Source organism: Paenibacillus sp. FSL R5-0490 (assembly GCF_001956215.1).
GTDB lineage: Bacteria > Bacillota > Bacilli > Bacillales > Cytobacillaceae > Cytobacillus.
Genome location: NZ_MRTQ01000012.1, coordinates 1 through 56451 on the forward strand (window position 1 = coordinate 1; position 56451 = coordinate 56451).

Consider the following 56451-nt stretch of genomic DNA (forward strand, 5'->3'; position numbering starts at 1 on the left):
AAGCGAGGCGACTTGCCTTGGGGTGACAAGCATAAGACGAGCAGATGGTGGGGAGTGCTTTTCTTCCCATCATCTGATTGGCTTATGACCTCGACCCTAGGAGCCGCAGCTAGATCGGGCAGTTTGACCCCCTCTTATCCTCCTTTGATTCCTCTGAGTCTTGAAGTGGGGGTCTTACTGCCCGTTAGACTGCGATAAAAAAAATGTAAAATCCGCACTTTCTTTGGCGAAAGAAAACTTGTTTTGTCAGCCGGGAAGGACTTCACGTTAAACGGGTAGAATTCCTTGTGAAAACGGGAGGGGATCAGTATGAATACGAGTGCTGCTGCCAAATTATTAGGGGTTTCACCAAGCACTATTCAGCGATGGGTTAAACAACTGGAACTCCGGACGGAACGAAATGAATTGGGTCATTACTTATTTACGGAAGAAGACATTAGCCTGCTAAAACAGGTGCAGGATCAGCTTAATCAGGGGATTATATTGCAGGACGTTACGGTAAATGGAAAAAAGACGAGAAAAGGTACGGTCCATGCAGAAGCAGCTGCCGCTCCGGCAATCGAGAAAATATATTTAATAATCAGCGAGCTTGAGAAGCGGCTGAACGGAAAAGCAGATGATGTGGTGTCTTATCAGCTGCTTCAGCACCGCAGCGAAATAGAGGATCTGCAGAAAGAAAATGCACGCCTGCTTAAACGAATTGAGGCTCTTGAAGCCAGGACAGCTGTTAAAACTCGGGACATCCCTCCTGATACCCTTCTGGTTTTTGATCAGGAGAAGCCCAGGAAGAAATTAAAAAAGAGAAATATTTTCACAATGCTGTTCGGATTTTAATAAGAATAAAAGCGTTAGCAACGCTTTTATTCTTATTAATCATCCCAGCTGAACCGTTGCTCTCGAAATGGGTCTCCATAGTTGTGATAGCCGTTTTTCTCCCAAAAACCAGGCTTGTCGGTTTTAGAGAACTCAATGCCTCTAATCCACTTTGCACTTTTCCAGAAATACAGATGCGGAATAACGGCCCGCAGCGGAAATCCATGCTCGGGAGTAAGGAGCTCACCGTTATGAGTATGTGCAAGCAGACTGGTGCTTTTTAGAAAATCTTTAATGGGAAGGTTCGTGGTCCAGCCTTCTTCCGCATGAAGAATCACAAATTGTGCTGTACCCTTTACGCCTGCCAGCCTGGCAATCTCTACGGCGGAGACTCCCTCCCAGACATTATCAAGCTTTGACCAGCCCGTGACACAGTGGATATCATTTTTGAACAGAGTCTGAGGAAGGTTCATCACCTCATCATGCGAAAAGGATAATTTCTTATCCACTTCTCCAAATATTTGCAGGTTCCATTCCTTCATATCCTTATAGTACGGAACATTTCCGTAATGCAGTACAGGAAAGGCTGTCGTCACGTTTTGATTGGGCGGTACCCGGCTTGAGGTCTGTTTTCTGATTTTCCCAAAATACACTAAAGCCACCTCCGTTCCTTCCTTTTTCTTTATCGTACCCTACTTTACAGGCTGATAACAATGAAAGCAGCCCCCCTTCCGGGAAGCTGCTTACGATTATAAGATCATTGCCGCCAGCCATCCAAACAGGATGAGCGGAATATTGTAGTGCAGGAATGTTGGCACACATGTATCCCAGATGTGATTGTGCTGTCCATCTGCATTCAAGCCTGCTGTTGGCCCCAATGTACTGTCTGACGCAGGAGAACCGGCATCTCCAAGAGCTGCGGCTGTTCCCACTAGAGCAATCGTTGCCATCGGACTGAAGCCAACCTCCAGTGCAAGCGGCACAAATATAGTTGCAATAATCGGAATGGTTGAAAATGAAGATCCAATCCCCATTGTAACAAGTAAGCCGACAAGAAGCATCAGCAAGGCTGCAAGTGATTTATTATTGCCTATTACCTCAGCCGCCTGTGCAACAAGGCTATCGACATCGCCTGTTTCTTTTAATACATCAGCAAAGCCGAATGCAGCCAGCATAACAAATCCAATGAATGCCATCATCTTCATACCTTCAGTTAAAAGCTGATCTGCCTCGTTCCATTTAATTGCACCGCTGATGTAAATAACTATAATACCCGTCAAAGCCCCAAAGATCATCGAATCAAGCTGCAGCTGAACAATGAGAGCTCCCGCAATTGCAATGAGTGAAAAAATAATGCCCTTTTTGGAGTAATTGCCTTTTTCCGTCTCAATTAATTCGGATGGACGATAATCCCTCTTTTTACGGTAAACAAATAATGCAGCCAAAAGACCGGCAACCATACCGGCTGTTGGAATAAGCATAGCCTTCGGGATGTCAGCCATTTCCACTGCCAGCCCGCTGTTCTCCATATTTTCTGCGAGTATTCCGTGGAAGATCTGGCCAAAGCCTGCAGGAAGCAAAATATACGGAGCGGTTAGACCAAACGTCACTACAGACGCGATTAGACGCCGGTCTATTTGCAGCTCATTCATAACCTTTAGTAATGGCGGAATTAAAATGGGAATAAACGCGATATGAATGGGAATTAGGTTTTGGGAAAAAATAGACATTATTAATATAGAAAATACGATGAGTGCCTTTGATAATGTTTTCCCTTTGGACTCCCCTTCTTTTCCGACCTTATCCAGGACCCAATCCACTAATAGATTCGGAAGCCCTGTTGCGGAAATGGCTAAGGCAAATCCGCCCAATAACGCATAACTCAATGCAACCTCAGCACTGCCTCCAAGTCCGTTTGAAAAAACTTCAATGGTTTTATCTATACTTAATCCGCCTGCGAGCCCGCCTGCCAATGCACCTGCCACAAGAGCAAGAACCACATTGACGCGCAGAAGGCTGAGAACAAGCATGATCAAAACTGCAAGTATAACTGCATTCATGATGCAACCCTCTTTCTTTTCTTTGTTCCATTTTTACTTTAGTCTGCTAAATCGGTAGAGAACTAAAACACATGTATTAAATTATCATACTTCTGCTTTTTATGTCAATGATTTTAGGCGGATTCGAGATGGGAGTTTCCGCCAGACGGATATTATTTAGGATAAGCCGGCCGCTAAGGCTTTTTACTGGAATAAAAAAACCCCGGATCACTCCGGAGTTCTAAATTCACTTTTATTTTGTTTCAAATCTTTCAACCAGCAATGCCAATGTACGCACCATTACGCCTGTCGCGCCGTCTGGTCCGAGATCATGGCTTTTTCCTGTCGTGGCTGTACCTGCAATATCGAGGTGCACCCATGGTGTGTCTTCTGCAAATTCACCGACAAAACCTCCGCCCATGATCGCATGGCCGGCACGTCCGGGTGAATTGTTCAGATCAGCGATTTTGCTGCTTCTGATTCTTTCTTTATCTTTTTCAAAAAGAGGCAGCCGCCAGATTGGTTCGCCAGCTTCATAAGAAGCTTCCAGCACCTGCTCAAACCACTCTTCATTATTGGTTAATGCACCTGTTGTTTCTTCCCCCAGTGCAACAATGACACCGCCAGTCAGGGTTGCCACATCCACCAGGTAGTCTGCTCCATGGTGCTTCGCATATGTTACTGCATCAGCAAGTGCCAGACGTCCTTCTGCATCTGTGTTGAGGACTTCAATGGTTTTTCCGCTCATGGAGGTGATGACATCATCCGGCTTAAACGCGGTTCCGCTCACCATATTATCTGTAGAAGGAATGACTGCGACAACATTTTGTTCAGGCTTCAGTTCGCCGATGACTTCCATTGCGCCAAGTACTGCCGCTGCACCGCCCATATCGGATTTCATGCCGACTATGCCGTCCTTCGGCTTAATGGAATAGCCTCCTGTATCGAAGGTGATTCCTTTGCCGACGAGGCCGATTACATCCTTCCATTCTTCCTTGCCCTGATATTTTAAGACAATCATCTTTGGAGGCTCTGCCGACCCCTGGTTAACAGCCAAAAGAGCACCCATGCCAAGCTTAAGCATGTCTTCCTTTTCCAGGATTTCCACTTCAAACCCGTATCTCCACGCCAGTTCAGATGAGTAATTTGCCAAATCGGTGGCAGTCAGCATATTGCCTGGCAGATTGACTAATGTGCGGGCTGAGTTCGTTCCTTTTCCGTGGGCATATCCAACTGTAAGGGAAGCCTTTATATCTTCCTCATCTGCGGCTTCACAATAAACGGCAATACTCTCAATTTCCTTTTCCGGTTCATTTGATTTCTGTTTGTAATCTTCAAACTTATAGGTAGAAAGGGCAAACGCCTCGCTAAGTGCATGTGCTGCATCCAGCGCATCTACATTTCCGCCAATAAAAGTATCAAGACAAACACCGGCATTTTGAAGCTTGGACGATTTCACTTCCTTAAATGCCTTTCCTAAAGCTTCACGCAAACCTTCAAAGCTGAGTTCTTTTTCTTTTCCAAGACCCACTGTAATAAATCGTTTGGCCCCAATTTTTCCAAAAGTATGTATTTTTGCAATGGCTTTTTTCTTGGCAGAGATATCGCCGCTTTTCACAAGTTCTGTCAAATGGCCCTCAAAATGTTCATCTGCACGGGCAAGTATTCCCTCAAACCTGGCTGGTTTATCAAAAACACCAACAATCAGGCATTCCTGTTCGGCTGAAACGTCAAATTCTTTCTTAACAGAAAACATACTGGCACCCCCATAATCTATTTATCTCTTTATTATATCGAAAATATTGAATTATTTCGACTATCTAATTTCTGCTTTGTTAATCCTTCAGATACAGTACCAGCTGAGGTAATTTAGGTAGAATACCGACCTTATCAAAAGGAAGCCGGTCGATATCTTTCGGAAATATAGAGAGGCATTCTTCAATAAAAGCGTACACATGCTCAAGATCCAATCCCCAATGTCCGGGTCTGTATGCCTGTAAATATTCATGTGCAGCCTCCATCATTAGCCTTGCACCTTTGACATTGCCATATTCATAGTGATAAATGCTGACACTCATTTGCAGCAGGCCTTTAAAAAACAAATTGCCTTTATCAGTCATCCACATTTCTTCAAGAAGATCATGGCAGGTGTAATAATCACCTTCATTGAAACTGACAAAGAATTCATAGTACTCAAGAGGATAATCTTCCATGAAATCACTCCATTTTCCAGATCTTGTACTGATCATTTTAACAAAAAGAAAAGGGATTAAATATAATCATTCAATATTGGGTAAAGAAAATAGAGACAGAAAGGAGAATGTTATGGATCCTCTATTATTTGCCGCTTTTACAGCCGGGTATATCCTGCTATTTATATGGGCCATTCTCATTGTAAAGAACAGCGGCCCTGTTAGTGCTGCCTTCCTGCTGCCTGTAATTCTCGGATTGATTTACGACAATGGAATTCTTGCTGCTGGAAGTTTGATCGGGGAAGGCAATACTCTAAAGCTTCTGAATTATGCCCGATTCTGGATTCATGCCTTTTTTACACCGCTGCTTGCTCTATATTCCTGGCATACTATAAAACAAGCTGATATTGATTGGGCAAAAACAGGTACACTTAAAGGGGCTGCATACCTGCTCACTGCCGGATTGATTCTTCTGGAGCTTTTCACCGAGGTTTTGAGCCTTGAACTTGAAGCGAAATGGGAATATGGAGTTCTAAGCTATTCAAACGCAGAGACACAGGGCGGCCCTCCGATAATGGTGCTGATCATTTCCGCTGTATTGCTGGCGGCATCTGTATTTATTTGGCGCAAACAGGGATGGTTCTGGTTTTTTGCAGGGTCCTTATTGATGATTATTGGAAGCGCCATCGATATTCCCATTGAAAGTGCCGCTGCCGTGAATGCCTTTGAATGGCTTCTTTTACTTTCCCTGACAGCAACAGCCTATTTTCAAAAAAAGCGCGGTTTAACAAAAACTTAAAGCAGACCCTCTTGCAGGAAGGAACAATCTATTGGAGAATATTAGTTAATATAACTTTCTATTTTGCTCCTGAATCTGCAGGGATCGAGTCAGGGATAACTTCAGACTCAAAATGCAGAAATTAGCTGGTCACAGTCCCAACCTGGCTCAACTTCAGACACAGAAAGCACAAATGAGCAACTCTGAGTCCGAACACGATTCAATTTCAGAAAGCAGAAAAGAATTCAAAGATGGAGTATCATACAACCCAAAGGTGGTCTCACATGGAATTATTGACAAATTTCCCCTTATGGTCTGCTTTGGCAGCCATCTTCTTTGCCCAATTTGTAAAAGTGCCCATTCAATTTATTGCCACCCGAAGAGTGGATTGGTCCCTTTTAACCAGTACAGGCGGAATGCCAAGCTCACACTCTGCTGCAGTAACAGCCCTTTCAACCGGGGTGGCACTTGAGACCGGAATGGACTCTGCTGTTTTCGCTGTTTCTGCCGTTTTTGCCATTATCACTATGTTTGATGCTACGGGAGTGCGGCGTCAGGCAGGGGAACAGGCGATTGTATTAAACCAGCTTGTTGCCGACTTCAATAAATTCGTTGAAGAAGCAAAGACATGGCAGAAAAAAGCTGGACAGGAAAAACAGAAAGAGTTGAAGGAGCTGCTGGGCCATAAGCCAATAGAAGTACTCTTTGGCGGCCTGACTGGAATCTTATTAACTTTAGGGCTTCATTATTTATTTTCCTAAAGGTTGTGATGTGAATGAAAATCCTTTCCTTATGCCCAAGCAATACGGAATTAGTGGAATACTTGGGATTGACTGATATGCTTGCCGGCGTAGACGATTATTCGGATTGGCCGGAGCAAGTTTCCAATCTGCCCCGGCTGGGTCCTGACTTGTCTATTAATATGGATAAAGTGGAGGAATTGAAACCGGATCTTGTGCTTGCCTCCCTGAGTGTTCCCGGCATGGAAAAGAATGTAGCAGAGCTTGAAAAAAGGCAGATTCCCCATATTGTCTTAAATCCCCAAAGCCTCGCAGATATTGCAAATGACCTGGTTTTTGCTGCTGAAAAAATCGGGAGGCCTGAGAGAGGGATTTTGGCGGCTAAACAGTTTACTGAGAAAATTGAGGAACTTAAGCGCATTTCAAGCAGGATTAAAAAAAATCCAAGCCTCTATTGGGAATGGTGGCCAAAGCCTGTGTTTACTCCTGGCAAGGTCAATTGGCTGACGGAAATCAGTGAAATAGCCGGTGGATGGAATTTATTTGCTGATGTTGAGCTTGCAAGTGTCCAGACTGATTGGGAGGATGTCCTGAATCGGCAGCCGGATTATATCTGTCTCGCCTGGGTCGGTGTCAGAAGAGAAAAGGTAAATCCGGAGATTGTCCTGAAACGTCCCGGCTGGAGTGAAATGGAAGCAGTAAAACAGAACAGAATCCTGGTTCTGGAAGAAGAACTGTATTGCAGGCCTTCACCGCGGCTGATTGAAGGGGCCATAAAATTAGCGGAAAAGATCCATCCGCAGGAATTTTCTGTTTGATAATACAAAAAGGCAAATCCGTTCATTATGTCGGATTTGCCTGTCTTCTGTTTATTTTTTCTCAGATTTAATATATTGCTGCCTGAAGACCTGCATGGCTTCATTTTCATTCAGTAACCTTAAATCTTCTTCCGTAAGGGTTCCATCGCCCATTTCAACGATGTAAACATCGAGCGTTTTCTTTCCCCAATTATTATAAACATCATCAACTGTTTCATAATAGAGATCCAATTTATTCCCCTTAATGGCACCGCCTTTATCGGCTACAACACCATACCCATAATCAGGAATAAACAGGATCGTCCCAATCGGAAAAACATTTAAATCTGCTGCGACTGTAGAGTATAAGTCCCTTTTAACTTTAACACCTGAGTATGTAATGCCAAAGGACGGATGATCTGGATTTTTTCCTGTCGACTCGTAAAAAGCAGTATATCCGGTAGCAATTACTTGTTTTTTCTGATACTGCGACCAGTCAATTGATTCTTCCAGGGTTGGCGCCTGTTCAATTGCGACAGCTTCACTCGCAGAAATCTTCGGTTCCAGGCTCACGGCCTCCTTCAAAAACTTAAAAGCTACGCCAACCGATTTTAATGTATGCTCAAACTTTGAATTTCCATCTTTGTCAGCTTGTTCAGCATTTTGCTGCAGCTGTACAATTGATCTTGCTTCCACCCCGGAAATCGAATGAAAAGTTGTCAATAATGCACCTATAAATAAGGCAGACATTACTGTACGTTTCATCCATTTTGTAATTATGTTCATCTTTTACACTCCTCCCAAAGTTAGTCATTTCCCTTCTTCGAGAGAAATATTCATAACTTATGGGAAAGCAAGTCTTCCAGCAGCCGATTACAGACAGGATAAAGCCAGTAATGCCATAGGCTTGCCCGATTTGATCACACTAGTCAAAAAAATAAAAAATCCCTGCACCCGGCAGAGATTTCATCATCAATTTAAAACATCCGATATCCTTTTTTACGGAGCAGTCTAATCGTAATACCGGCAACAATGGCGCCTGCCATTCCGCTGCTGAGTATAAGGATGTCAGCCAGAGCGAGACTGGACAATTCAACGCCAAGACTGGAAAACGATTCCCCCGGTTTTTGAAAATACTCAATGAAACGAACTTTATCAATGATAAAAATGGCAATAACGGGATAAATAATAGCCATAATCCAAGACATTCTTAATAGCATATTTAATATAAAACCTATCCCAAAAAACAGCACAAAAAACAGAAGCATCGAAATAGGCAAAACGAAAATCGTCATTTGCATGAACTTGTTTCCTCCCTTAACACATCAATAATTAGTTTACTTTAATGTGGATTGGGGAGTCAACAAGAAAAGCGGGTGTGTCAATACACCCGCTAATGAAAAGAAAAACTTCGCAGTCCGCGAAGTGATAAAGTTTATCGCTGTCTAACGGGCAGTAAGACCCGAATGGTTCAACTAACAATCAGTGGGGATAAAGCCCTCCACTGATTGAAGTTTCACTTTATTCCTTTTTCTTTCCTGTTCCTCCGCAGCAGCTGCAGGTTTCAGATCCGCCTAATAGTAATTGAAAATACCCTTTACCGGAACAATACATGCACTCTTTGTTTTCATATTTCTTAGCTGTCATTTCATTCATCTCCTTTTGAATTTTCGTAACTGAATTTTCTGATAATATACCAAGGATTTGAATAAATGAAAAGCTCCATATTTCATGAAAAACTATCGTTGGAAACGCATACAAGCATTATTTACTTCTGATTTCTCGTTCTTCCTTTAAATTTCAGAAAATTATAAAAATAACTTATAAGCTGTATAGCCGAAAGTATCCCCGGGATTAATGCCGTTAATTAAAGGTTTGATGGACGAATCCGAAGTATCCAATATGTATTTTAAAAGAACTGATGCATTCGGGTCATTTGCAAGTTCTTTCGGATTGCGATACTGCACATCGAAAAGTTCACTTTCCTGAACTTTTAATGATTGTTCAGGATCAGCTTCAAGCAAAAACAAAATCATATTATCACTGACTTCTCCTTTTATGACACCTGTACGCAATCCAAGCAGACCTTTCACTGTACATTTTACTCCGGTTTCCTCTTCTACTTCCCGGACTGCAGCTTCATCAGCCGTTTCGCCTGGTTCCACAAACCCTGCGGGCAGAGACCATTTGCCTTTAAGGCCCCCGTATTTCTTTTTAACAACAAGCCAATTTCCTTCAGGAGAAATAACAAGCCCGGAAACAGCTAGCCACACTTTTCCTCTTTTATGTTCGACTCCCATCCAAAAACCCCCTTTTACGTCATTCTATCACGAAGAAATCACCATTAAAAAAAGGGACAGACTTTAGAGTCCATCCCCATCTATAAATGATAGCTGATTGATTAAAGAACGTTGAATTTACCCTTTTTCAATACAAGAGACGGTCCGCCAACCATGTAAAGAGCACGGTTATCGATCATCTTCTTCATAAATGAAGCCTTAGTACCAACCATTTTCTTGCCGAATGCCACACCGATGGCATCATGTTCGCCCAGTGAACATACAGTACCTTTAATATCCGGTGTAAACGTTTCAAGATCAGTTTTATTACGGATTAAAGCTGTGATGTTTCTTGCACATACTTCACCCTGCTGCATAGCAATTTGTGCAGTAGGAGGGTATGGACGGTTAATTTCTTCATTGATGATTAATGAGCAGTCTCCGATGATAAACAAATTATCATGGCCAGGAGCGCGCAAATCAGGCTGAACTTTTACACGGCCGCGCATTGCTTCAATGCCGGATTTTTCAATAATAGAATTTCCGCGTACACCTGCAGCCCAGACAACTGTTGCAGCTTTGATTTCTTCTACTTCATCTTCGCCCTTGCCAACGATGATCCCTTCAGGAGTAGCTTCTTTAATAGCTGTTCCGATCATGAATTGTACGCCTTTTTTCTCCAAGTGGGATACAGCGTAATTAACAAGTTCCGGATCAAAGCCTGGAAGAACCATTGGAGCAGCTTCCACACAAATGATTTTCACTTTATGGTAGTCCACATCGTATTCTTTGCAAAGCTCAGGAACACGGTTTGCCAACTCTCCAAGGAATTCAATGCCAGTGAAGCCTGCGCCGCCGACAACAATTGTCAGGCGCTCATCTTTTTTCTCGGCTTCTGTATTATAAGTAGCAAATTGATATTCGATGTGCTCGCGGATTTGACGTGCAGCATTGACATTGACAATCGAAAATGCATGTTCCTTAAGTCCTTTGATACCGAATGTCTCCGGCTCGGCTCCAAGTGAAACAACCAGATAATCATAGTCAATTTCGCCGTTTTCCAAAATGACTTTCTTTTCTTCTGCTTTAATTTCAAGAGCAGTGCCCTGAACGAATTCAACTTTGTTGCGATCAATAACATCTTTTATATCATAGCGTACACGATCATGATGAAGTGTTCCGGCTGATGCCTCGTGCAGCCATGTTGTTTCATAATGGTAGTCATTCTTGTTCACTAAAACGATTTCCGCTTCGTTTGTTCCTACAGATTTCTGCAAACGGGTTGCAACCATCAAACCGCCGTAGCCTCCACCGAGGATTACAATCTTTGGCTTTCTCAAGTGTATCACTTCCACCTTTTTTAAGTATTTTCTAATGTTTTCTTATCTTCCACTGCTTTATATTTTTTATAGCCAAAAACATAAAAAAACTTTGTGATTTTATTCACGAACTAGTTCAAAAAAACTCGAAAAAATTGTCATAAAATATTAACATTATTCCTCCATTAATCTTATTCTACTTCATATAGTTTTTCAACCCTAAAAAAATAGACGAAAAACTTAAAAATTTTAGGAAAAATTTAAAAAATATACGTGTTTTTATTTCATGTATTCTACTTGAAATCTTCCAATTATTCATAATATTTACCTCCATTCGTGAGGTTTTAAACGATTTATGTTAAAATAAAGAGTGGAATTTCAATACATACGTGGGGGGATATGCATGACAGAAGATCAAAAAGTGTATGACATAACCATCATTGGCGGGGGGCCAACTGGTTTATTCACTGCTTTCTACGGGGGTATGAGACAAGCATCAGTAAAAATTATTGAAAGCTTGCCGCAGCTTGGGGGACAGTTATCTGCTCTTTATCCTGAAAAATACATATACGATGTTGCCGGCTTCCCGAAAGTCCGCGCCCAGGAACTGATTGATAACCTTAAGGAACAAATGGCTAAATTCGAGCCTACTGTATCACTTGAGCAATCGGTTGAAAAGTTAGAGAAGCAAGCTGATGGAACATTTAAGCTTACAACTAATAAAGAAGTGCATTATTCAAAAACCATCATTATCACTGCTGGCAATGGCGCTTTCCAGCCCCGCCGTCTTGAACTTGAGAGTGCAGTTCAATACGAAGGTAAAAACCTTCATTACTTTATTGATGATTTAAATCAATTCGCCGGCAAAAAAGTAGTTGTTTTCGGTGGAGGGGATTCAGCAGTGGACTGGGCATTAATGCTTGAGCCTATCGCTGAGAAAGTGACGATTGTTCATCGCCGCGATAAATTCCGCGCACATGAGCACAGTGTAGAAAATTTACAGAACTCTAAAGTTGAAATTAAAACACCTTATGTTCCTGCTGAGCTTATTGGTGACAGCGAAGGAATCAGCCAAGTCGTACTTGAAGGTGTGACTTCAAAGGAAAAAGAGGTTTTTGATGTTGATGCTGTGATCGTTAACTACGGATTCGTTTCCTCACTTGGCCCAATTAAGGAATGGGGTCTTGATATCGAAAAGAACTCCATCGTTGTTAACTCCAGAATGGAAACAAATATCGAAGGCATTTATGCGGCCGGCGATATCTGCACATACGATGGGAAGGTCAAGCTTATTGCCTGCGGTTTCGGTGAAGCGCCAACTGCCGTCAATCATGCAAAATCCTACATTGATCCAAAAGCGAAAGTACAGCCAATGCACAGTTCTTCCATGTTTGGCAAATAAGATAAGATAAGGACGGCCCGTTCGGGACCGTCCTTTTTTGATGAGCTATGTTATTTTAGCACTCTTCCGGTGTACCTGTATTTGCAGCGGTACGGAAAGAGGATCCGCAGCCGCAGTTTGCAATGGCATTGGGATTGTCGATTGTGAATCCGCCGCCCATCATGGATTGTTTATAATCAATTTTTGTGCCATTTAAGATAGGTGCATCTTCCTTGCTGACAAGAACCTGAATTCCATAGTGCTCGGACTGGATATCACCTTCCTCGGGTTCGTGTGCAAACCCCATTCCATAGGAAAGCCCGCTGCATCCGCCTCCTTTGACGGCTACACGCAAGAATGCATCTTCTTCCTCATTTTGTTTCATCATTTCTTTTATATGCAAAGCTGCTGCTTCAGTTATATCCACAACTTTTTCCATGTTATTCCCTCCTGTCATGTAAGGATACTTCTATAAACATAGTATATACAGTAAAAGGTATGTGCTCAACTTAAGAGGCTTTTACTTTTTCTGATTTTTTTCTGACACAGGCGAAATAATAGTTCTTTATGCTCATAAAGCACAGCGATAATGGTATAATAGTCTTAATCATTATCCCCGGAGGTGTCATTCTATGCAGCAATTAACGCCTGCTTATGATAAAAAATGCGAATGCAGAGTCTGCAGACAGAGTTTCACCACTAAAAAACTCCGCTCCAGATTTGTAAAAGCAGCTGATTATGACAGTGATTTCTGCCCTAACTATTCTGATGAAACCATGAACCCTCTTATATATCATATTCATACCTGCCCGCATTGCGGCTACTCAGAATCAGAAGATTTTTCTCCTTATTTCCCGCCGGGAGCCCTTGATTTGATCCATTCTAAAGTTATGAATGCCTGGACTCCCCAGGATTATGGCCAGGATCGTTCCATCATTGATGCTGTAAACACCTATAAGCTGGCTTTATATTGCGGAACTTTAAAAAGGGAGAAGCATATTATTATGGCTGGTTTACTTGTCAGACTTGCCTGGCTTTTCCGGAGTATGAAGAATGCTGATCAGGAACATCGCTTTTTGAAACTTGCTCTAAAGGAATACTTGGAGTCTTATATGTCTGATGATTTTAAAGGATCATCTATTTCAGAAACGAGAATCTTTTATCTGATCGGGGAGTTATCCCGAAGGACACATCAGCCGGAACAGGCTGTTAAATATTTTTCAAAAGTTATTGAACTGCAAAGCCGCTCCACTGAGCCAAAATTAATAGAAATGGCAAGAGAACGCTGGTATGAAATGAGACAGGAACAAAAAACTGCCGCAAATTAAGGAATAAGAAAAGGAGCGAAATTTTATCGCTCCTTTTCTATATTAAAACATCGGATTTTCATCCAGATATTGATATATATTTTCAACCAGTTCATCTGGTGTTTCTCCAGTTACTACTTCTCCGTTCACAAGCGCAAAAAGAGTGCTTGCACATTTGCCGCAATACCCAAGACAGCCATATTCGATGACATCCAGATCATAATCCTTTTCCAGCTGTTCAAGCGCTTTTTGAGAGCCGCTGGCCAAATTGCTGATGCAAAATTCGATGATTGGCTTAATCACATCTTTCACCTCTCTACCCTGTTAATGCTACCTTTTTTACCCGAATTCTGCAAGAAAGTGATTTCATTAATATTCTTTTAAGTATGCATAATTACCACTTCATGTCGTTTATTGTCAAGTTTCCTGCTGATTTGTGTTGTGATTTTGTCACAATTTCGTTATACTTTTTATGGGTTTGAGGTTAATAATATCATTTATTTATTTTTTAAAGATAACTATAAACGTTTATTTAGGTTCGGTAACAGCAATCAGTACGGACATAAAGGGGAAATATACTATGAAAAATCTTGTGATACTTGGCGGAGGCTATGGCGGTATGAGGGCGCTTGCCCGACTTTTGCCTAACCAGCTTCCCGATGATGTCTCTATTACACTAATAGATCGTGTGCCTTATCATTGTTTAAAGACTGAATATTACGCTCTAGCTGCCGGTACCATTTCAGACCAGCATGTGCGTGTATCCTTTCCTGAACACCAAAGATTGACCATCAAATACGGTGAAGTGACAAAAATCAGCATTGAGGAAAACAAGGTATATCTTCAGGACGAAGAGCCTGTTTCATATGATGATATAATAATTGGGCTTGGATGTGAAGATAAGTATCATAATGTTCCAGGAGCCGACATTCACACATATAGCATCCAGACAATTGAAAAATCCCGAAGAACATATCAAGCTTTAAATAATCTATCACCAGGCTCTGTTGTTGGTATTGTCGGTGCCGGATTAAGCGGAGTGGAACTGGCTTCAGAATTAAATGAAAGCCGTCCGGATTTGAAAGTCAAATTATTTGATAGAGGGAAGCATATTCTGTCAGCCTTCTCTGAAAGATTAAGCACGTACGTAGAAAATTGGTTCTTAGAGCATAATGTTGAAATCATTAACCAATCGAATATCACAAAAGTAGAAGAAAAAACACTTTATAATCATGACGAAGCCATCCACTGTGACGCCATCGTATGGACCGCCGGCATCCAGCCGACCAAAGTGGTTCGGGATATGAATGTGGAAAAGGACCCGCAAGGACGGGTAGTCTTAACCAAGCATCACAATATCCCCGGGAATGAACATGTCTATGTGGTAGGGGATTGTGCAAGCCTTCCGCATGCACCAAGTGCACAGCTTGCAGAAGGGCAGGCAGAGCAAATCGTTCAAATTCTATTGAAACGCTGGAAAGGCGAGGAGCTTCCTGAAACATTGCCAGTTATCAAGCTTAAAGGAGTACTTGGATCACTGGGCAAAAAACACGGTTTCGGTCTGGTTGCAGAACGCCCTATCACAGGCCGCGTCGCCCGCCTGCTGAAATCCGGAATACTATGGATGTATAAATATCATAATGGATAAAAAAATGAGCATCTGATCGATGCTCATTTTTTATTAAACTGCCTGGTATCCGTACTTTTCCATTTCCGCATAGATCGTTTTTAATTTCGGATTGCCTTCACCGACAATTTCATCCTCTATCAGGACAACCGGATAAAACATATCTTCCTCTATCACTCTTTGTGCGAACTCTTTTTTGTCCTCTTCTTCGGGTGGATTATGAATGTCAACGTACACGATTTTAAAAGGCTGATTGGCAAATTTCCGGGCTAGTGCTGCTTCGAGCCATTCATAAGTTTCCTTGGATGACGGCAAGTTCACACAGCTTGGACAAAGCTGCTCCGCCCCATAAACAGTGATTTCAATCTCTTTTTTCACTCTTCTCTCCCCCTATGCAAAACTTCTTCTTCCCTCCATTTTACAACATTAACAATGATCAGCCTAATAAAGTGAAACTTCAATCAGTGGGGGGTACTTTTCCCCTGCTGGTTGTTAGTTGTGGCCCACAGGACAAGGAAGGCTTCGGCAGCATGAGCATCGCACGACCGAAAGCGGCAGCTTTTGGGAGGATGTGGCGTTCTTAGTCTTTGTCCTTCTTTCGGGCCTTTACATTATAAAGCGAGGCGACTTGCCCAGGGGTGACAAGCATAAGACTAGCAGATGGCGGGAAGTGATTTTCTTCCCATCAGCTGATTGGCTTATGACCTCGAGCCCCTAGGAGCCGCAGCTAGATTGGGCAGTTTGACCCCCATTTATCCTCTCTTGATTCCTCTGAACCTTGAAGGGGGGATCTTACTGCCCGTTAGACTGCGATAAAAATATTCTCCTAATGAGTGGAAATTGCGTTCTTGGAATAGATTTTTAAGACTGATTTGATTATAATAAATGTATGGAAAGGAGTCGATTTCACATGGCAGAACAAACAACTATGACTGAACAAGTTCAGGAAGTATTAGATAAATTGCGTCCATTCCTTCTTCGCGATGGCGGGGACTGTGAATTGGTGGATGTTGAAGATGGCATCGTTAAATTGCGCCTTCTTGGTGCATGCGGAAGCTGCCCAAGTTCAACGATTACGTTGAAAGCCGGTATTGAGCGCGCTCTTTTGGAAGAAGTACCTGGTGTAGTCGAAGTAGAACAAGTATTTTAATTTTTCCTTTGCAAAAAGCGATGTCTGCATGACATCGCTTTTTTTATATTGTATGGGGGATCTCCAGCTCAGCTAAACTTTTTTTTAAAACAGTGCATCCTTCCTGATCAATTTTAAGGGGCAGGATTTCCATGTCCGGGAGCAGCCTCCGAAGCCCTTCTGCCACCGCGGGAGCACATCCTGTCTCAGCCAGGCAAAGAACTGCCGGCCCGGCCCCGCTTAAGGCAACTCCAAATGCTCCGAGCCCAGGTGCAGCTTTTTCAATGACTTCCAAATGCGGAACCATGTACTTTCGGTAAGGATGATGGAATAAGTCTCCGCTCATCATCTTGCCTGCGAGGGTGTAATTCCCGCTGAGCAAGGCTGCTACCATTACATTTCCTACTGCTCCGGCCTGGACAGCTTCCCTAAAGGACCATTCTGAAGGCAGAACGCCTCTGGATTCCTTTGTGAGGAGCTCTTCTTTGGGGACTATTGCTATAATATCAAATTCTATATTTTTAATACTCTGAACGGATACCTCCTCCTCTGACAGGCAGCCAATAACGAGGCCGCCGAGAAGGGAGGCACCTGCATTATCAGGATGGCCCTCCATTCGGGAAGACAGCTCCAGCTTCTCGTACTGTGTCAGCTGGAGTCCGCAAAGCGCATCAGCCAATTCGATTCCCGCTACAATGGCTGCAGCGCTTGACCCAAGTCCCCGTGTGAGAGGGATTTCACTCGAAATGCGGGCTTTGCATCCCGGAAGCTCTCTGCCATATTTCTTCGCGGTATCCATTGCAACTTGAAAAATAAAATTGGATTCATCCGAAGGGTAGATGCTTAGCGCCTCTGATAAAGGAATCATTTCAAACTTGTCTGCCTTCTCTGCTTCAAGCGTCAAATATAAATTTAAGGCAAGGCCAATCGAGTCGAAGCCTGGCCCGAGATTTGCCGTGCTGCCGGGTACTTTGATGACAACCATTTCACCTTCGTTCATATGTGAACGGCTCCCTTGATATGGTCCGCAACTGCTTTTTCATCATTAGGCAGCAAAACAGGCTTAACAGGGCTGCAATCAATGGCTGTATTAGGATCCTTCAGTCCGTTCCCAGTCAGGATGGCCACCACTTTCGTTTTATGAGGAATCTCCCCATTGCGCAGCTGTTTATATACCCCCGCAAGTGAAGCACATGAAGCTGGCTCAGCGAAAATCCCTTCAGATGAAGCAAGTTTACGGTACATGCATAGGATCTCTTCATCGCTGACTTCATCAATTTTCCCATTTGATTCTGACAATGCTGCATTGGCTAATTGCCAGCTTGCAGGGTTTCCGATTCTGATGGCTGTTGCAATTGTTTCAGGACTTTCAAACACACGGTTATGGACAATGGCCGCTGCACCTTCGGCCTGTACTCCGTGCATTTTTGGAAGGCCAGTGCCGCGCACTTCATTGTATTCTTTAAACCCTTTCCAATAGGCAGAAATATTGCCGGCATTGCCTACTGGCAAAGCAAGGATATCCGGAGCGCTTCCAAGCTGGTCGCAGATTTCAAAGGCCGCTGTCTTCTGTCCCTCAAGACGATATGGATTAACCGAGTTTACGAGAGTAAAAGGTTCTGTTTTGCTAATTTCCCGCACCATTGCAAGCGCCTGGTCAAAATTCCCTTCAATTGATACTACTTCCGCTCCATACATAACAGCCTGCGCAAGCTTCCCCATGGCAATTTTCCCTTCAGGGATGACAACCACACATCTCATGCCAGCCCTTGCTGCATATGCCGCCGCAGCTGCAGAAGTATTGCCGGTGGAGGCACAGATGATGGCATCGCTTCCTTCTTCTTTTGCCTTTGCAACAGCCATAACCATTCCTCTATCTTTAAAAGACCCTGTAGGATTTGCTCCTTCCGTTTTTACATAAAGGTCAATGCCCCAGTCCCTTGAGAGCTTATCCAGCCTGATCAGAGGAGTATTGCCCTCGTTTAAAGTAAGCATTGGTGTATTTTCACTAACTGGCAAATAGTCTTTATATGTTTTTATGAGGCCTTCCCATCTCATACTCTGGCGCTCCCTTCTACACGATACGAACTTTTGATTGATTGAACTGCCGGCAAATCTCTTAAATTTACTAAAATATCCTCATAATCCTGTAGGGATGCCTGGTGGGTAACCAGCACAATCTCAGCAAGCCCTTTTTCTTTTAATGGAAGCTGCAGGATCTTCTCGAAGCTGACATGATGCTCTGAAAAAATGGATGTGATGTTGGCAAATGTCCCTACTTCATCTTTTACATGCATTCTTAAGAAATACTTCGAATAAATTTCATCTGCATCTTTTAATTTCTTATCATATTGAGGAACTGCCGCGCTTTTTCCATTGACGCCAAGACGCATATTTTTCATGACCCCAACAAGATCCGATACCACAGCTGTAGCTGTAGGCAGACTGCCTGCCCCAGGTCCGTAGAACATCGTTTCCCCTACAGCTTCACCGTAAACATATACTGCATTGTATTCATCCTGAACTGATGCAAGAGGATGAGACTCGGAAAGCAATGTCGGCTGGACACTTACTTCCACCTTCTCCCCCTCCCGATGGGCAATCCCGATCAGCTTCATGATGTACCCAAGCTGCTTGCCGTACTGCAGGTCTTCTTCCGTAATATCCGTAATGCCTTTAACCTTTACATCATCAAGGTCAATATTCATGGAAAAGCCCAGTGTAGACAGGATCGCCATTTTCCTTGCTGCATCAAGGCCCTCCACATCTGCAGTCGGGTCGCTTTCTGCATATCCCAGCTCCTGAGCTTCTTTCAGAACATCCTCATAAGTGCTCCCATTCTTGCTCATTTTTGTCAAAATAAAGTTCGTTGTCCCATTCACAATTCCCATCATTTTTGTAATTCTGTCAGAAGCCAAACCATCTACCAGCCCTCTTAAAATGGGAATGCCGCCGGCAACACTTGCCTCATAAAAGAGATCACACCCGTTTTGAGCAGATGCAGCCAACAATTCAGGCCCGTATACCGCCATCAGGTCCTTATTTGCCGTCACTACATGCTTTCCATTATCCAACGCTTTCTTTAAATGGTTTTTAGTTTCCTCTATGCCGCCCATTACTTCAATTACTACATCTATATCTGCATCATTTAAAATGTCTTCAGGATTAAGTGTCAGCAAATTCCTGTCCACTTTAACGGCTCTGTCTTTATTTACATCTTTAACAAGAACTTTCTTTACAACAACCGGACAGCCGACCTGGTGCATAAGCTTATCCTGATGTTTCTCAATGATTTGCACGACACCCGATCCAACTGTTCCTAACCCTAATAAACCGATTGAGATTGATTCCACGCTAGCTCCCCCTTAAAGTGTTCACTATGTAAGTACATTTGTATTTGTATAGTAGACATTATAGAGGGCGAGAGGGATTTTTACAATAGGCAATTTTCCGAAAATAATAAGTGGAAGCGCTTAACATACTGATTTATTACGCTTAAATTTTTTTTAAAATTTTTTCTATCAATAAAGGCACCCATTAAGGATGCCTTCATCACTTCTATTTGACCGGTGTTTTCGGTTTCTTTTCTGAAAGAACAAGATCAATGTTTTCCACACACAGCTGCATCATCCTATAGCGTGTTTCGATGCTTGCACTTCCGATATGAGGCATGGCCACCACATTATTCAGCTCTAACAGCGGATGTCCTGCGCCGATTGGCTCTTCCGCAAAAACATCCAATCCTGCAGCCGCAATTTCTCCTGCCTTCAGGGCTTCATATAAATCATGTTCATTTACTACCGGCCCTCTGGAGGCATTCACGAAAACAGCGTTGTCTCTCATCTTCCGAAAGGCATTTCGATTAAATAGATTTCTTGTTTCTTCTGTCAATGGCGTCAGACAGACAACAAAATCTGACCGTTCGAGCAGCTCATCAAAGCTGACATATCGAGCTCCCAGTTCCTGTTCTGCATCTGTCTTCCTCGAGCGATTGTGATACAGGATTTCCATATCAAATCCTGCGGCGCGCTTTGCCACAGTTTTTCCGATATTCCCCATCCCTACAATCCCGATTGTTTTATGATGCACATCCTGGCCTGCCAATAGCAGCGGGCTCCAGCTCTTCCAATCGCCTTTCTTCACAAACTCCGCAGCCTCCACCATTCTGCGGGCAGCAGCAAGCACAAGTGCAAATGTCAGGTCGGCGGTTGAATCATTTAATACCTCAGGTGTATTGGTAACAGTAATTCCGAGCCTCTTTGCTGTCTCAACGTCCACATTATCATAGCCGACAGCCATATTGGCAACGATCTTCAGCTTCTCCCCCGCTTTCAGAACCTCCTCATTTACCGGCTCTGACAGCATGGTTAGAAGGGCATCAGCCTTTCCGGCTTCTTGCAGAAATACATCGTAAGGAACCGGCACATCTTCCCGGTCCCACATTTCAACAATGTATTTTTCTTTTAATATGGCGATAACATCTTCAGGAAGCTTCCTGCTGATAAATATATATGGTTTCATTGGAATTTCCCCTTTTCACATTCTCAGGTTACTGTTCCTTTCGCCAAGAAAGAGGGAATTCCCTGCCTTTTTTTCAGTTCTTAATCCAATTCACCAGTGGAATCCTTAGTTTTTTGATCGGAACTTCCGCAAATTCGAAAAACCCTCCCAGAAAACGCTCATGGTCGTCAGACTGCCAGAGATACTTCTGCAGGCGCTCCTGAAGCACCAGCTTCTGCTGCTCAGAATCAGCGCCATAATAATTTTCTACTGTTTCAAAATAATGGAGGGGAAACAAAAGACGGGCATAGTATAACCGCCATGAAAAAGAGGATAATCCTCCTACACTTTGATATTCCGATAGAAATTGGCGGAGTTCCGGCTGATACGTCTTGATATTTCGGAAGTATTTTTCCCTTGTCCACTCAGCTAAATCTCTGGATGAGTGATCAAATACCCAGTCAAATGGATTTTTCATATAATAACTGTCACCCCAAGTGGCAGATGTCAGTCTAACATGACATACGGTTCCGCTGTCTGCCATTCCGGGTTCATCGTCGAGCTCTGTATCCACAAGATACTGTATTGAGTTTTCAGCCAGCCCCATATAGTATGGAAAGGACTCTAAAAACATTCTTTCAAAATCATTTTCGGGTTTTTGGAAAAGCATCTCATTCCATACCTTTTCCATTTGGTCAAGCCGCTGTTCCCAAAGCTGTTTCCATTGCCCGATTCTGCTCGTTTTTTTCACAGGAAAAGAAATGCTCCTGCCTCTGTAGTGAAACTTTGCCAGCTTTCGTCCAAACTGATTCTGCTTCCTGCTCATGGTATGCCGATTAACTAAAATGCAAAAACGGCTATCATTCCAGTCAATGGACTGCTTGCCTTCCTTCGTTTTCAAAAAAGTGCTTATATTTCTATCTCCGTTATTGGACAGGTGTTCTGCCATTCGGTCCAGTTCATCAAGCTCTTCTTCATCTGTATGCCCCGCAGGCACAAGCAAATAAAGTTGCCCCTGCTTCCGGCATGCGTCATATTTTCCGATTCTGATTGTATCTTCTGCTTCTATGCCAAATTGTTCTTTCAAAAGCTTTCTAAACATTAAACCACCTCATTTTAAAAAGATCCTTAAGGGATATATATGATTGAAGACTTTAAAACTTGTTGTTTTCTTGGATAAGACTGTGTACCATGGAAATGATATAGAAAATGAATTTTTTCCGTTTGAGCGGCAGTGGGCATATTTGATAAAAAAAGGGTATATACATAGTGAAAAGAATCTAAAAATGAACTGCACAGGCCCTTTAAAGGCCTGATGTACTTACCGCAATCATTTATTAACAGAAAAGGTGAAGCCAATGAATGAAGAAAAAAAAGCAGTTAACCTTACAGAGCAGACAGCACGTAAATGGCTACATGAAAGAGGGGTTGAAATACAGGATATAGCTGATTTGGTGTTCTTCCTCCAGGAGAAATATCACCCCGATTTGCAGATGAAGGATTGCATTCATAATGTTGAGCGTGTCTTATCAAAAAGAGAAGTGCAAAATGCCATTTTGACAGGAATTCAGCTTGATATGCTGGCCGAGGAAAAGAAACTCCTGGAGCCGCTGCAATCGATTATCGCTACAGATGAAGGACTATACGGTGCGGATGAAGTATTGGCCTTATCCATTGTAAACGTATATGGTTCCATCGGATTTACCAATTTCGGTTATATCGATAAATTGAAGCCGGGCATTCTAAAGGATCTGAACGATAAGAGTTCAGGCAGATGCCATACCTTCCTTGATGATATCGTAGGAGCTATTGCTGCAGCCGCTTCGAGCAGACTTGCACATAGTGCTGAAAATGTTGAATAGAAAAAGGATGGAGACTTTCTCCATCCTTTTTCTATTTGAAGTCCCAATCTGCTAATGATTCGAGTACAAAGTCCGGCTGTCTCTCATAGCCCTTCAATAATTCTTTCGTTGTTACCCCTGTATGGACAAGCAGGGTATCCATACCGGCATTCATTCCTGCTAAGATATCCGTATCATAGTTATCTCCAACCATCAGCGTTTCTTCCTTGGCAGTTCCCAGCACCTTCAAAGCCTGCTCCATAATAATTGATTCCGGCTTGCCAATAAAAACAGGCTGTGTTTGTGTCGATACAGTGATGACAGAGGTTAGTGACCCATTGCCAGGCAGAAGGCCTCTTTCTGTCGGAATGGCAATGTCTCCGTTTGTGGAAATGAAGGTTGCCCCATTCCGGACAGCCAGACAGGCAATGGACAGCTTTTCATAGTTAATTGAGCGGTCAATCCCCACCACAACGAAGTCTGCATGCTCCTCTCCAAAGCTTAGCCCTTTTTCAGACAGCGCTTCCCGTATTCCTTCTTCTCCGATCACATATACAGAAGCATCTTTTTGCTGTTCATATATGTAGCTGGCAGTGGCCATGCTCGTTGTAAATACCTGTCTCTCTTCAGCCGGAATGCCAAACTTCACAAGCTTATCCGCCACCTGGCCTGGTGTTCTTGAAGAATTATTTGTCACAAACAAATAAGGCAGACCCAGTTCCTGAAGCCTTTTGACAAAGTCGGCAGCCTCATTAATCAACTCTGTCCCGCGATACATAGTGCCATCTAAATCGATTAAGTAACCTTTATATTTTTTCAAAGTTCTTCCTCCCCTTATGATCTGAGCTTTGATTAGTATCCCTATATTTATTGCTTTTTAACTTGGCTTTCGCCCATAAAAGATATCATAAAGGAACAGGGTGAATTGTGCAATTTTTCACGATTGCAGATTACGCAGTATTTCCCGGAACAAAAGCGCAAGCGCCTTGCTCACGAATGAACGCAGACTAAGAACGCCACGTCCTGTGGCAACGTCGTCTGCATGACCCCCATCCTGGGGGACTCAAGCACAAGACGAGCTGCACGGAAAGGTGTCCTTTACCTTTCTGGGCAGATTGCCCGAAATGTGGAGGCGACTGCTCAGGGACGACAGGCATAAGACGGTTCCTGTAAGAAGGTGTATTCCCTTCTGGAAGGAAACGGCTTATGATCCCGAGTCCCTAGGAGCCGAAACAAGACAAGCTTGTGACCTCGAGGGGGTAGGCGCTGGAGCTAGACGTAGATAAACTTATGCACAAAGTTATAAACAAGCGGCGATTTTATAGTTTTCTAAAACATCAAAAAAAAACTCCTTAAACAGGAGCCTCGCTTAATCTTGCTTTATTATATAATGACAGCACCCGTCACCCGCAGCCATACAGGATTTGACATCAACCTTATCAGCAGAAAGGAAATCCTTAATAAATTCCTTTTCAGATCTGCAGATTTGTATAAATTCTTCTGCTGTTTTGATATATGGGCAATTGAATTCTTTGAGATGGACCTGACCTTCCTCTAAACGAACTTCTGGCATAAAGCCTTCAAGCAGAAGGAGTTCCTCCAAGATTTGAAGCTTTTCAGAGAATGACTTCCCCGCTGTCTGAAACTCATACTGCTGTATGAGGCGGCTTTTTCTCCTGGAAAACAACTCAGTAATTAAATGGCCCTGCCCCATGCTTTTTAATTCTTTTAATAATTCAACACTTAGCTGCTTGTATTTTTTTGGAAACAAATCTTCTCCTTTTGCTGTTAGCTGATAAAGCTTTGAAGGGCGCCCTTTTGTCTGCCTCTGGATTGCAGATGTAATAAATCCGTCCTTTTCAAGGGACTGAACATGCTTTCTGACGGCCATTTCGGATATTTTCAGCTCCTGGGCCATTTCCAGTATGGATCGTTTTCCCGCTGTTTTGATTAACCTCAGAATCATATCTCTTGTGGAGTTTTCTCCAATATGCATGCTATTCACCGCCCTTCTCTTTATTCAAGACTAATCTGCCCTGGAGAAAAAGATCGGATTTCTCCGATCCTTATTGAGGTTTAAATGCAGAAACCGGTCCGAGTTCATTGATCAGATACTCTCTGACCCGGCCTGGAAACTCTTTAATCATGGGGATATGGCTGCTAATCGCTGCTTTCAGACCCTCGTGATTGACATCTGTGTAGTTTTGGACGAGCATTTTACGATATGTAATGAATTGTTTAAAGCTCTCGCTCATTTCCTTGCTGATTACTTTTTCATCGTCAAGAATATCCACGATATCATCGTAGCTGCCTGGATCCCTCATGATAAAACCGTCAATCATCGTATTTCCGGTATCAAGGATTGCTTCGATCATAATTTGGGCAATCCGTTCCAATGCTGCCTTTTCTATAGGGGATGTCCACTCTTTCACTTCTTCAAAAAGGGAGATTTGCTGTTCCAGATAACTGAGTGTGTCTTCAATCTTTTCCCTGTCTACGAAATACATAACGCTTCGTTCCTCCTATGAAGATTTCAGGCTCCTGGTTTAAGCATTCGCCCTGCACCCGTTTCATCAACAGCCACCCGAAATCCTAAAGTTCTCTATACCTTTATATTGTATATAAAGTTTTCAATACCTTCAATGGGGATCACATTGAGTTATTTCAGCTCCGGGGGGATAAACCTTAAAAGGACATGCTATAATCGGTATATAAAGTGAAACTTCAATCAGTGGGGGTTTTCCTCATCCCCCACTGATTGTTAGTTGAACCAATCGGGCCTTTACGGGCAGTTTGACCCCCACTTATCCTCCTTTGATTCCTCTGAGTCTTGAAGGGGGGCTTACTGCCCGTTAGACTGCGATAAAACAACTAAGGAGTGTTATATTTGGCAGAACGCTTTTTCTTATATGATGATCTTGAAGATACAAAAACCAGATTTGTCAGCTTTATGGGGGAAAACCAGAGATTCGACTTAGCTATCGTTCGTTCTGATCGCTATTACGGCAAACAATTGGTCCTTGATATCCAGGGAAGCCGCTTTGCCATCATTGGAGAAGATGACTTAAAGGAAGAAGGCTATCTTGAGCATGTATTTCAGCTTTCCGAGGAAGATGCAGAGGACCTTAAATCATTTCTGATGGAAATCGTTTAATATACGATAATAAACAGATACTAAAGGGGAACCTATTTTGTGGGTTCTTCTTTTTTCTTCTTTAAAGACCCTGCTTCATATAACTTCCTAAGGAGTGATGGCATGGACGATAAAGAAAGACGCACATACACCGATTTCTCAAATGTGGAAACCCAAAGGAATTTCCTGATTCCCGAGGACTTGCCTGAAGGGGCATATGGCGCTCCGAGAAATGCGGATGAACCGGTAGAGAATAAAAGCACCCCTTGGCAGGAGGGCCAGCGCTATTACAGTGCCTTTAACTATGAGTTCAAGTCCCTTCACCAAAACTTGCCGCGGCAAATGCCAGGTGCGCACCCTCCGCATGACGACCTTGATAAAAACGAAGAGCCGCCATACACAGAGACTTAAGCAAAGCGCATGCGCACTTGAATTTTAAATAAAAGGGCCGGGTTTCCCCTGCCCTTTTTAGCTTTTAACTTTTTTCACAACAAAATAGGCACAGCCAAAATTACAGAATTCGTAAAGGTATTCGGTAAGTGTGCTGATTTTTGTATCAAATGAAGCTTTCTGGCTCTGATCATCGAAAAAACCGCGGAGACGAAGCTGTCCATATCCCCAGTCCCCGACAATATAGTCATATCTGGATAAAATTTCGCTATATCTGGCCCGGAATGCCTCCTCATTGAAACCATCCCGTTCTTCCTGGATCAATTCATAACTGATATTGTTAATGCTAACCAATTTTTTCACCTCATTATAAGAGCATATGTAACAGTATTATATTGGAAATAACATGATATATGAAAACAAACCAATAACTTGTCCTATTTAAATTATAACTGATTCCCCATCAATTACTAAGAGAAAAAAATATAACCGTGGCAATTCTATAAATGAGGAGGTGTTTATAGTGAAAAAATCACTAATCATTCTCGGCATTAGCAGCATGGCTGCACTGACTGCCTGCCAAAATAATGCCGCAAAAGAGGATATCTATGAAGAAACCGGTCATACAATAAATGTAAATGACCAGCGTGCTGAATTATACAATAGGAATATGGGCAACGGCCGGAATGGCAGAAACAATATCGGTGAAGACTTCGGATATGTACGCCATCAAAAAAGCCCAATTATGGGAGACAACGTTTCAGCGGACCACTATGCTGCCATTGACCGTGAACAGGTTGCAGATATTATCGGGAAATATTGCACAGAAGTTCCGAATGTGGACGACATTTCAACTCTTGTGACAGATGAAGAAGTCCTGATTGTATATAATACTGACACAAAAAACAGAAATCAGACAGCTGATCAGGTCAAGAAGATGGCTATGTCTGTTGTCCCAAGATGGTATCATGTCTATGTAAGTGACGATACATCATTAAGGAAAAATGTTGAAAACTATGCAACAGTGGATTCTGATGGACGTAATGCTGAAAATGGCATTAACCAGTTAATCAAACAAATGCTTAAATCTCCTCAAGGAGAAAAAATGAGTGAAAGTGAAAATGAAAACGGTGAAATGCAAGGCGAAAGAAATGATGACATGGATAAAGATGACCTTGGAGAAGCCGTTAAAAAAGCAGGGAATCGTTAACCCTTTGAGGGAGACTCTTCCTGTATTGCAAAAAAGAGAGTCCAGCGATGGCGCTGGACTCTTTTTACTTTATGCTTGCTGAATTTCCTTTTCTCCCATAATCTGCTTTTGTTTAGCTGCCGCATTTACCTGTTCATCAGCATGGTAGGAAGATCGGACAAGAGGACCTGCTTCACAATGGCTGAATCCTTTGCTCATTGCAATGTCCTTCAGCTCCTGGAATTCTTCAGGTGAATAATACTTCAGCACTTTAATATGTTTCTTGGATGGCTGCAGATACTGCCCTATTGTCATAATGTCTACATCATGAGCACGCAGGTCATCCATTACCGCAATGATTTCCTCTTTGGTTTCGCCAAGCCCGATCATCAGGCTGGATTTTGTAGGGATATCCGGCTGCATTTCTTTTGCACGCTTTAAAAATTCAAGAGAGCGCTTATATTTCGCACGTGCTCTTACTCTTGGAGTCAGGCGCTCAACAGTTTCGATGTTATGATTGAGTATATCGGGACGGGCATCCATAAGTGTTTTCAGGTTTTCATAAACACCGCCCATGTCGGAAGGCAATACTTCAATGGTAGTGAATGGACTTTTTCTTCTAATGGCACGTACTGTTTCTGCGAAAACAGCAGCACCTCCGTCCTTTAGATCATCTCTTGCAACGGCTGTTACTACAGCATGCTTTAAGTTCATAAGAGCCACAGAATCAGCCACGCGTTCCGGTTCCTGTAGATCCAATTCAGTCGGCAGGCCCGTTTTGACTGCACAGAAACGGCAGGCACGCGTACAAACATCGCCAAGAATCATAAATGTAGCCGTTCTTCTTACTGCCCAGCATTCATGGATATTGGGACACTTAGCTTCTTCACATACAGTGTGCAGGTTCTTTTCCCTCATCATTTTTTTTAGGCCAGTATAATTTTCATTTGTGTTCAACTTTATTTTCAGCCATTCCGGCTTGCGCAAATACTCTTCTTTCTTGCTCATTTTCCCACTCCTTAGTCTGAAGCTAGACGTAAAGAAAAGCGCAAGCGCCCTTGTCCGCCCCTGAGGAAACTTCGAGGGGGTTATGCTGCTTGAGCTAGACAGTTTTCTGACTTCAGAATTTATACTTTCCTGCCCATTAAAAAAGCCAGTCATAAAACAAATCCGACTAAGCTGATTAGGCTTCACCTGATGCCACTTTATCATAATGAAATGAAGAGGACAAGCCGAAGATTCTGGTATTACCATTAATTGATATTTATTAAATTATCCATTCATCACAAACTATATAAGCAGACCATCACAGAAGGGAGGATTTCCGTGCGGATTATATTTACCGCTGCTGCAGCCTTATCGTTTTTTCTGATTTCCTTATGTACAGTCAGTGCCGAAGAAAATGCAGCTGATATATATACACAAAGAATGGCCTTATATAAAAGAGTTGAAGCGGTTACGAACATTCCCTGGTATTACCTTGCGGGGATTGATCAGTATGAAAGGAATGTCCGGCAGTCAAGAAGGGATATTCCCAAAGCTGAAGGCATTACAGGAATCTATTTCAAACCTGAAGAATGGGCGGGGATTTTGAATCCAAATCCATCTGATGAAAACCCTGCATCCATACAATTTTTCGATGGAATAGGATTTGACGGGGACGGGGACGGTAAAGCCAGCTTGAAAAGTGATGAAGATGTTCTTCATTCCTTTGCAAATTTCCTTCTCTCCTATGGTACAGACCATGATAATTTAAAAATTGGATTGTGGAATTATTATAAGCGGGATAAAGCTGTAGGCATTATCATCGGCAAAGCCCAAATTTACAAACAGTTCGGCCGCCTTGATCTCGATGATCACGCCTTCCCTGTCCCTTTGAGGAGCAATTACAGCTATAGAAATACCTGGGGTGACGCAAGGGGCTGGGGCGGGAGACGGATTCATGAGGGAACCGATATTTTCGCTGATTACGGGGTACCCGTCCGGGCTACTTCCTACGGAATAGTGGAAATGAAGGGCTGGAACAAATATGGAGGATGGAGAATTGGCATCCGTGACATTAATAACAATTACCATTATTTTGCCCACTTAAGCGGGTTTGCAAAGGAGCTAAGAGTCGGTCAAATCGTTGAACCCGGCATGATGATAGGCGGAGTAGGAAGCTCCGGATATGGGCCTCCGGGTACATCAGGCAAATTCCCGCCACATCTTCATTATGGCATCTACAAAGACAACGGCTATACTGAATGGTCCTACGATCCATATCCACACTTAAGATTATGGGAAAGACAAGATAGGATAAAAGCCAGAAGAAAATAAATAAAGGACTGCCCATTAGCCAGGCAGTCCTTCATAAGTTATTTAGCTTTTTTTGCTTTGGACACAGCATTTATGATACTTGCTGCAAGGCCGCCCCAGATAATGAGCATCCCAACCACCATCATTGTAATTGCACTTCCAGACATTATTGAGATACCTCCTTATCAGCTGGTATTCTAAGCTTAGACTGTGTATCATTCTTTTTAATAGCCATAAACACAAATCCTAAGATAATGGCTCCTATTGCTACTCCCCAGCCGGAATAAAGAAGGAAGCTGGTAGGGTACCCTTCATAATTCTCTTTAATATTTGTAATAATGTTTTGAATCATCATATAGCCAAGCACGATTGGTGTAATAGCTGTCAAGCATATCTTCCACCAGGAACCCAGTCTAATATCAGATACAGCATCTGCATGATTCTGAAGATTCTTGAGCTCTTTAAGCACCCATCCTACAATAACTACCTGTACCAGTCCTGCTAGCGCAACACCAAATTGGTTGATGAAGTAGTCCGCTGCATCCAGGAAGTATAGACCGCCCTGAGTCGCAAAGAGGATGGAAATAACAGCAGATAAACCGCCGCCTACAAGAACAGCTTTGTTACGTGAAACATTAAACTTATCCTGTACTCCGGCAACAAACGTTTCAACAATTGAGATTAACGATGTTAAACCGGCCAGTGTTAAACAGATAAAGAAGAAAGAACCGAATAAGCCATTTAAAGCAGGGAATTCGTTAATGATCTGCGGGAATACAACGAATGCCAATCCTACACCTGATGATACAACCTCATTAATGCCTACACCCTGCTGTGCAGCCATGAATCCAAGTGCAGCAAAAACACCGATACCAGCAAGAAGTTCAAAACCGGAGTTTGCAAAGCCGGTAATGAAAGCACTGTTTGTCAAATCCGTTTTCTTTGGAAGGTAGCTTGAATAGGTTACCATGATGGCAAATCCAATTGATAAGCTAAAGAAGATCTGGCCGTAGGCCGCTACCCAGACTTTAGGGTCCGCTATCATTTCCCAGTTTGGCTTAAAGAAAGCATCCAAACCAGCAATAGCTCCATCAAGAGTCAATGCGCGAACAACGATAATTAAGAATAAAACTACAAGAACTGGAATAAAGATTTTGTTCGCGATTTCGATACCTTTTTTAATTCCCTTGAACAGGATTCCAAGTGTCACAGCCCAGACAATAACTAACGGTATGAAGACTCCCGGTACAATTCCGCCTACATCTCCTGGTGTTTCTGCAAGCTTTAAATATTCTCCAAATAGGAATCCGTTTGGATCGTCTCCCCATTTAAGATTAAACGAGAAGCCTGCGAATGACATTGCCCATGCGATGATAACTGCATAATATGTTGAAATGACAAATGAAATGGCGACCTGCCACCAGCCCAGCCATTCGTATTTTTTACTTAATCTTGCGTAAGACAATGGTGCTGATCCGCGGAACTTATGGCCAATTGTAAATTCCATAATCAAAAGCGGTATACCTGCTGTCAGCAAGGCAAACAAATATGGAAAAAAGAATGCTCCCCCTCCATTTTCATAAGCAACTGCCGGGAAACGCCAAATGTTTCCTAGACCAATTGCAGAACCCACAGCTGCCATAATAAACCCAGCTCTGGATCCCCACTGCGGACGATTATCCATAGTAAATCCTACCCCCTGTAGATATCCCCAATTAAAAAGAACAATGGGAACTTTTTATATTTTCAGATAATTAAATCTAACTAAGCCTAGTATAGCTAGTTTTTGATATTCTGTCAAAACATTATTTTCCTAATAGTAATATTTTTCGAAATAATTAGTTTTAGCACAATACCAGAGTAAAGCGTCTAAGAAAATTAATATATTCCTATTTTAATTTCCATTTGGATTCCACCCGGTCAGGAGTTATCTTAACAAAACTGACCAAGTTATTCCTGTCCTCACCTCCTTTGTAAAATTTATTCCTAAAACTTAAAAACTTTCGCAGTTTATTCAGATAATTCTAAATACACAACCATGGATGTCAAAATTAACCTCGTTTGGTCTCGGTGGCCTCGGGAATATAACCAATGTGCTTAAAAATTTCCAAATATAGAATGAAAATCATAAGGAGGTTTTTACAAATGGATACCAATATTATCGGAGTTTATAATTCACAAAGGGAAGCGGTAAATGCCGTTCAAGAACTGCAAAATGAGGGATACCCTGTTCAGGAGCTTTCGATCATTGCGCAGTCAGAACATCTGGATACATCTCTTGAAGATAAAACCGGTGTTCATACAGAAACCTTCGAGACTAAGAATAGAGACAGCAGTGAAAGTGCAGGCTTCTTAAACAGTCTGGCATCCTGGTTTGATGATGACCGCATGAGCAGCAACTCTGCAGGTGAAAAGTTCAGAGAACTGGGCATGTCAGATGATGATGCCCGCAAGTATGAAACGTATGTGAACGAGGGGAAAATCATTTTATACAGTGAAAGAATTGATACTTCAACTGGCTTTGCCAATGCAGGAACTGCTGAAGCCAAAGAGCACAGCACTTACACTGACGGATATGATGAGCTAAGAAATTCAGCTGCAGATGATGAGCAATCATTAAAACTGCGGGAAGAACAGCTCGATGTGTCGAAGGAACGTGTACAAGCCGGAGAAGTTGAGATCCAAAAGGACGTAGTTGAAGAACAAAAAACAATAAATGTACCTGTCGAGCATGAAGAAGTATATGTAGAAAGAAGAAAAGTGGATGATCCGGATGGCGCCGGCGTCTCACCAATATCGGACGATGAAACAATCAGGATTCCTATTACAGAAGAGCGTGTGGAAGTCTCCAAAAAGCCCGTGGTCACCGAAGAGATTGTCGTAGGCAAACGGGAAGTTCAGGAAACACAGCAGGTCAAGGAAAATCTCAAGAAAGAAGAAGTGCATTTTGAGGGAGGGCATGAACACATTACAGAAGATGAAGACTTAAATAGAAAAAATAATAACCTATAAAATTAAAAGGGTTCCCTCCAGGGGAACCTTTTCATTTATGTTGGACAGCATCTAAAAAAGCCTTCTCTCAAAGAGAAGGCCTTTTTTATAGTTTCTAACTTGCCCTGTTCTCCTGCCAGGCTTCTTTTTTGCCGCGTCCAAGGAAAGCAAATGCCGCTACAAGAACAGCCACTGTAAGTAATGCGATAACAGTGCTGCCAGTAAATCCGATGACCAGATATCCAACAGCAGCGATTCCCGCTGAGATCAAGGCATATGGAAGCTGAGTCATCACATGGTCCATATGGTTACAGCCTGCACCTGTTGAAGAAAGAATCGTTGTATCTGAAATCGGTGAACAATGGTCGCCGAATACGGCACCGGCAAGGACAGCAGACATAGCCGGCAATAACAGAGAAATATCTGTTGCAGCGGCAATGTCTCCAGCAATCGGAAGCAGGATGCCGAAAGATCCCCATGAAGTTCCGGTGCTGAATGCCATAATTCCCGCTATGACGAAAAGTAAAAACGGAAGCCATGATGTGCTCATATTTGAGCTTTCCACAAGACCGGCTAAATACTTTCCAGTTTCCAGACGGCCGATTAAATCAACAATCGCCCAGGCAAACAGCAAGATATAAACAGCTGGAAGCATGGATTTAATGCCTTCCCATACTCCTTTCCCAAAAACATTCGGGTTAACGCCCTTCAAGGAGAACGCCTGACGGAAGAATAAACCTAACGAAACCAATAGACCCACGAGGCCACCAAGGATTAGGGATTTAGAGACATCCGTGTTCTCAAATATTTGTAATACAGTCGCATTTCCTTCAACCGCCTGTAAACCCGTCCAAAACATTGAGCCCACTGTACCAATGACAAGAGCAATGATTGGCCAGACAAGATCGCCGACAGATCCTTTCGAACTTGTTGGAAGGTCGTCCTTCAATTCACCAGGTGCAGGCTTCTCTGGATCCATTACAAGCCCCTCTTCAACTGCCCGCTTCTCATGTACTTTCATTGGCCCAATCTCTATGCCTCTTAACGCCACGATAAATACAATAGCAAGAGTAGCCCATACATAAAGGTTCATGGGAATCATTTGAATAAATGCCGAGAAAGCTGAATACTCGGTAACATTATGTGCAGCAAGGATTGTCCCGATCAGCGCAATAATGTATGCTCCCCAGCTGGAAACCGGTGAAACCACACAAACAGGTGCTGAAGTCGAATCAATCAGGTACGCCAGCTTTGCACGGGATACGCGCTGGCGGTCTGTAATGGGACGTGAAATCTGACCGACTGCAAGAGCATTGAAATAGTCGTCAATGAAAATGATAATACCTAAAACAGCTCCAACAATCTGTGCGCCTGCACGGGTCTTGACCCGCTTCATCGCCCATTCTCCAAAAGCGCGGCTTCCGCCTGAGATAGAGATAAATGCAGTAATAACTCCTAATACAAGCAAGAATAGAATAATATATACATTCCAGGTGTTCAGCTCTCCGTCCGAAACAAAAATTCCTTTTACAGCATCCCAAATGATGCTGAAGGTTTCTGTGATGCTGAATTCAGCCAGCAATAGTGCGGCTGTTACAATCCCCACTCCCAGTGACAGCAATACGCGCCTGGTCAGGATAACCATAGCGATTGCTACCAAAGGCGGCAGCAGGGAGAAAATCGTGTTAGTCATTTCTTGTCCTCCTCTTGTTTTTTTTGGATCACCGCCACGCGGCATGTCCGTTTTGCAATCAGGGGAACAACAAGGATGATGACAAAAACCAAAATAAAAAAAGAGTAACGATAGAGAAAAATCTATCATTACTCTTTTGAAGTAATTAGTTTCTCCATCACGATCTGTAGCTCCCCATTATGAAGGCTTTGACAAAGTATATTCATACTTTCCCCTCATAATGACAGTGTTACTCCTATTCGAAGTAACCCCAGCAAAAATAGTTCTGACTCACTAATCTTGCTTCGGCAACATTCCCTTTCGGCTGCGGTCGTCGTTGTCATCCTCACACAGCATACTTATGAACCCTGCACCTCTACCCCATCGGATATGATAAGGTTTTATGAAATTATAGTAGAATCTTATCAAAATACCAATCTATTTGCAAGCTTTATTGGCCGGCCGGTATTTCGATTGATGGCGAGGTACCCCCTCCGCCATTGTAAAATTGCGGGACCTTTCCAGGATAAATGCCATAAGCGGCCAGCACATCTTCCTGTACTGTGATAATTTTGGTGGCAAAAGGAATGATAATTTGAACCTGTACGTCCAGGCGGACCAGCACCTTCACTTCCACATTATTTATTCCGTGATCCTTTGTTTCAGTTATGAAATTGGAGGTAACGGAACCGACTGCATTAAACTTCACCGGTATACGGGGACCCAAATTACCAAGGAGGGCATTATTGGTTGCCTGGCCAAGCGGCACGTAATAGACAATTCCATTTGAGTGCTGCATTTCCTCCGTGTTGATTTCCACGTCTGTAAAGGACTCCAACGCATCCAAATCGCCCTTTTCCGCTTTTTTAATATTATCCTGAACCAGTTCGGTTACTTCCGCTTTGACTCTGTTCAGCTTTTCCACGTTTATGCTGACCACACCGCTCTCGCTCGCTTCAAACATATCTTCCAAATCCATCACATTGGTAATTTTTTTATTAATCGCATTGTTTATCACCAATGATGCGATTTTCCTTGTCTGTGAATCGGCATAGCTCATAAGTGTTGGTTTAAGCCCTTCATTGATAATCCAGAGGCCGGCAGCTGTTGAGATAACAAAAAATACAAAGGTCAAAAGAAATACATAACGAAATGGAAGAGGACCTTTCCGGGGCAGCCGGCCGCGAAATTTTGCCAAAACAAATCCCCCCTTTACAAGCTATATGTATGCTGTAAAGGAGGGAACTAGGCTCAAAAATCCAAAATAGTTTATCTCAGTCTAACGGGCAGTAAGACCCCACTCCAGACTCAGCGGAATCAAAGGAGGATAAGCGGGGGTCAAACTGCCCGTAATGGCCCGATTGGTTCAACTAACAATCAGCGGGGGATAAAGCCCCCCCCCACTGATTGAAGTTTCACTTTATTGTTGTACTAAAGTTGTATCACAGCCTGTAATAACAGAATTCAATTCAAGCCTTAAATCTGCTTCATATGGGACCACATTCCTGCCCTTTTCTTCAAGTATCCGGATAACAGGCCTGTCGCTGAGACCCGCGTTCTGCCGGCAGACAACACCTTTTCTTCCATCATTCAGCTCGACTGTAACACCAACTGGATACACGGCTACTGCCTTACGGAAAACTTCAATGACTTTCTTATCAAATAATTTTCCGGCCCCTGCATACAGAACTTCCAGCCCTTCGTGGGGGAGCATAGCCTGCCTGTAAATGCGGTTGGATGTTACTGCGTCAAACACATCGGCAATCGCAATTATCTTGCCGAATTCATGAATCTCGTTCCCCTGCAGGCCGCGCGGATAGCCTGAACCATTTAATCTCTCATGATGCTGAAAGGCGCAATGTGCAACGAGGAGAGGGATCGTCTCTACTTTTCTTAATATATTAAATCCATCTTCCGGATGCTTCTTTATTGATTTAAATTCGTCTTCTGTCAATTTACCCGGTTTCATAAGAATATCTGCAGGCACCTTCATCTTTCCGACATCATGAAGAATAGCACCCAGCCCCAGGATTTCAAGTTCCTTTGGCAGGAGCTGAAGCTTCATCCCGATTGCCAGTGAATAAAGAGTCACATTCAGGGAGTGTGTGAATATATAGTGATCATATGTATAAACATCTGATAGGATCGTAAGAAGCTCTTTATTTCCCCTTATTTCACTGATCAGCTGACGTATCAGCCCTGAGAGCCGCTTGGAGGCATTCTCAATTACCAGAGAGCCTGATAACTCTTTATTTGCTTGTACTTCCTTCAGAACGGTTTCAATGGTTTCGATAGCCTGTTTGCGCATTTGGGGAGTCAGAGGGTCCTTATATTGGATATCCTCAGTGCGTAAATCCTTGATATACACATAGGTAATACCCATTTCCTGCAGTTTATGTATTAATTTATCTGCCAGCTCCACACCTTCATGCAAAAGGACCTGACCCTTGTCATTATATATAGCTTTGGCCAAAACACTGCCAGTCTCAATTGTATTGGTTGCTGCTAATCTCATATGTATCTCCCATATCCATTTTTCGGTGCTACTTTATATTTCGGGCATTATTTGGTTTTATTTACATTATACGACAAATTTCCCAGCTTGAGAGTGGGTTTATGATATATTTCCGGATAGAAAGATTTATGTAAGTATAACCCGCTTTTACTTGCGGATAGAATAATTTATGTGAAAAGCGCCTAATGCATAAAAAAAGACAGGCCTATTCAGGCATGCCTTTAGATCATTTTGAGAAGTGCTTCTTTTCCGATCGTTCCTTTAACAATTCCCAGCTCCTCGGCCTCATAAGTGACAGATTCAAGCGGGGCATTTAACAGCTGATCTATCGTTTTTACACCGACAGCCCTGCCGGCAATTACTTTGCGGTCCTTAAGCTTCTCATTCAGCAAAGCTACATCCAGGGCTCCGCACATGATATACCCTTTATCATTCGTTACCACCAGCAGATTGGTCTTCGGCAGCTGCACCGAAACACTCAAAAAAGTGTGGCCATCTATATCAATCGGCTTCAAATCAATCATACCTGCACCCACTCCTTTCCTTTTCCCTTACACAATATGTGCGGACAAAGAAAAGGGTGAACGTGGCAGGCACCTATACCAGTTGGCTGAAGTGGTATAGGTGCCTATCACCCGGTTTAAAATAAATCTAGCTGTCTGGGAGCAAGCTGCTGATATTCGATTTCAAGCATTTCGATCATTTGTTTAGCGTTGTCTGCCGCGTCACCGCCGGAGTTGTTGTTGAAAACGGCGAATACATTTTTACATTTTTTCTCGAGCATTTTTAGATGTTCTGCCCATTCTGCCAGTTCTTTTTCGTTATAGCGGTAAAGATAGCGGACCTCCCGCCAGTTGTCCGCATTCTTTTTCTGCCAGCCGTGAACGTTTCGGCCGTGAAACCGAACAAGAACCTTATCATGACTGGTTGTTTCCAGAACCATTGGAATAGAACCCTCACCGGCTTGCGGCTCGTCACAGATGCTGTGAATCCAGTCTTCCTCTTTCATAAAGCTTAGCGTGCTTTCCCTAAACTCCGGCCGAAACCATGATTGATGCCTGAACTCCAAGGCACAGGGGATATCCTCCATCTGCTCCTTGCACCAGCGAAGGTAATCGACATTGGCTTTTTTGCAGTCAAACCATGGCGGAAATTGAAACAGCACCATAGCGAGTTTGCCGGATTCGATATAAGGCTCCAAAGAATCTTTAAACGCTTCAAACATTTCTTCCTTGCTTTCAAAAGGAATTTCGCCTCTCTGATGGCCCGTCATGCCCTGATAGGCTTTTACAATGAATTGAAAACCATCTGGGGTGTCTTTTACCCATCTGGCGGAGTTGCGCTTCGGCTGCACATCATAAAATGCGGAGTCCACTTCCACTGTCGGGAAATGGCCGGCGTACTCCTTTAATTTATCTCTCGGCGAAATGGCGCCTGTATAAAGACTATCATGATCGCCCCAGCCTGTTACGCCTATGATAATCATTGAAACACCTCCGTTTGGCCTTAGTCTTGATAAATTAAAATGAAAACTGATTTTGCTTTTATCAAAGTGATATATCTCCACTTTAGCAATTTATTCATCATTTTTCCAAAAATAATAGAACCTATTCTATTTAAAAACCCGTTTACCATGGCCGGTAAACGGGTTTTCTAAAATAGCTATTAACCGATGGAACCTTCCATTTCAAACTTGATCAGGCGGTTCATTTCTACTGCGTATTCCATTGGAAGCTCTTTCGTAAATGGCTCAATGAAGCCCATTACGATCATTTCTGTTGCTTCTTCCTCAGAAACTCCGCGGCTCATAAGATAGAATAGCTGTTCTTCTGATACTTTTGAAACCTTCGCTTCATGCTCAAGAGAGATGTTGTCGTTCAGGATTTCATTGTATGGAATCGTATCCGAAGTTGACTGGTTATCCATAATTAACGTATCACACTCGATATTGGCGCGTGCACCTTCAGCTTTGCGGCCGAAGTGAACGATTCCGCGGTATGTTACTTTACCGCCCTGCTTGGAAATCGATTTCGATACGATCGTTGAAGAAGTGTTCGGTGCAAGGTGAATCATTTTCGCACCTGCATCCTGATGCTGCCCTTTGCCTGCTAATGCAATAGAAAGGGTCATGCCGCGAGCGCCCTCTCCTTTAAGAATAACTGCCGGATATTTCATTGTCAGTTTTGAACCGATGTTTCCGTCAATCCATTCCATTGTGGCGTTTGATTCACAAACAGCACGCTTCGTAACCAGGTTGAATACGTTGTTTGCCCAGTTTTGAATGGTTGTATAACGGCAATATGCGTCTTTTTTGATGATGATTTCAACAACCGCACTGTGTAGTGAGTTAGTTGTGTACACAGGTGCTGTACAGCCTTCTACATAGTGTACATGTGCCCCTTCATCAACGATGATAAGGGTACGCTCAAATTGCCCCATGTTTTCAGAGTTAATGCGGAAATATGCCTGTAATGGCGTATCAACCTTAACCCCTTTCGGAACATAGATGAACGATCCGCCAGACCAAACGGCTGAGTTTAATGCAGCAAATTTGTTGTCTGTTGGAGGGATGACTTTTGCCCAGTGCTCACGGAAAATATCTTCATTTTCGCGAAGAGCGGAATCTGTATCCTTGAATACGATTCCTTTTGCTTCAAGGTCTTCCTGCATGTTATGGTAAACAACCTCTGATTCATACTGTGCAGAAACACCAGCAAGATACTTCTGCTCCGCTTCTGGAATACCCAATTTATCAAATGTCTGTTTGATTTCTTCAGGAACTTCATCCCAAGAGCGTTCAGTTTTTTCAGAAGGCTTTACATAATACGTAATTTCATCAAAGTTTAATGACGCTAAATCTCCGCCCCATTGCGGCATAGGCATGTTATAGAAATGGTTCAATGATTTTAAACGGAAGTCAAGCATCCATTGTGGCTCTTCCTTCAATTTTGAAATCTCTTCTACAATTTCTTTTGTCAAACCGCGTTTTGATCGGAAAATGGAAACGTCTTTATCGGCAAAACCATACTTGTAATCGCCGATCTCAGGCATCTTTTTTGCCATCGTCGTATTCCTCCATTCATATAGGAAAGGGTTCACACCCTATCAATTCATAGTTTTTTAGCACACAAGGCAGACGAAAAAGTTTTTAATCAAACGTTTGATTGATTTATTCCTGTTCTTCTTTCTCCGTGCCAACGCCTTTTTCCATTGCTTTCCATGCTAAAGTGGCGCATTTGATTCGGGCAGGAAATTGGGAAACTCCCTGAAGAGCTTCGATATCGCCAAGATCCAGATCATCTTCATCATATTCTTTTCCCAGCATCATGTCAGAGAAAACTTTGGAAAACTTTAAGGCTTCTTCAATATTTTTACCCTTGATGGCTTGGGTCATCATGGAAGCTGAGGACATGGAGATGGAACATCCTTCTCCTTCAAATTTCGCATCAGCCACTTTGCCGTCCTCAAGCTTCAGCGTCAATTGAATACGGTCCCCGCAAGTAGGGTTATTCATATTGATCGTCAGGCTGTCATCTTCAAGTACCCCTTTGTTACGAGGGTTTTTATAATGATCCATTATAACCTGGCGGTAAAGGGTATCTAAATTTTTAGAAGACATCGCTGAAATACTCCTTTGTTTTGACAAGCCCTGAAACAAGCTTATCAATATCTTCTTCCGTATTGTACAGATAGAAGCTTGCACGTGCAGTTGCCGACACCTTAAGCCACTTCATCAGCGGCTGTGCACAATGATGGCCGGCGCGGACTGCAATTCCTTCTGCATCCAATACAGTAGCCACATCATGTGGATGAACATCGTCTATATTAAAGGTAACCAGACCGGCCCGTTTCGAGGCTTCTTTCGGCCCATATATGGTCATTCCGTCTATAGCAGACATTTTTCCCATAGCATAGGCGGCCAGTTTGTGCTCATATGCCTCGATTTCGTCCAGGCCAATCTGCTCAAGGAAATCAATAGCAGCACCCAGCCCAATGGCACCTGCAATAATTGGCGTGCCTCCTTCGAATTTCCACGGAAGCTCCTTCCATGTTGATTCATAGAGGCCGACAAAGTCGATCATTTCGCCGCCAAATTCAACCGGCTCCATTTTTTCAAGGTGCTTTTTCTTTCCGTAAAGAACACCAATGCCGGTAGGGCCACACATCTTATGACCGGAAAAAGCAAGAAAATCACAATCCAGGTCCTGAACATCTATTTTCATATGCGGAGCACTTTGTGCACCATCCACAACCATAATAGCGCCATTTTCATGGGCGATTTTTGCAATTTCCTTAATCGGGTTCATAACACCAAGTACATTCGATACCTGCATGATCGATACGATTTTGGTATCGGCTGTTACGGTTGTCCTGACATCCTCAAGGGAGATGGTTCCGTCTTCCTGCAGGGGAAGGTACTTTAATGTGGCACCCGTCTGTTTCGCTACCTGCTGCCACGGAATGATATTGCTGTGGTGCTCCATATAGGAGATCACAATTTCATCGCCTTCTGAGAGGTTAGCGCGTCCGTAGCTTGCTGCAACTGTATTGATGGAAGTTGTTGTTCCTCTTGTGAAAATAACTTCCTCAGTAGATTTTGCATTAATGAATTTACGCACCTTTTCCCTGGCACCTTCATAGCCATCGGTTGCTCTCGTGCCTAGCGTATGGACGCCTCTATGAACATTCGAATTATATTCCCGGTAGTATTTATCAATCGCCTCAATTACCGGAACAGGCTTTTGGGAAGTAGCGGCACTGTCCAGATAAACAAGAGGATTTCCATTGACTTCCTGATCCAGGATGGGAAACATTTGCCGAATCTCACGGGCATTCATTATTTTACTTTCCTTTCAATAACGGCAGTCAGCTGCTTTTTAACGCCTTCAATTGGAAGAGCATTAACAACAGGCGCCAGGAAGCCGTGAATAACAAGACGTTCAGCCTCTTTTTGGGAGATGCCGCGGCTCATTAAATAATAAAGCTGCAATGGATCCACACGGCCGACTGAAGCTGCGTGTCCTGCTGTTACATCATCTTCATCGATTAATAAAATCGGGTTGGCATCCCCGCGCGCTTTTTCGCTTAACATCAGTACGCGTGATTCCTGCTCGGCATTTGACTTGGAAGCCCCATGTTCAATTTTACCGATTCCATTAAAGATGGATGAAGCAGAGTCTTTCATAACCCCATGCTTTAAAATGTAGCCTTCAGAATTCCTTCCGAAATGAACTACTTTCGTTGTAAAGTTTTGAGTCTGTTCTCCGCGTCCTACAACAACTGTTTTAGTATCCCCGAAAGAACCGTCTCCAACAAGGTTAGTTGTATTCTCTGAAACTGTATTGCCATCGTTCATAAGTCCAAGAGCCCATTCAATGCGGGCATCACGGCCTGCAACCCCGCGGCGGTTCACATAAGCTGTTGTTCCTTTAGCAAGTGTGTCAACCGCACCATATTGTACTCGTGCATTTGCACCTGCAATGACCTCTGTAACAATATTGAAGATGCCGTTCGCTTCCTCAACTACAGAAAGATAGTTTTCCACGTAAGTAACTGAGCTGTTATCATCAGCTACAACCAATACATGGTTGAACAGGTTTGTCTCTTTATCATCATGGATATATACAGCTTGAATCGGCGCTGAAATTTCCACATTTTTCGGAACGTACAAGAACGCTCCGCCGTTTAAAAGAGCCGCGTGCAAAGAAGTTAAACGGTGTTCGTTCGTTTTGACGCCATCCTTCATAAAATACTTCTGTAGCAGCTCACTGTGTTCTCTTGCCGCTGTAAAGATGTCTGTGAAAATAACACCTTTTTCCTGCAGTTCTTTAGATACAGTCAAATGCGTTGGTCTATTATTGCGCTGAATATATAAATTCTGATCGCCAGCTTCTGTATCAATCAGGTTTCTTACATCTTCAGGAAGGTCGTTTAGAGACGCAAAGTCTTCACTTCCGACAATGTGCTTTTCGAACTGTGTGAAGTTCCATTTATCTATTTTAGTTTTATCAGGCTTTGGCATTGGCAGGCTTTCAGCGTCTGCAAGCGCATTTAGACGGAGTTCTGTCAGCCATGCCGGCTCGCCCATATCTTTTGAAAAGGAACTAACATATTCCTTATCAAATGGTAGTTTTATTTCCGTTGTCATAGTGATCCCCCTAACGCTTACGCTTCTTGCCCAACTGTTTCGTCTTCAATGCCCAATTCTTTCTTAATCCAGTCATATCCTTCAGCTTCTAAGCGCTGTGCAAGCTCCGGTCCGCCTGATTTTACAACGCGGCCCTGCATCATCACGTGAACATGGTCAGGTGTGATGTAGTTAAGAAGGCGCTGATAGTGTGTGATGATTAAGCATCCGAACTCTTCTCCGCGCATTTCATTGATTCCTTTTGAAACAACTTTCAATGCATCGATATCCAATCCGGAATCGATTTCATCCAGGATAGCCATTTTAGGTTCAAGCATCATTAATTGAAGAATTTCATTGCGCTTCTTTTCTCCGCCTGAGAAACCTTCATTAAGATAACGCTGAGCCATGTCAAGATCCATTTCAAGGAATTCCATCTTGCTGTCCATTTTGCGGATGAATTTCATAAGAGAAATTTCATTTCCTTCTTCAAGGCGGCTATTAATTGCAGAACGTAAAAAATCGGCATTTGTTACGCCGCTGATTTCACTTGGATATTGCATTGCAAGGAATAGGCCGGCACGTGCGCGCTCGTCAACTTCCATTTCAAGAACATCTTTACCATCTAACGTGATGCTTCCCTGTGTTACTTCATATTTTGGATGGCCCATGATAGCAGAAGATAAAGTAGATTTACCTGTACCGTTCGGCCCCATGATTGCGTGAATTTCTCCGCCTTTAATCTCAAGGTTTACACCTTTTAGTATTTCTTTTCCCTCAATAGCAACATGAAGGTCTTTAATTGTAAGTACTGATCCTGCCATAATATATACCTCCGTCAATAAAAAAAGATTTGTAAATCGGTTTCATCCGCAAATCTCTATTCTCATTTTATTCTCATTACAATCTTATAACAAATCAAATATCATAGCAACTCTTTGAGACCATAAACAAACTTTTCAAACGAAAATGTTTAGAAAGCCTGCAGATATAGATTTTATCATATAAAATCTTTGTCATCAAAGAGTGAAATTACCGGAAACCAGCATGTCCTGTCTATTTTTTCCCGGTACTGTAATTTCATGTACTGCAAAAAGAAAACCAGTGCATCATTGGCACTGGTTACTATTTACTTCATTATTATATATACCTTTAACTTAGGAATGAATTTTTCTTTCAAGATCTGCAACTAACCGCTGGCTTTGAAGATAATCTTCTTCACGTCTTTTTTCAACTTCCATTCGAATATCATGTTTCCGGCTGTACACTTCATATCCAACTCCATGGGCAGCTTGCATAGCTTTTTCCATTTCACTCGTGTAGTTCAGCTGTAACTGACTGATAATGAATCAATCCTTTCGGTTTTTATGCTTTTCAGCATTTGGTTTTACATCTAAAATCTTAACACTCACACTATACCCCGCACAAAGCGGAAAAAACCTGATTTTTTTAGCAAAATAAGGAATGAGAACTGGTGAAACGCTTTCATACTTCCTATCCTTAGAATACTGGCCGAATGCTCTGGATTAATGGTTGTTTTTATAAATTTTCTGAAAAATCATCATTTCAAAAGAAAACTCCTGCTGCTAAGCAGGAGAAGATTTTCAGTGATTTCGCTGATTCAATTCGGTCATGGCCTCCTGGACAAGCGTAACTGCCTGGCTCATGGCCGCTCCGCCGCCAAAAGCTGCTGTTACTCCTACTGCCTCAAGAATCTCTTCTTCAGACGCACCTTGATCAATGCAGCCTTTCGTGTGGTAAATAATGCAGTACTCATCCTGAGAATATAAACTGATGCCGAGGGCGATCAGCTGCTTCTCTTTTTGGGATAACACTCCTTCTTTAAAGCAGGCTTCTGTAAAAGCATTATAATGCTTTGCCAAATCCGGCATTTTTTCAGTAAAAACACCTAATCCGACTTTATAATCATGCAGGGCTTCTTCTATTGAGTTTGAAGGTTCCTGATAATGTTCCATCGATCTCCACTCCATTTCAAATAGTATCAAGGTTAGTATGTTTGATTGCTTTTCAATCTATACGGGAAGCGGGATTGCTGATCCACAAAAAAACAGGCGCTGTGAACGCCTGCATTTCTGCTTTACTCAGATACCGGCACAACGGCACCTTCATATTTTTCAAGAATGAAATCCTGGATTTCCTTGGAACGAAGCACTTCCACAAGAGCTTTAATTCCTTCTTTTTCTTCATCACCTGTGCGTACTGCAATTACATTTACATATGGTGAATCTTTATCTTCGATTGCAATTGAATCTTTAAGAGGATTTAATCCTGCATCGATTGCATAGTTGGAGTTAATCAGGACTGCGTCTCCTTCTCCATTATTGTAAATCTGAGGAAGAAGTGATGCTTCATATTCAGTATCAAACTTTAATTTTTTTGGATTTTCTTTTATATCTTCCAGTGTTGCTTCCGTTTTTTCCACATCTTCATTTAAAGTGATAAGTCCCTCAGCTTCAAGCATGGAAAGGATGCGGCCATGGTCTGCGACTGAGTTGCTCATGATGATGGTTGCACCCTTTGGAAGCTCCTCAAGTTTTTTATACTTTTGGGAATACACACCGATTGGTTCAATATGAATTCCGCCTGCATTCGTAAAATCATATCCATGCTCAGCCTTTTGTGACTCAAGATAAGGAATGTGCTGGAAGTAGTTAGCATCAAGTTCTTTAGACTCTAGAGCCTGGTTTGGCAATACATAATCCTGGAATGTTACAACATCAAGTTCAAAGCCTTTTTCTTCAAGTAATGGCTTTGCTTCGTTAAGAATTTCAGCATGAGGGACATTGGAAGCCCCCACTGTAATCTTTTTGCTATCTTTACTATCTCCACCTTCTCCGGCATTGCCGCCCTCTTCTGAAGTGCCGCAAGCTGCAAGAACAAGTGCAACTGCCAGTGCAAGAGCAAGTGATAACCATTTTTTCATGTCAATCTCTCCTTATCGTTTGTCTAATTTTGTTGTAATGATATCTCCAATAAACTGGATGATAAATACGATGATTAAAATAATGACGGTCGCCATAAGCGTTACATCACTTCGGCTCCGCTGGAATCCTTCCAGATAAGCCAGATTTCCAAGTCCCCCGGCACCGATTACACCAGCCATTGCCGTGTAGCCAACCAGTGCGATAGCTGTCACAGTAATTCCCGAAACAAGGGCGGGCATTGATTCTGGAAGCAGAACCTTCCAGATGATCGTGCTTGTTTTTGCGCCCATAGACTTGGCAGCTTCAATTACCCCTTTGTCAATTTCCCTCAAGCCGATTTCCACCATTCGGGCATAAAACGGGGCAGCACCAATAATTAATGCAGGCAATGCCGCATCCTCCCCAATCATTGTTCCAAGCAAAAGCTTCGTGAAAGGAATCAGCAATACAATCAGGATAATAAATGGAATCGAACGGAAAATATTGACGAACGCAGAGATAACTTTATTGATTGCTGTGTTTTCCCATATATTACCTTTTGAAGTCAAGAAGAGCAGCAGCCCCAAAATCGCTCCTAAAATAAAGGTTGCAATAACAGAAATAGCTGTCATATAGAGAGTTTCCACAGTAGCTTCCCACATGGAGTCCCATTTCACATTTGGAAACCATTCATTAAGCATTGGAAATCACCTCCACGCCCACTTGCTGAGAATGGATATATTCGATCGCTTTTGCAACTTCCTCTGGTTCTCCATCAACATGGATGAATAAGGTACCGTAGGAACCATTCTGCGTCTGGGAAATCTTTCCCTGAAGAATATTAACAGTTACCTGGAAGTGGCGGATCAGGTTTGTAATCAATGGCTGTTCAGCTGATTCGCCGACAAATCCTAATTGGACTACTTTTCCTTTTGGATACAAATCGACAAGATGATCAATTGTTTCCTTCGTTTCTTCAGGCTCTGTCACCTGCTGGACAAAGCGCTTTGTAATCACAGCTTTCGGATTCTTAAAGACATCCAATACAGGTCCGATTTCCACAATCCGGCCGCCTTCCATAACAGCAACCCGATGGCAGATTTTACGGATTACATGCATTTCATGTGTAATAAGGACAATGGTTAAGCCCAGTCGTTCATTGATGTCTACAAGCAGCTCCAAAATGGAATCTGTTGTCTGAGGATCAAGGGCAGATGTCGCCTCATCACAAAGCAGCACTTTTGGATTATTGGCAAGGGCTCTGGCAATTCCGACCCTTTGCTTTTGACCTCCGCTAAGCTGAGAAGGGTAGGCATCTTCCCTTCCTTCCAGACCGACGATTTTAATGAGCTCGTCTACTCTTTTGAGCCTTTCCTGCCGGGAAACACCTGCGATTTCAAGCGGAAATGCAATATTTTCTCTTACTGTTCTTGACCATAACAGGTTGAAATGCTGGAAAATCATGCTTATTTCCTGACGAGCTTTTCTCAGCTTGCTTCCCTTTATCTTTGAAACCTCATTGCCTGCTACAGTAACACTGCCATGGGTAGGAAGCTCCAGCCCATTGAGCATGCGGATTAAGGTACTTTTACCTGCACCGCTATATCCGATAACACCGAATATTTCTCCTTCTTTTACCTCCAGGTTTACATCATCAACTGCTTTAACCTGGCCTTTTTTTGAAGAAAATATCTTCTGTACATCCTTTATGGAAATCAACGTGATAGTCACCTCTTTTATCGAAAGATACAGATAATAATTAATAGACTGCTTTTATTCCCTTATCTTTTACTTCTCATAGGCTTTCATGCGCAAAAGCAAAAATGCCTTTCTGCACATGAGCAGAAAGGCATAAAGAGATTTAGTCCTTTCTCTCATCTATCAAAGCTATGCTTTGAGTGAATTGGCACCATTTCAACTAATTGACGGTTGCCGGGCTTCATAGGGCACTTCCCTCCACCTCTCTTGATAAGAGCGTTACGTTCTATATTCAATTAATACTTTAAATGAATTAAGCAGTTTTTTAATTACGTTTGCTATCGTATCATAGCCATTAAAAAGGTGTCAACGATGAAATTTCAAACTTTCGGAAAAAAGTGAATGATAAATTTCCCTTTACGCTTTTGCAGCAAGTGATGTGAGACCTGCAGCTGCTTCTATCGCCTGTTCCAGGTCTTCAATTAAATCTTCTGCATTTTCGATGCCGATCGAAATCCGAATTAGATCCTCCGAAACTCCCGCAGCCTTTAAGCCTTCTTCATCCAGCTGCTGATGAGTAGTGCTTGCAGGGTGAATAATCAGGCTCTTTGCGTCCCCGACATTTGCCACATGTGCCCATAGCTGCAGGCTATTGATCAGCTTGGCTCCAGCCTCTCTTCCGCCAGCTATTCCAAATACAGCCACTGCTCCGGCTCCTTTTGGCAAATATTTATCTGCCAATTCTTTGTCCGGGTGGCTTTCATGACCTGGATAGAGCACCCAATTAACGGCCGGATGCGCCTCCAGATATTCCACTACCTTTTTAGTATTGGCAACATGCTCCTTCATTCTTACATGCAGAGTCTCAAGGCCCAATGTGAACTGAAATGCACTTTGCGCACTCATTGCCGGCCCTAAGTCTCTTAACAGCTGTACACGGGCTTTGATAATATAAGCTGCTTCGCCGATTGCTTCGCTATAGACAATATTATGGTAGCTCGGATCCGGCTCTGTGAATCCCGGGAACTTAGGGGAATTCCAGTCGAATTTTCCGCCGTCAACTATTATTCCCCCCATTGTGGTTCCATTGCCGAGCAGCCATTTTGTCGCAGAGTGTATGACAATATCAGCTCCATGTTCAATAGGCCTGCAAAGATAAGGGGTAGCAAAAGTGTTATCGACAATCAGCGGCACACCTTTTTCGTGTGCAATTGCGGCAACCTTTTCAATATCCAGGATTTTCAGGCTCGGGTTTCCAATCGTTTCAGCAAAGACAGCCTTTGTTTTATCTGTAATGGCGCTGCGGAAATTTTCCGGATCCTTTGGATCCACCAGTTTCACCTTTATTCCATACTTGGGAAGTGTGACTGCAAACAAATTATAAGTACCTCCATATAAATTGGATGCAGCAACAATTTCATCACCAGCTTCGGCAATATTTAAAATGGCAAGTGTAATAGCAGACTGGCCGCTGGCAAGAGCCAGCGCACCCACTCCTCCTTCAAGCAGGGCCACTCTTTCCTCAAATACACTGACAGTGGGATTATGTATTCTGCTATAAATATATCCCGGCTCTTTCAGGGCAAAGAGATCTGCTGCGTGATCTGTATTCTTGAACTGATAAGCATTATTCTGATAAATTGGGACCGCCCTCGCGCCAGTTACAGGGTCAGGCTTCAGCCCCCCATGTACTCCAATTGTTTCAAAGCGGTAATTTTTCTGTTTGTCCGTCATCGCTATCTCTCCTCTATAAAAATGATTGTATTTCATTTAGAAAAGCTGAAAAACCCCCTTCATAAGAAGAGGGCTGTATCGACTCTTCTTATCTTCCAGAGCATTCTGCTCTGCTGGATTTAGCACCGTGTACTTTACCGGTTGCCGGGCTTCGCTGGGCCAGTCCCTCCGCCTCTCTTGATAAGAATATTCAGTTAATTAATATTAAAACGATATTATCATACTATTTAAAAAACGGTCAAGTATTGTGCAGTGAAATTTTCCCTAAACAGAAAAAAGACTCGAGCAGCAACTTTTTTCTGTAAGTGGTATCCGTCAAAATTTCATTTCGGGAGATGGCATCTCTTAATGTTACTTCTCCTGTAATCAGTGACAGTACAGCTTCTTCCGATCCCGAGATTTCCACATCAAAGTGGCGGGTGTGGCTCGCCTTCCGTATTTCTCCATTCGAAATCTTCAATGGAATGCATATATTTCCCGCTTTAATAAGCAAAGAAAAGTTTGATTTTCTTAAGAAAAATCCAAGATGCCCTTTTGCCTTTAATTCCCGGATGAATACATCAGGTAAATCCCTCACAGCCTCACCTCTTTGAATGGGGTCAATTACTTTTATATTCAGTAATAAAAAGCATTAATCCTTTATTTTTCATTCGACAAAACCTGAAAGGCAATGCCTGTTTAATTGGCATTGCCTTTTCATTTCCCGAGAAATATGTCAGATCATACTATTTTCACAGAGGGGGCTGCAGTTTTTGTCTTTTTATAGCCTCTGAATACAAAGAAAAAGTAGAGAGAGCCAATCAAGTATAAAGAAGCTGTAATGGTGAATACGAGTGCATATCCCCAATAATCTCCATATCTCATGACGATTCCTGTTGAAACCGGACCCATTACAGCCCAGCCCAGATTGAACACCATCTGATTGACTGAGTTTGCCAGTCCTTTCATCGAATCATTTACCTTTGACATCATCAATGACATTTGTATAGGATTTCCCGCATTCATCAGCGCCTGCCGGAACAAAAAGCCGATGGCAGCCAGCCAAAGATTTTCAGTATAAGCGGTTAAAAGCAGGAAAGGAAGTGACATAAGCTGCAGGATTACAACGGCTTTAACCTCTCCCACTTTTCTTACCACAACCGGTCCGATAATCATGGCAAAGGCCGTGGCAGCCTGCCCTAATGAAATAATTATGCCAATAGCTGAATTGGAGGCATCAAAGCGGTCTGCGAAGTATAGATTCAGATACGGAATAACAAGTCCTGCGCCAATTCCAATTAGAAGCTGAGCAAAAGCAAACATCGCGATAATTTTGACACCGTCATTTTTAGCTGAGAGGTTTTTGAATGACCAGCCTTTTATGCCCTTTGCATCGTGTTGATCTTTCGAAACCTCTGCGAAACGCAAAATTGGAAATAAGCCGGCTATGAAAAACACACTTGCAATCAGAAGGGTGATGCGGATGCTGGTGAGCTGATCCGTAAACAAAAGAAATACATCCGTTAAGATGCCCCCGCTTAAGTTCCCGATCACATTTGCGCCCGTCAATATAGCAAAATGGATACTGAACAGATGAACCCTTTGGTCAGCCCTTGAATTTTCAGCCAGCCATGGTATGCCCGATACCTGAAGAAAGGCTGTTGTCAGCCCGGTTAAAAATGCAAATAAAATCAGGAGTTCCTGCATTTCAACTATACTTCTGAAGAGCATAACTACACCTGTTGCAACTGCACCAAACATCATCGCTTTTTTTCTGCCAATTCGGTCGCTGGCGATCCCTGCCGGCACAAGAATCATTGCTGTCGCGAGAGCAGTCATGGATATGATTTGTCCATTAACACTTTCTGAGTAGCCGAGCTCCCTTATGTAGAAATTATAGATTACCATGAATATCCCAAAACCAATTTGTGTAAGGATATTCGCCATAAAAGCCAATTTTATGTTGCGGTTATAACCTTTAAACTGACCAGCCCACTCCCTGTAAAATGCCATGCGGATCCCTTCCTGCACTGTATGATTTTTATTTCGATTCCCTAAGTATCATACTCTTTCGGAATGGATTTGTAAATATATTTCGAATAGTGAAAAGACCTTTTTAAAACATGCAAAAAACCAGGCTGCTATGCTCCTGGTTTGTGCTAATCGATGCTTCTGATTTTATCCAATAAATAGGGTACGGATCGGAAAGCATATAATTTTTCATGTAAAGTTCCTTTTCTGAAGATGAGGAGGCAGGGTACGCTTTCCACTCCCCACTTTTCAGCCAATTGCGGCATATAATTTAAGTCCGCTTTCCCCATTTTTTGATCTGGCAGTAATTGTTCTGTAACTGCCAGCATCTTTCCTGCCATCTGGCAGGTTCCGCACATAGGCGTATACAAATAGATAAGAATCGTTTCTTCTCCGCTAATCGCTTCCTCAATGTCCTGCTGCGACCATTCCTGCATTTTATCATCCTTACTTTATCTGTCCAGATATTGTGTATAAATGTCAATGTTAGCTCCGAGCAGCACTGTTGCCAAATGGTGTTCAGGTGCTGTCGCTACTTCTCTGTACATTCTATCGATGTATAGATGCTCTGCCTCTGGAAATTCCCTTCTGAATTGTTTCCTCAGCTTTTCACCTGCTGAATCGGCATCCACCAATATATATACATCCTTATCAAACAGTGTGTCAATTAATTCATCCAGTTTGGTAATGCTTATTGTTCCATTTGTGCAGATAATTTCAACAGGCTCTCTTATAATGCTTTTAACTTTTGTTTTATCTGACTTTCCCTCGACAATAATCACTTTTTCCGGAATTCCATCGTTCATCGTCATCACCTGAAAGGGGTTATTTTGAAACTGTTCGTTAAAGTTAAGCTCTTTTCGTATAAAATGTTTTATTTTGCGCATCAATGCTGTCCGTTGATTTTCGCACCAGGCTGCTCAGCGAACCGCGGGGCGGGCGGTGAGCCTCCTCGACGCTGCGCGTCTGCGGGGTCTCACCTGTCCCGCTACTCCCGCAGGACTTTGAATAAGCTTCCTTGAGTAAACAACCGCACGAAGAAAATACGAATGCATTTTCGAGGATCTCACACCTTCCGCTACAATCAACTCAGCATATAATAAATAAAAAACATCATACCCTTCGAAAACAGCCAAAGTTAAAGCCAGTCATGCATTGGTTTTTATCTTAATATATTCATTATTCTTGGTTATGGTGTGAATCTCCTGCCCATTTTGGAGGTTAGGGCTGTGCTGATTTATATATTCCTTGCCCGGTTTAGGAAAGAAAAAATGTTTTTGAAGAAAAATATATATTTTAAAAAGACTTATTTCATTGTATGCCCGTTCAAACTGCTTTAGCCTATTAAATAAACAGCGGAAGTTATTCCGCTGTTTACAGTAGTCAGCACCAGCCGCCTTCGTCACAGTCTGTGTAGCGTGCTTGCGCTTGATCCGGGACGGAGACATTCTGGTATATTTTTTGGTGTTCGGTTTCAAAATGATGGGACAAGTTGAAAGAAGATCCTTCCGGAAGGCTGATTTGTCCAATTTTTTCGTTTTCAAGATAAAGATCTATCCCATTATTGTTAAGTTTGCCGACGACCCGGTCAGTTATATCGATTTTCTGCTGCTTCAATGTCATGGGTAATCATTCCTTTCATGCATCTGGGTACCCATAGTTTTGCCATGTCTCTGTAAAAGAAAAATAGCAATTAAAGGTAAGAACAAAATGCAGAAGCAGCTGGACATGATATACCCTAAAAGACGCAAAAAACCGGTTCGGAAGTGAACCGGCTCTCTAATTAGTCTTGGTTTGTCATTTCTTCATATTGCTCAGCAGTCATCAAGCTTTCTACTTCGCTTAAATCTGAAGGCTCCACCACAACCATCCATGCTTTTTCATATGGAGATTCGTTTACGAACTCAGGGTTGTCGTTAAGGTCTTCATTTACTTCAACCACTTTACCGCTTAGAGGCGCATAAAGTTCAGACACTGTTTTTACAGATTCTACGCTTCCGAATGGTTCGTTTGCACTCAGCTCATCGCCAACTTCAGGAAGCTCAACAAATACGATGTCACCAAGTTCTGATTGCGCGAAATGCGTAATCCCAATGCGTACTTTCCCATCTTCTGTTTTTACCCACTCATGCTCTTCTGAATAACGTAATTCTTTTGGTGTGCTCATTATGTATCCCTCCATATAAATATTTCAATTTATGATCAGTAATCGATCTCATGGTTAATGGTGGCTTCCAGCTATTAGGAAAGCCATGTCTTTTCATATTCCTCATCTTTGAAGCCAACTGTTACTTTCTCTCCATCTGTCATCAGCGGCCGCTTGATCAGCATGCCGTCTGTTGCCAAAATGTCGAGCAGTTCTTCATCAGAAGAGGTTTTTACTTTGTCCTTCAAGCCGAGCTCCCTATATTTTTGGCCACTCGTATTAAAGAACTTTTTTAGTTCCAAACCGCTGTTTTTATAAAGCGCTTCAAGTTCGCTTCGGGAAGGCGGATTCTCTGTAATATGTATTTCTTCATAGGACAGATTATGTTCGTCAAGCCATTTCTTGGCCTTACGGCATGTCCCGCATTTAGGATACCAATAAAAAGTCAACGCCATTTTTTCACCACCCATTTTAGCAAATTCAAGCTTATCCAAAATTGCTGCCTTTTAATTGAATAGTAACATAAAAGGGTGACAAAGCATAACCTTGATCACCAATTTAATATTCGACATTTTTCTATTTGTTCCTGCATGCCGGAAAAAGTTTTTGAATGGTTATTTTTACAATAATAAAGCCCCCTTCATCGGAAGGGAGCTAAGCCAGATTAAACGGTAAAACGTTCCGCGTCGATCAGTTTTTCTGATGCTTCACGCTTCTTGGTAATCACATTGATTGGCGTATGGCGTGTGAATTTGCGCAGTGCTGACATCATCATGCGCAGTGCATCGCCGTTTTCAACTGCCACAAGTGTTTCCTTTGCATCCTGCTCGATTTCGTTAAATGCCTCCTGGCAGAAGATTTGAGTGTACAGGAGCTTTTGTTTGCTCTTTTCAAGGCCGGCTTTTTCAATAGCCTTTTCAGTACGAAGAACAACAGATTCCATTGCATAAGCATTCGAAATAATATCCGCAATGTTTACGAGTACTTCCTGTTCTTTATCAAGAGCCTTTCCATACTTTTGTGCTGCCAGACCAGCAGCAAGCAATCCGATCTTCTTCGCGTTCTTAACCAGATATTTTTCCTGCGCAAGCGGCTCGTCACCAGGCTCTTCAGGCATCATCATCATGAGCTCTTCCTGCAGCGCCTGAGCTTTCTGAAATAGTGGAAGCTCTCCTTTAAGTGCTTTGCGAAGGTATGTGCCCGGTACTAATAGACGATTGATTTCGTTTGTTCCTTCGAAAATACGGTTAATGCGTGAGTCACGATAAGCTCTTTCAATCTCATATTCAGCCATGAAACCGTAGCCCCCGTGGATCTGAACACCTTCATCTACTACGTAGTCGAGGACTTCCGTATTGAAGAATTTATTCATGGAGCACTCAATGGCATATTCAGCAATTGACTTTGCGACTTCCTTGCCATCTTTTATTTCCTCATCTGTAAGCTTGCTCATACGGTCCTCGAACAAACCCACTGTACGATACACTGCGCTTTCTGCTGCATAAATTTTTGAAGCCATTGTGCCAAGTTTTTCTTTAGTCAAATTAAATTGAGAGATAGGTGTCTTAAACTGCTGGCGCTGGTTCGCATACTGAACAGCCAGTTCGAATGCACGCTTCGCTCCGCCAACTGCTCCTACACCTAACTTATAGCGGCCAATATTTAAGATATTAAAAGCAATCACATGGCCCTTGCCAAATTCACCCAGCAGGTTTTCCTTTGGCACCTTGGCGTCTTCAAGAATTAACGTACGGGTAGAAGAGCTCTTGATTCCCATTTTCTTTTCTTCTGCCCCTACAGATACACCTGGGAATTCTCTTTCAACGATGAATGCAGAAAAGTGTTCGCCGTCAATTTTTGCATATACTACGAATACATCTGCGAAGCCTGCATTTGTTATCCATTGCTTTTCACCGTTTAATACATAGTGTGTGCCCTCAGCATTCAGCTTGGCGGTTGTTTTTGCCCCAAGAGCGTCAGAACCTGAGCTTGGCTCTGTCAATGCATAAGCGGCAAGCTTTTCACCTGTAGCAAGTTCAGGAAGGTATTTTTGCTTTTGCTCTTCATTTCCAAATAGAACAATCGGAAGAGAGCCAATGCCGACATGTGCGCCGTGAGAGATGGAAAAGCCGCCTGCACGCGCCATTTTTTCTGCAATAAGTGCTGAGCTTACTTTATCTAATGCAAGTCCGCCGTATTCCTCTGGAACATCTGCGCCTAATAGGCCAAGATCTCCAGCTTGCTTCAATAGTTTTACCGAACGGTCAAATTCATGGTTTTCAAGATGTTCAATTTGCGGTACAACTTCATTCACTACATAATCTTCAGTCGTCTTAGCAATCATAACCTGCTCATCTGTATAGTCTTCAGGTGTAAAAACCCGGTCATAGGAAACATCTTCGATTAAAAAGCTTCCGCCTTTGATAAGATTTTCAGTTTGATTTGACATTTACTTTCCTCCATTCTGTTTTTGCGGAGAAAAGCCTGTGGCTTCTCTCCAATTTTCGATTCATCTTATAAAAGTTCAAATACTCCGGCTGCGCCCATGCCGCCACCGATGCACATTGTTACTACTCCGAATTGCTGATTGCGGCGTTTCATTTCATGAATTAGAGACAGAGTGAGCTTGGCTCCGGAACAGCCCAGCGGGTGCCCGAGTGCAATAGCGCCTCCGTTAACATTTACTTTCTCTTCATCCAATCCCAGCTCACGGATAATTTGAATGGATTGGGATGCAAAAGCTTCATTCAATTCAAATAAACCAATATCCGAAAGCTCCAGCCCTGCAAGCTTTAATGCTTTAGGAATGGCCACAACCGGGCCGACACCCATGATCTCAGGAGGGACACCGCCTACGGCAAAGCTTCTGAATTTAGCCATTG

Annotated in this window: 61 protein-coding genes, 2 pseudogenes and 3 riboswitches (1 of these 66 only partly in view); of the genes and pseudogenes, 14 read left to right on the forward strand and 49 right to left on the reverse strand. The window is 42.7% G+C overall.

The genetic code is table 11. From position 1 onward, the window contains the following. The first annotated feature begins 309 nt into the window (after nucleotides 1-309). A complete protein-coding gene (locus tag BK139_RS11430; RefSeq protein ID WP_076258739.1) occupies nucleotides 310-834 on the forward strand; it encodes a MerR family transcriptional regulator in 525 nt (174 codons plus the stop codon). Between the two features lie 35 nt (nucleotides 835-869). Here the strand turns inward: BK139_RS11430 and BK139_RS11435 are convergent, their stop codons facing one another. The 4 genes from BK139_RS11435 to BK139_RS11450 form a co-directional block, all read right to left on the reverse strand. Further along, nucleotides 870-1466: a sulfite oxidase-like oxidoreductase gene (locus tag BK139_RS11435; RefSeq protein WP_076258742.1), complete on the reverse strand. Its 597-nt coding sequence runs from the start codon at nucleotides 1464-1466 to the stop codon at nucleotides 870-872. Between the two features lie 96 nt (nucleotides 1467-1562). Beyond that, nucleotides 1563-2873 carry a Na+/H+ antiporter family protein gene (locus BK139_RS11440; protein ID WP_076258745.1) on the reverse strand — a complete coding sequence of 437 codons (1311 nt, stop codon included), beginning with the start codon at nucleotides 2871-2873 and terminating at the stop codon, nucleotides 1563-1565. A gap of 232 nt (nucleotides 2874-3105) precedes the next feature. After that, nucleotides 3106-4608 (reverse strand): leucyl aminopeptidase, encoded by a 1503-nt coding sequence (locus tag BK139_RS11445; protein WP_076258748.1) that lies wholly within the window; start codon nucleotides 4606-4608, stop codon nucleotides 3106-3108. Nucleotides 4609-4687: 79 nt separating this feature from the next. Continuing rightward, nucleotides 4688-5065 carry a DUF309 domain-containing protein gene (locus tag BK139_RS11450; RefSeq protein WP_048009800.1) on the reverse strand — a complete coding sequence of 126 codons (378 nt, stop codon included), beginning with the start codon at nucleotides 5063-5065 and terminating at the stop codon, nucleotides 4688-4690. Between BK139_RS11450 and BK139_RS11455 the strand changes: the two genes are divergently transcribed. The 3 genes from BK139_RS11455 (at nucleotide 5064) to BK139_RS11465 (ending at nucleotide 7380) form a co-directional block, all read left to right on the forward strand. Next, a complete protein-coding gene (locus BK139_RS11455; protein WP_286148583.1) occupies nucleotides 5064-5843 on the forward strand; it encodes a hypothetical protein in 780 nt (259 codons plus the stop codon). The two genes, BK139_RS11450 and BK139_RS11455, sit on opposite strands and share 2 nt — an antisense overlap. Nucleotides 5844-6106: 263 nt before the next feature. Beyond that, nucleotides 6107-6583 (forward strand): divergent PAP2 family protein, encoded by a 477-nt coding sequence (locus BK139_RS11460; RefSeq protein ID WP_035331991.1) that lies wholly within the window; start codon nucleotides 6107-6109, stop codon nucleotides 6581-6583. Between the two features lie 14 nt (nucleotides 6584-6597). Continuing rightward, nucleotides 6598-7380 (forward strand): cobalamin-binding protein, encoded by a 783-nt coding sequence (locus BK139_RS11465; RefSeq protein WP_076258750.1) that lies wholly within the window; start codon nucleotides 6598-6600, stop codon nucleotides 7378-7380. A gap of 51 nt (nucleotides 7381-7431) precedes the next feature. Here BK139_RS11465 and BK139_RS11470 read toward each other — a convergent pair whose 3' ends face one another. From BK139_RS11470 to BK139_RS11490, 5 genes are all read right to left on the reverse strand, one after another. Next, nucleotides 7432-8145 (reverse strand): 3D domain-containing protein, encoded by a 714-nt coding sequence (locus tag BK139_RS11470; protein ID WP_076258753.1) that lies wholly within the window; start codon nucleotides 8143-8145, stop codon nucleotides 7432-7434. Between the two features lie 191 nt (nucleotides 8146-8336). After that, on the reverse strand, nucleotides 8337-8660 hold the full coding sequence (locus BK139_RS11475; protein ID WP_061793507.1) for a YuiB family protein: 324 nt from the start codon (nucleotides 8658-8660) through the stop codon (nucleotides 8337-8339). A gap of 220 nt (nucleotides 8661-8880) precedes the next feature. Next, nucleotides 8881-9006 (reverse strand): YuiA family protein, encoded by a 126-nt coding sequence (locus BK139_RS23955; protein WP_159867914.1) that lies wholly within the window; start codon nucleotides 9004-9006, stop codon nucleotides 8881-8883. Nucleotides 9007-9167: 161 nt separating this feature from the next. Continuing rightward, a complete protein-coding gene (locus tag BK139_RS11485; RefSeq protein ID WP_076258758.1) occupies nucleotides 9168-9659 on the reverse strand; it encodes an NUDIX domain-containing protein in 492 nt (163 codons plus the stop codon). A gap of 101 nt (nucleotides 9660-9760) precedes the next feature. Beyond that, nucleotides 9761-10978: an NAD(P)/FAD-dependent oxidoreductase gene (locus BK139_RS11490; protein WP_076258761.1), complete on the reverse strand. Its 1218-nt coding sequence runs from the start codon at nucleotides 10976-10978 to the stop codon at nucleotides 9761-9763. A gap of 382 nt (nucleotides 10979-11360) precedes the next feature. Between BK139_RS11490 and BK139_RS11495 the strand changes: the two genes are divergently transcribed. After that, nucleotides 11361-12359, forward strand: a complete 999-nt coding sequence (locus BK139_RS11495) for an NAD(P)/FAD-dependent oxidoreductase (protein WP_076258763.1) — start codon at nucleotides 11361-11363, stop codon at nucleotides 12357-12359. A 55-nt stretch (nucleotides 12360-12414) separates the two neighbouring features. On the opposite strand, the gene BK139_RS11500 is transcribed toward BK139_RS11495, so the two are convergent. Continuing rightward, nucleotides 12415-12777 (reverse strand): HesB/IscA family protein, encoded by a 363-nt coding sequence (locus BK139_RS11500; protein ID WP_076258765.1) that lies wholly within the window; start codon nucleotides 12775-12777, stop codon nucleotides 12415-12417. Nucleotides 12778-12970: 193 nt separating this feature from the next. On the opposite strand from BK139_RS11500, the gene BK139_RS11505 reads away from it, so the two are divergent. Further along, the gene (locus BK139_RS11505) at nucleotides 12971-13666 is read left to right on the forward strand and encodes a DUF2225 domain-containing protein (RefSeq protein ID WP_076258768.1); all 696 of its coding nucleotides are present in this window, start codon (nucleotides 12971-12973) and stop codon (nucleotides 13664-13666) included. A gap of 42 nt (nucleotides 13667-13708) precedes the next feature. Here the strand turns inward: BK139_RS11505 and BK139_RS11510 are convergent, their stop codons facing one another. After that, nucleotides 13709-13948: a YuzB family protein gene (locus tag BK139_RS11510; protein WP_035331977.1), complete on the reverse strand. Its 240-nt coding sequence runs from the start codon at nucleotides 13946-13948 to the stop codon at nucleotides 13709-13711. A 277-nt stretch (nucleotides 13949-14225) separates the two neighbouring features. Here BK139_RS11510 and BK139_RS11515 point away from each other — a divergent pair, with 277 nt between their 5' ends. Then, entirely contained in the window at nucleotides 14226-15293 is a 1068-nt protein-coding gene (locus tag BK139_RS11515) for an NAD(P)/FAD-dependent oxidoreductase (RefSeq protein WP_076258770.1), read from the forward strand. Nucleotides 15294-15326: 33 nt separating this feature from the next. Here BK139_RS11515 and BK139_RS11520 read toward each other — a convergent pair whose 3' ends face one another. Further along, nucleotides 15327-15650: a YuzD family protein gene (locus BK139_RS11520; protein WP_076258772.1), complete on the reverse strand. Its 324-nt coding sequence runs from the start codon at nucleotides 15648-15650 to the stop codon at nucleotides 15327-15329. Between the two features lie 550 nt (nucleotides 15651-16200). Between BK139_RS11520 and BK139_RS11525 the strand changes: the two are divergent. Continuing rightward, nucleotides 16201-16422 (forward strand): annotated as a pseudogene (locus BK139_RS11525) (NifU family protein); the annotation flags it as partial. Between the two features lie 43 nt (nucleotides 16423-16465). Here BK139_RS11525 and thrB read toward each other — a convergent pair. The 5 genes from thrB to yutH form a co-directional block, all read right to left on the reverse strand. Next, on the reverse strand, nucleotides 16466-17401 hold the full coding sequence (thrB, locus tag BK139_RS11530; protein ID WP_076258774.1) for a homoserine kinase: 936 nt from the start codon (nucleotides 17399-17401) through the stop codon (nucleotides 16466-16468). After that, nucleotides 17398-18459, reverse strand: a complete 1062-nt coding sequence (gene thrC, locus BK139_RS11535; RefSeq protein ID WP_076258776.1) for a threonine synthase — start codon at nucleotides 18457-18459, stop codon at nucleotides 17398-17400. Before thrC ends, thrB begins: the two co-directional genes overlap by 4 nt. Beyond that, on the reverse strand, nucleotides 18456-19754 hold the full coding sequence (locus tag BK139_RS11540) for a homoserine dehydrogenase (RefSeq protein ID WP_076258779.1): 1299 nt from the start codon (nucleotides 19752-19754) through the stop codon (nucleotides 18456-18458). The genes thrC and BK139_RS11540 overlap by 4 nt, the downstream gene beginning before the upstream one ends. Nucleotides 19755-19959: 205 nt before the next feature. Further along, nucleotides 19960-20922 (reverse strand): 2-hydroxyacid dehydrogenase, encoded by a 963-nt coding sequence (locus BK139_RS11545; RefSeq protein ID WP_076258782.1) that lies wholly within the window; start codon nucleotides 20920-20922, stop codon nucleotides 19960-19962. Between the two features lie 73 nt (nucleotides 20923-20995). After that, nucleotides 20996-22003: a spore coat putative kinase YutH gene (gene yutH / locus BK139_RS11550; protein WP_076258784.1), complete on the reverse strand. Its 1008-nt coding sequence runs from the start codon at nucleotides 22001-22003 to the stop codon at nucleotides 20996-20998. Between the two features lie 256 nt (nucleotides 22004-22259). Here yutH and BK139_RS11555 point away from each other — a divergent pair, with 256 nt between their 5' ends. Further along, nucleotides 22260-22763 carry a phosphatidylglycerophosphatase A family protein gene (locus BK139_RS11555; RefSeq protein ID WP_035331967.1) on the forward strand — a complete coding sequence of 168 codons (504 nt, stop codon included), beginning with the start codon at nucleotides 22260-22262 and terminating at the stop codon, nucleotides 22761-22763. Between the two features lie 31 nt (nucleotides 22764-22794). Here BK139_RS11555 and BK139_RS11560 read toward each other — a convergent pair whose 3' ends face one another. From BK139_RS11560 to BK139_RS11570, 3 genes are all read right to left on the reverse strand, one after another. Beyond that, nucleotides 22795-23562, reverse strand: a complete 768-nt coding sequence (locus BK139_RS11560; protein ID WP_076258786.1) for a TIGR01457 family HAD-type hydrolase — start codon at nucleotides 23560-23562, stop codon at nucleotides 22795-22797. Between the two features lie 549 nt (nucleotides 23563-24111). Beyond that, nucleotides 24112-24738 carry a helix-turn-helix transcriptional regulator gene (locus BK139_RS11565; protein ID WP_076258788.1) on the reverse strand — a complete coding sequence of 209 codons (627 nt, stop codon included), beginning with the start codon at nucleotides 24736-24738 and terminating at the stop codon, nucleotides 24112-24114. Nucleotides 24739-24808: 70 nt separating this feature from the next. After that, nucleotides 24809-25249: a DUF86 domain-containing protein gene (locus BK139_RS11570; RefSeq protein WP_076258790.1), complete on the reverse strand. Its 441-nt coding sequence runs from the start codon at nucleotides 25247-25249 to the stop codon at nucleotides 24809-24811. A 380-nt stretch (nucleotides 25250-25629) separates the two neighbouring features. Here BK139_RS11570 and BK139_RS11575 point away from each other — a divergent pair, with 380 nt between their 5' ends. Further along, nucleotides 25630-25896, forward strand: a complete 267-nt coding sequence (locus BK139_RS11575; RefSeq protein ID WP_035331963.1) for a DUF3055 domain-containing protein — start codon at nucleotides 25630-25632, stop codon at nucleotides 25894-25896. A gap of 102 nt (nucleotides 25897-25998) precedes the next feature. Next, nucleotides 25999-26286, forward strand: coding sequence for a cytosolic protein (locus BK139_RS11580; RefSeq protein ID WP_076259004.1), 288 nt, complete (start codon nucleotides 25999-26001; stop codon nucleotides 26284-26286). A gap of 57 nt (nucleotides 26287-26343) precedes the next feature. On the opposite strand, the gene BK139_RS11585 is transcribed toward BK139_RS11580, so the two are convergent. Beyond that, a complete protein-coding gene (locus tag BK139_RS11585) occupies nucleotides 26344-26619 on the reverse strand; it encodes a YutD family protein (protein ID WP_048011987.1) in 276 nt (91 codons plus the stop codon). 169 nt (nucleotides 26620-26788) lie between these two features. Here BK139_RS11585 and BK139_RS11590 point away from each other — a divergent pair, with 169 nt between their 5' ends. Beyond that, on the forward strand, nucleotides 26789-27475 hold the full coding sequence (locus BK139_RS11590) for a YhcN/YlaJ family sporulation lipoprotein (protein ID WP_076258793.1): 687 nt from the start codon (nucleotides 26789-26791) through the stop codon (nucleotides 27473-27475). Nucleotides 27476-27544: 69 nt separating this feature from the next. Here the strand turns inward: BK139_RS11590 and lipA are convergent. After that, a pseudogene (gene lipA, locus BK139_RS11595) lies at nucleotides 27545-28465 on the reverse strand (lipoyl synthase); the annotation flags it as partial. Between the two features lie 315 nt (nucleotides 28466-28780). Between lipA and BK139_RS11600 the strand changes: the two are divergent. Next, entirely contained in the window at nucleotides 28781-29773 is a 993-nt protein-coding gene (locus BK139_RS11600) for a M23 family metallopeptidase (protein WP_076258795.1), read from the forward strand. A gap of 38 nt (nucleotides 29774-29811) precedes the next feature. Here the strand turns inward: BK139_RS11600 and BK139_RS11605 are convergent, their stop codons facing one another. Both BK139_RS11605 and BK139_RS11610 read right to left on the reverse strand, forming a co-directional pair. Continuing rightward, nucleotides 29812-29919, reverse strand: a complete 108-nt coding sequence (locus BK139_RS11605; protein WP_076258797.1) for a methionine/alanine import family NSS transporter small subunit — start codon at nucleotides 29917-29919, stop codon at nucleotides 29812-29814. Further along, nucleotides 29919-31436, reverse strand: a complete 1518-nt coding sequence (locus tag BK139_RS11610) for a sodium-dependent transporter (RefSeq protein WP_076258799.1) — start codon at nucleotides 31434-31436, stop codon at nucleotides 29919-29921. Before BK139_RS11610 ends, BK139_RS11605 begins: the two co-directional genes overlap by 1 nt. A gap of 461 nt (nucleotides 31437-31897) precedes the next feature. On the opposite strand from BK139_RS11610, the gene BK139_RS11615 reads away from it, so the two are divergent. Next, a complete protein-coding gene (locus tag BK139_RS11615; RefSeq protein WP_076258801.1) occupies nucleotides 31898-32764 on the forward strand; it encodes a YsnF/AvaK domain-containing protein in 867 nt (288 codons plus the stop codon). Nucleotides 32765-32858: 94 nt separating this feature from the next. Here BK139_RS11615 and BK139_RS11620 read toward each other — a convergent pair whose 3' ends face one another. The 25 genes from BK139_RS11620 to BK139_RS11735 all read right to left on the reverse strand — a co-directional run. Further along, on the reverse strand, nucleotides 32859-34436 hold the full coding sequence (locus tag BK139_RS11620; protein WP_076258803.1) for a Na+/H+ antiporter NhaC family protein: 1578 nt from the start codon (nucleotides 34434-34436) through the stop codon (nucleotides 32859-32861). Between the two features lie 159 nt (nucleotides 34437-34595). Then, a riboswitch (Lysine riboswitch) is annotated at nucleotides 34596-34802 on the reverse strand. 64 nt (nucleotides 34803-34866) lie between these two features. Further along, a complete protein-coding gene (yunB, locus tag BK139_RS11625) occupies nucleotides 34867-35613 on the reverse strand; it encodes a sporulation protein YunB (protein WP_048011994.1) in 747 nt (248 codons plus the stop codon). Between the two features lie 222 nt (nucleotides 35614-35835). After that, complete coding sequence (locus BK139_RS11630) at nucleotides 35836-36930, reverse strand: HD-GYP domain-containing protein (RefSeq protein ID WP_076258806.1); 1095 nt, start codon at nucleotides 36928-36930, stop codon at nucleotides 35836-35838. A gap of 221 nt (nucleotides 36931-37151) precedes the next feature. After that, on the reverse strand, nucleotides 37152-37454 hold the full coding sequence (locus BK139_RS11635) for a YunC family protein (protein WP_035329361.1): 303 nt from the start codon (nucleotides 37452-37454) through the stop codon (nucleotides 37152-37154). A gap of 116 nt (nucleotides 37455-37570) precedes the next feature. Next, complete coding sequence (locus tag BK139_RS11640; protein WP_076258808.1) at nucleotides 37571-38416, reverse strand: DUF72 domain-containing protein; 846 nt, start codon at nucleotides 38414-38416, stop codon at nucleotides 37571-37573. 179 nt (nucleotides 38417-38595) lie between these two features. Then, nucleotides 38596-39993, reverse strand: coding sequence for a Fe-S cluster assembly protein SufB (gene sufB, locus BK139_RS11645; protein ID WP_076258810.1), 1398 nt, complete (start codon nucleotides 39991-39993; stop codon nucleotides 38596-38598). A gap of 106 nt (nucleotides 39994-40099) precedes the next feature. Continuing rightward, nucleotides 40100-40549 carry a Fe-S cluster assembly sulfur transfer protein SufU gene (gene sufU, locus BK139_RS11650; protein ID WP_076258812.1) on the reverse strand — a complete coding sequence of 150 codons (450 nt, stop codon included), beginning with the start codon at nucleotides 40547-40549 and terminating at the stop codon, nucleotides 40100-40102. Further along, complete coding sequence (locus tag BK139_RS11655) at nucleotides 40539-41768, reverse strand: cysteine desulfurase (protein ID WP_076258814.1); 1230 nt, start codon at nucleotides 41766-41768, stop codon at nucleotides 40539-40541. Before BK139_RS11655 ends, sufU begins: the two co-directional genes overlap by 11 nt. Next, a complete protein-coding gene (gene sufD / locus BK139_RS11660) occupies nucleotides 41768-43078 on the reverse strand; it encodes a Fe-S cluster assembly protein SufD (RefSeq protein WP_076258816.1) in 1311 nt (436 codons plus the stop codon). The genes BK139_RS11655 and sufD overlap by 1 nt, the downstream gene beginning before the upstream one ends. 17 nt (nucleotides 43079-43095) lie before the next feature. Then, nucleotides 43096-43881, reverse strand: a complete 786-nt coding sequence (sufC, locus tag BK139_RS11665) for a Fe-S cluster assembly ATPase SufC (RefSeq protein ID WP_035329355.1) — start codon at nucleotides 43879-43881, stop codon at nucleotides 43096-43098. Between the two features lie 333 nt (nucleotides 43882-44214). Beyond that, nucleotides 44215-44367 (reverse strand): YuzK family famiily protein, encoded by a 153-nt coding sequence (locus tag BK139_RS23960; RefSeq protein ID WP_169799774.1) that lies wholly within the window; start codon nucleotides 44365-44367, stop codon nucleotides 44215-44217. A 294-nt stretch (nucleotides 44368-44661) separates the two neighbouring features. Next, a complete protein-coding gene (locus tag BK139_RS11670) occupies nucleotides 44662-45033 on the reverse strand; it encodes a carboxymuconolactone decarboxylase family protein (protein WP_076258818.1) in 372 nt (123 codons plus the stop codon). Nucleotides 45034-45155: 122 nt separating this feature from the next. Beyond that, nucleotides 45156-46001 carry a MetQ/NlpA family ABC transporter substrate-binding protein gene (locus BK139_RS11675; RefSeq protein WP_076258820.1) on the reverse strand — a complete coding sequence of 282 codons (846 nt, stop codon included), beginning with the start codon at nucleotides 45999-46001 and terminating at the stop codon, nucleotides 45156-45158. A gap of 12 nt (nucleotides 46002-46013) precedes the next feature. After that, nucleotides 46014-46682, reverse strand: a complete 669-nt coding sequence (locus BK139_RS11680) for a methionine ABC transporter permease (protein WP_076258822.1) — start codon at nucleotides 46680-46682, stop codon at nucleotides 46014-46016. Further along, complete coding sequence (locus tag BK139_RS11685; RefSeq protein WP_076258824.1) at nucleotides 46675-47700, reverse strand: methionine ABC transporter ATP-binding protein; 1026 nt, start codon at nucleotides 47698-47700, stop codon at nucleotides 46675-46677. Before BK139_RS11685 ends, BK139_RS11680 begins: the two co-directional genes overlap by 8 nt. A gap of 152 nt (nucleotides 47701-47852) precedes the next feature. Beyond that, nucleotides 47853-47956, reverse strand: a riboswitch (SAM riboswitch). A 140-nt stretch (nucleotides 47957-48096) separates the two neighbouring features. Beyond that, complete coding sequence (locus tag BK139_RS11690; protein WP_076258826.1) at nucleotides 48097-49413, reverse strand: O-acetylhomoserine aminocarboxypropyltransferase/cysteine synthase family protein; 1317 nt, start codon at nucleotides 49411-49413, stop codon at nucleotides 48097-48099. Nucleotides 49414-49498: 85 nt separating this feature from the next. Further along, a riboswitch (SAM riboswitch) is annotated at nucleotides 49499-49600 on the reverse strand. Between the two features lie 51 nt (nucleotides 49601-49651). Further along, entirely contained in the window at nucleotides 49652-49990 is a 339-nt protein-coding gene (locus tag BK139_RS11695) for a hypothetical protein (protein ID WP_076258829.1), read from the reverse strand. A 143-nt stretch (nucleotides 49991-50133) separates the two neighbouring features. Continuing rightward, nucleotides 50134-51405, reverse strand: a complete 1272-nt coding sequence (locus BK139_RS11700) for an MFS transporter (protein WP_076258831.1) — start codon at nucleotides 51403-51405, stop codon at nucleotides 50134-50136. A 146-nt stretch (nucleotides 51406-51551) separates the two neighbouring features. Next, nucleotides 51552-51860 (reverse strand): thioredoxin family protein, encoded by a 309-nt coding sequence (locus tag BK139_RS11705; RefSeq protein ID WP_076258833.1) that lies wholly within the window; start codon nucleotides 51858-51860, stop codon nucleotides 51552-51554. A 15-nt stretch (nucleotides 51861-51875) separates the two neighbouring features. After that, complete coding sequence (locus BK139_RS11710) at nucleotides 51876-52229, reverse strand: toprim domain-containing protein (RefSeq protein WP_076258835.1); 354 nt, start codon at nucleotides 52227-52229, stop codon at nucleotides 51876-51878. A gap of 577 nt (nucleotides 52230-52806) precedes the next feature. After that, nucleotides 52807-53046, reverse strand: coding sequence for a YusG family protein (locus tag BK139_RS11715; protein ID WP_076258837.1), 240 nt, complete (start codon nucleotides 53044-53046; stop codon nucleotides 52807-52809). Nucleotides 53047-53206: 160 nt separating this feature from the next. Further along, on the reverse strand, nucleotides 53207-53590 hold the full coding sequence (gene gcvH, locus BK139_RS11720; RefSeq protein ID WP_076258840.1) for a glycine cleavage system protein GcvH: 384 nt from the start codon (nucleotides 53588-53590) through the stop codon (nucleotides 53207-53209). A gap of 74 nt (nucleotides 53591-53664) precedes the next feature. Beyond that, entirely contained in the window at nucleotides 53665-54024 is a 360-nt protein-coding gene (locus BK139_RS11725; RefSeq protein WP_076259007.1) for an arsenate reductase family protein, read from the reverse strand. A 209-nt stretch (nucleotides 54025-54233) separates the two neighbouring features. After that, complete coding sequence (locus tag BK139_RS11730) at nucleotides 54234-56018, reverse strand: acyl-CoA dehydrogenase family protein (RefSeq protein WP_076258842.1); 1785 nt, start codon at nucleotides 56016-56018, stop codon at nucleotides 54234-54236. 65 nt (nucleotides 56019-56083) lie between these two features. Next, nucleotides 56084-56451 carry the 3' portion of an acetyl-CoA C-acetyltransferase gene (locus tag BK139_RS11735; RefSeq protein WP_076258844.1) on the reverse strand. Its footprint extends 808 nt past the window's final position, so only the last 368 of its 1176 coding nucleotides appear in the window; its start codon lies off the right edge, out of view; it ends in the stop codon at nucleotides 56084-56086.

What these genes read in the sequence shown, in the direction of transcription:
- BK139_RS11430 (WP_076258739.1), top strand. Translation starts at nt 310, where the DNA reads ATGAATACGAGTGCTGCTGCCAAATTATTAGGGGTTTCACCAAGCACT.
- BK139_RS11440 (WP_076258745.1), bottom strand. Translation starts at nt 2,873, where the DNA reads ATGAATGCAGTTATACTTGCAGTTTTGATCATGCTTGTTCTCAGCCTT.
- BK139_RS11445 (WP_076258748.1), bottom strand. Translation starts at nt 4,608, where the DNA reads ATGTTTTCTGTTAAGAAAGAATTTGACGTTTCAGCCGAACAGGAATGC.
- BK139_RS11455 (WP_286148583.1), top strand. Translation starts at nt 5,064, where the DNA reads ATGAAATCACTCCATTTTCCAGATCTTGTACTGATCATTTTAACAAAA.
- BK139_RS11450 (WP_048009800.1), bottom strand. Translation starts at nt 5,065, where the DNA reads ATGGAAGATTATCCTCTTGAGTACTATGAATTCTTTGTCAGTTTCAAT.
- BK139_RS11460 (WP_035331991.1), top strand. Translation starts at nt 6,107, where the DNA reads ATGGAATTATTGACAAATTTCCCCTTATGGTCTGCTTTGGCAGCCATC.
- BK139_RS11465 (WP_076258750.1), top strand. Translation starts at nt 6,598, where the DNA reads ATGAAAATCCTTTCCTTATGCCCAAGCAATACGGAATTAGTGGAATAC.
- BK139_RS11470 (WP_076258753.1), bottom strand. Translation starts at nt 8,145, where the DNA reads ATGAACATAATTACAAAATGGATGAAACGTACAGTAATGTCTGCCTTA.
- BK139_RS11475 (WP_061793507.1), bottom strand. Translation starts at nt 8,660, where the DNA reads ATGCAAATGACGATTTTCGTTTTGCCTATTTCGATGCTTCTGTTTTTT.
- BK139_RS23955 (WP_159867914.1), bottom strand. Translation starts at nt 9,006, where the DNA reads ATGACAGCTAAGAAATATGAAAACAAAGAGTGCATGTATTGTTCCGGT.
- BK139_RS11485 (WP_076258758.1), bottom strand. Translation starts at nt 9,659, where the DNA reads ATGGGAGTCGAACATAAAAGAGGAAAAGTGTGGCTAGCTGTTTCCGGG.
- BK139_RS11495 (WP_076258763.1), top strand. Translation starts at nt 11,361, where the DNA reads ATGACAGAAGATCAAAAAGTGTATGACATAACCATCATTGGCGGGGGG.
- BK139_RS11500 (WP_076258765.1), bottom strand. Translation starts at nt 12,777, where the DNA reads ATGGAAAAAGTTGTGGATATAACTGAAGCAGCAGCTTTGCATATAAAA.
- BK139_RS11505 (WP_076258768.1), top strand. Translation starts at nt 12,971, where the DNA reads ATGCAGCAATTAACGCCTGCTTATGATAAAAAATGCGAATGCAGAGTC.
- BK139_RS11515 (WP_076258770.1), top strand. Translation starts at nt 14,226, where the DNA reads ATGAAAAATCTTGTGATACTTGGCGGAGGCTATGGCGGTATGAGGGCG.
- thrB (WP_076258774.1), bottom strand. Translation starts at nt 17,401, where the DNA reads ATGAACGAAGGTGAAATGGTTGTCATCAAAGTACCCGGCAGCACGGCA.
- thrC (WP_076258776.1), bottom strand. Translation starts at nt 18,459, where the DNA reads ATGAGATGGGAAGGCCTCATAAAAACATATAAAGACTATTTGCCAGTT.
- BK139_RS11545 (WP_076258782.1), bottom strand. Translation starts at nt 20,922, where the DNA reads ATGAAACCATATATATTTATCAGCAGGAAGCTTCCTGAAGATGTTATC.
- yutH (WP_076258784.1), bottom strand. Translation starts at nt 22,003, where the DNA reads ATGTTTAGAAAGCTTTTGAAAGAACAATTTGGCATAGAAGCAGAAGAT.
- BK139_RS11555 (WP_035331967.1), top strand. Translation starts at nt 22,260, where the DNA reads ATGAATGAAGAAAAAAAAGCAGTTAACCTTACAGAGCAGACAGCACGT.
- BK139_RS11565 (WP_076258788.1), bottom strand. Translation starts at nt 24,738, where the DNA reads ATGCATATTGGAGAAAACTCCACAAGAGATATGATTCTGAGGTTAATC.
- BK139_RS11570 (WP_076258790.1), bottom strand. Translation starts at nt 25,249, where the DNA reads ATGTATTTCGTAGACAGGGAAAAGATTGAAGACACACTCAGTTATCTG.
- BK139_RS11580 (WP_076259004.1), top strand. Translation starts at nt 25,999, where the DNA reads ATGGACGATAAAGAAAGACGCACATACACCGATTTCTCAAATGTGGAA.
- BK139_RS11605 (WP_076258797.1), bottom strand. Translation starts at nt 29,919, where the DNA reads ATGTCTGGAAGTGCAATTACAATGATGGTGGTTGGGATGCTCATTATC.
- BK139_RS11610 (WP_076258799.1), bottom strand. Translation starts at nt 31,436, where the DNA reads ATGGATAATCGTCCGCAGTGGGGATCCAGAGCTGGGTTTATTATGGCA.
- BK139_RS11615 (WP_076258801.1), top strand. Translation starts at nt 31,898, where the DNA reads ATGGATACCAATATTATCGGAGTTTATAATTCACAAAGGGAAGCGGTA.
- BK139_RS11620 (WP_076258803.1), bottom strand. Translation starts at nt 34,436, where the DNA reads ATGACTAACACGATTTTCTCCCTGCTGCCGCCTTTGGTAGCAATCGCT.
- BK139_RS11630 (WP_076258806.1), bottom strand. Translation starts at nt 36,930, where the DNA reads ATGAGATTAGCAGCAACCAATACAATTGAGACTGGCAGTGTTTTGGCC.
- BK139_RS11635 (WP_035329361.1), bottom strand. Translation starts at nt 37,454, where the DNA reads ATGATTGATTTGAAGCCGATTGATATAGATGGCCACACTTTTTTGAGT.
- BK139_RS11640 (WP_076258808.1), bottom strand. Translation starts at nt 38,416, where the DNA reads ATGATTATCATAGGCGTAACAGGCTGGGGCGATCATGATAGTCTTTAT.
- sufB (WP_076258810.1), bottom strand. Translation starts at nt 39,993, where the DNA reads ATGGCAAAAAAGATGCCTGAGATCGGCGATTACAAGTATGGTTTTGCC.
- sufU (WP_076258812.1), bottom strand. Translation starts at nt 40,549, where the DNA reads ATGTCTTCTAAAAATTTAGATACCCTTTACCGCCAGGTTATAATGGAT.
- BK139_RS11655 (WP_076258814.1), bottom strand. Translation starts at nt 41,768, where the DNA reads ATGAATGCCCGTGAGATTCGGCAAATGTTTCCCATCCTGGATCAGGAA.
- sufD (WP_076258816.1), bottom strand. Translation starts at nt 43,078, where the DNA reads ATGACAACGGAAATAAAACTACCATTTGATAAGGAATATGTTAGTTCC.
- sufC (WP_035329355.1), bottom strand. Translation starts at nt 43,881, where the DNA reads ATGGCAGGATCAGTACTTACAATTAAAGACCTTCATGTTGCTATTGAG.
- BK139_RS23960 (WP_169799774.1), bottom strand. Translation starts at nt 44,367, where the DNA reads ATGGAAAAAGCTATGCAAGCTGCCCATGGAGTTGGATATGAAGTGTAC.
- BK139_RS11670 (WP_076258818.1), bottom strand. Translation starts at nt 45,033, where the DNA reads ATGGAACATTATCAGGAACCTTCAAACTCAATAGAAGAAGCCCTGCAT.
- BK139_RS11675 (WP_076258820.1), bottom strand. Translation starts at nt 46,001, where the DNA reads ATGAAAAAATGGTTATCACTTGCTCTTGCACTGGCAGTTGCACTTGTT.
- BK139_RS11680 (WP_076258822.1), bottom strand. Translation starts at nt 46,682, where the DNA reads ATGCTTAATGAATGGTTTCCAAATGTGAAATGGGACTCCATGTGGGAA.
- BK139_RS11690 (WP_076258826.1), bottom strand. Translation starts at nt 49,413, where the DNA reads ATGACGGACAAACAGAAAAATTACCGCTTTGAAACAATTGGAGTACAT.
- BK139_RS11700 (WP_076258831.1), bottom strand. Translation starts at nt 51,405, where the DNA reads ATGGCATTTTACAGGGAGTGGGCTGGTCAGTTTAAAGGTTATAACCGC.
- BK139_RS11705 (WP_076258833.1), bottom strand. Translation starts at nt 51,860, where the DNA reads ATGCAGGAATGGTCGCAGCAGGACATTGAGGAAGCGATTAGCGGAGAA.
- BK139_RS11710 (WP_076258835.1), bottom strand. Translation starts at nt 52,229, where the DNA reads ATGAACGATGGAATTCCGGAAAAAGTGATTATTGTCGAGGGAAAGTCA.
- BK139_RS11715 (WP_076258837.1), bottom strand. Translation starts at nt 53,046, where the DNA reads ATGACATTGAAGCAGCAGAAAATCGATATAACTGACCGGGTCGTCGGC.
- gcvH (WP_076258840.1), bottom strand. Translation starts at nt 53,590, where the DNA reads ATGAGCACACCAAAAGAATTACGTTATTCAGAAGAGCATGAGTGGGTA.
- BK139_RS11725 (WP_076259007.1), bottom strand. Translation starts at nt 54,024, where the DNA reads ATGGCGTTGACTTTTTATTGGTATCCTAAATGCGGGACATGCCGTAAG.
- BK139_RS11730 (WP_076258842.1), bottom strand. Translation starts at nt 56,018, where the DNA reads ATGTCAAATCAAACTGAAAATCTTATCAAAGGCGGAAGCTTTTTAATC.